This window comes from Burkholderia paludis (genome assembly GCF_000732615.1).
In the GTDB taxonomy this organism is placed as follows: Bacteria; Pseudomonadota; Gammaproteobacteria; order Burkholderiales; family Burkholderiaceae; genus Burkholderia; species Burkholderia paludis.
The window spans coordinates 1-56,736 of sequence record NZ_JPGL01000057.1 but is presented as its reverse complement, the minus strand read 5'-3'; the positions used below and the strand labels follow the sequence as shown (position 1 = coordinate 56,736).

55 protein-coding genes and 1 tRNA gene (1 of these 56 only partly in view) are annotated in these 56,736 nt (G+C 65.1%); 31 read left to right on the top strand and 25 right to left on the bottom strand.

The window, feature by feature from the left end; all coding sequences use genetic code 11:
• Nucleotides 1-426, top strand: the final stretch of a protein-coding gene (locus tag GQ56_RS0129035) for a glutamate/aspartate ABC transporter substrate-binding protein (RefSeq protein ID WP_031401994.1). 495 nt of this gene lie to the left of the window's left edge; the window shows 426 of its 921 coding nt (coding positions 496-921); its start codon lies beyond the left edge, outside the window; the stop codon is at nt 424-426.
• A gap of 21 nt (nt 427-447) precedes the next feature.
• Here the strand turns inward: GQ56_RS0129035 and GQ56_RS0129030 are convergent, their stop codons facing one another.
• Nucleotides 448-1,203, bottom strand: coding sequence for a 4'-phosphopantetheinyl transferase family protein (locus GQ56_RS0129030; RefSeq protein ID WP_031401993.1), 756 nt, complete (start codon nt 1,201-1,203; stop codon nt 448-450).
• 118 nt (nt 1,204-1,321) lie between these two features.
• Nucleotides 1,322-2,362 carry an alpha/beta hydrolase family protein gene (locus GQ56_RS0129025; protein WP_031401992.1) on the bottom strand — a complete coding sequence of 347 codons (1,041 nt, stop codon included), beginning with the start codon at nt 2,360-2,362 and terminating at the stop codon, nt 1,322-1,324.
• A gap of 350 nt (nt 2,363-2,712) precedes the next feature.
• Here GQ56_RS0129025 and GQ56_RS0129020 point away from each other — a divergent pair, with 350 nt between their 5' ends.
• The 3 genes from GQ56_RS0129020 to GQ56_RS46940 all read left to right on the top strand — a co-directional run bounded on the left by GQ56_RS0129020 (nt 2,713) and on the right by GQ56_RS46940 (nt 5,187).
• Entirely contained in the window at nt 2,713-3,654 is a 942-nt protein-coding gene (locus GQ56_RS0129020; protein ID WP_031401991.1) for a LysR substrate-binding domain-containing protein, read from the top strand.
• A gap of 190 nt (nt 3,655-3,844) precedes the next feature.
• The gene (locus GQ56_RS0129015) at nt 3,845-5,074 is read left to right on the top strand and encodes an MFS transporter (RefSeq protein ID WP_031401990.1); all 1,230 of its coding nucleotides are present in this window, start codon (nt 3,845-3,847) and stop codon (nt 5,072-5,074) included.
• Entirely contained in the window at nt 5,065-5,187 is a 123-nt protein-coding gene (locus GQ56_RS46940; RefSeq protein ID WP_031401989.1) for a hypothetical protein, read from the top strand. The genes GQ56_RS0129015 and GQ56_RS46940 overlap by 10 nt, the downstream gene beginning before the upstream one ends.
• A 19-nt stretch (nt 5,188-5,206) precedes the next feature.
• Here GQ56_RS46940 and GQ56_RS0129005 read toward each other — a convergent pair whose 3' ends face one another.
• From GQ56_RS0129005 to GQ56_RS0128995, 3 genes are all read right to left on the bottom strand, one after another.
• Nucleotides 5,207-6,685, bottom strand: a complete 1,479-nt coding sequence (locus GQ56_RS0129005; RefSeq protein ID WP_031401988.1) for a cryptochrome/photolyase family protein — start codon at nt 6,683-6,685, stop codon at nt 5,207-5,209.
• Between the two features lie 277 nt (nt 6,686-6,962).
• Nucleotides 6,963-7,946, bottom strand: coding sequence for a hypothetical protein (locus GQ56_RS0129000; protein WP_031401987.1), 984 nt, complete (start codon nt 7,944-7,946; stop codon nt 6,963-6,965).
• Nucleotides 7,947-7,991: 45 nt separating this feature from the next.
• Nucleotides 7,992-8,489, bottom strand: a complete 498-nt coding sequence (locus GQ56_RS0128995) for a hypothetical protein (RefSeq protein WP_152601894.1) — start codon at nt 8,487-8,489, stop codon at nt 7,992-7,994.
• 296 nt (nt 8,490-8,785) lie between these two features.
• Here GQ56_RS0128995 and GQ56_RS0128990 point away from each other — a divergent pair, with 296 nt between their 5' ends.
• Complete coding sequence (locus GQ56_RS0128990) at nt 8,786-10,153, top strand: MFS transporter (protein ID WP_031401985.1); 1,368 nt, start codon at nt 8,786-8,788, stop codon at nt 10,151-10,153.
• Nucleotides 10,140-11,189, top strand: coding sequence for a lactonase family protein (locus GQ56_RS0128985; protein WP_031401984.1), 1,050 nt, complete (start codon nt 10,140-10,142; stop codon nt 11,187-11,189). Before GQ56_RS0128990 ends, GQ56_RS0128985 begins: the two co-directional genes overlap by 14 nt.
• A 60-nt stretch (nt 11,190-11,249) precedes the next feature.
• On the opposite strand, the gene GQ56_RS0128980 is transcribed toward GQ56_RS0128985, so the two are convergent.
• On the bottom strand, nt 11,250-12,287 hold the full coding sequence (locus tag GQ56_RS0128980) for an AraC family transcriptional regulator (RefSeq protein WP_031401983.1): 1,038 nt from the start codon (nt 12,285-12,287) through the stop codon (nt 11,250-11,252).
• A 205-nt stretch (nt 12,288-12,492) separates the two neighbouring features.
• On the opposite strand from GQ56_RS0128980, the gene GQ56_RS0128975 reads away from it, so the two are divergent.
• Entirely contained in the window at nt 12,493-13,602 is a 1,110-nt protein-coding gene (locus GQ56_RS0128975; RefSeq protein WP_031401982.1) for a fatty acid desaturase, read from the top strand.
• A 9-nt stretch (nt 13,603-13,611) separates the two neighbouring features.
• Here the strand turns inward: GQ56_RS0128975 and GQ56_RS0128970 are convergent, their stop codons facing one another.
• The 8 genes from GQ56_RS0128970 to GQ56_RS0128935 form a co-directional block, all read right to left on the bottom strand.
• Nucleotides 13,612-14,232, bottom strand: a complete 621-nt coding sequence (locus GQ56_RS0128970; protein WP_031401981.1) for an HAD family hydrolase — start codon at nt 14,230-14,232, stop codon at nt 13,612-13,614.
• A gap of 133 nt (nt 14,233-14,365) precedes the next feature.
• Nucleotides 14,366-15,235, bottom strand: coding sequence for a hypothetical protein (locus GQ56_RS0128965; RefSeq protein ID WP_031401980.1), 870 nt, complete (start codon nt 15,233-15,235; stop codon nt 14,366-14,368).
• 51 nt (nt 15,236-15,286) lie between these two features.
• The gene (locus tag GQ56_RS0128960; RefSeq protein WP_031401979.1) at nt 15,287-15,943 is read right to left on the bottom strand and encodes a TerD family protein; all 657 of its coding nucleotides are present in this window, start codon (nt 15,941-15,943) and stop codon (nt 15,287-15,289) included.
• Nucleotides 15,944-16,041: 98 nt separating this feature from the next.
• Nucleotides 16,042-17,058, bottom strand: a complete 1,017-nt coding sequence (locus tag GQ56_RS0128955) for a DUF475 domain-containing protein (RefSeq protein ID WP_031401978.1) — start codon at nt 17,056-17,058, stop codon at nt 16,042-16,044.
• 44 nt (nt 17,059-17,102) lie between these two features.
• Complete coding sequence (locus GQ56_RS0128950; protein ID WP_031401977.1) at nt 17,103-17,849, bottom strand: VWA domain-containing protein; 747 nt, start codon at nt 17,847-17,849, stop codon at nt 17,103-17,105.
• Nucleotides 17,850-17,860: 11 nt separating this feature from the next.
• On the bottom strand, nt 17,861-18,958 hold the full coding sequence (locus GQ56_RS0128945; protein WP_031401976.1) for a toxic anion resistance protein: 1,098 nt from the start codon (nt 18,956-18,958) through the stop codon (nt 17,861-17,863).
• 352 nt (nt 18,959-19,310) lie between these two features.
• On the bottom strand, nt 19,311-19,727 hold the full coding sequence (locus tag GQ56_RS0128940; RefSeq protein ID WP_031401975.1) for a hypothetical protein: 417 nt from the start codon (nt 19,725-19,727) through the stop codon (nt 19,311-19,313).
• A gap of 49 nt (nt 19,728-19,776) precedes the next feature.
• On the bottom strand, nt 19,777-20,409 hold the full coding sequence (locus tag GQ56_RS0128935; RefSeq protein ID WP_031401974.1) for a LysE family translocator: 633 nt from the start codon (nt 20,407-20,409) through the stop codon (nt 19,777-19,779).
• A 454-nt stretch (nt 20,410-20,863) separates the two neighbouring features.
• Here GQ56_RS0128935 and GQ56_RS0128930 point away from each other — a divergent pair, with 454 nt between their 5' ends.
• The 7 genes from GQ56_RS0128930 (at nt 20,864) to GQ56_RS44845 (ending at nt 29,229) form a co-directional block, all read left to right on the top strand.
• Nucleotides 20,864-23,047 carry a TonB-dependent receptor gene (locus GQ56_RS0128930; protein WP_031401973.1) on the top strand — a complete coding sequence of 728 codons (2,184 nt, stop codon included), beginning with the start codon at nt 20,864-20,866 and terminating at the stop codon, nt 23,045-23,047.
• A gap of 57 nt (nt 23,048-23,104) precedes the next feature.
• Nucleotides 23,105-23,195 (top strand) — tRNA-Ser (locus GQ56_RS0128925).
• 62 nt (nt 23,196-23,257) lie between these two features.
• On the top strand, nt 23,258-25,174 hold the full coding sequence (locus GQ56_RS0128920; protein WP_063962874.1) for a DUF6538 domain-containing protein: 1,917 nt from the start codon (nt 23,258-23,260) through the stop codon (nt 25,172-25,174).
• A gap of 450 nt (nt 25,175-25,624) precedes the next feature.
• Nucleotides 25,625-25,813, top strand: a complete 189-nt coding sequence (locus tag GQ56_RS0128915) for a hypothetical protein (protein ID WP_031401971.1) — start codon at nt 25,625-25,627, stop codon at nt 25,811-25,813.
• Between the two features lie 299 nt (nt 25,814-26,112).
• Nucleotides 26,113-26,952 carry a MobV family relaxase gene (gene mobV, locus GQ56_RS42115; protein ID WP_075123054.1) on the top strand — a complete coding sequence of 280 codons (840 nt, stop codon included), beginning with the start codon at nt 26,113-26,115 and terminating at the stop codon, nt 26,950-26,952.
• Between the two features lie 475 nt (nt 26,953-27,427).
• Complete coding sequence (locus GQ56_RS44850; RefSeq protein WP_152601893.1) at nt 27,428-28,300, top strand: hypothetical protein; 873 nt, start codon at nt 27,428-27,430, stop codon at nt 28,298-28,300.
• Nucleotides 28,301-28,431: 131 nt separating this feature from the next.
• Nucleotides 28,432-29,229 (top strand): hypothetical protein, encoded by a 798-nt coding sequence (locus GQ56_RS44845; protein WP_152601892.1) that lies wholly within the window; start codon nt 28,432-28,434, stop codon nt 29,227-29,229.
• 128 nt (nt 29,230-29,357) lie between these two features.
• On the opposite strand, the gene GQ56_RS44840 is transcribed toward GQ56_RS44845, so the two are convergent.
• Nucleotides 29,358-29,828, bottom strand: coding sequence for a hypothetical protein (locus tag GQ56_RS44840; protein ID WP_152601891.1), 471 nt, complete (start codon nt 29,826-29,828; stop codon nt 29,358-29,360).
• A 428-nt stretch (nt 29,829-30,256) separates the two neighbouring features.
• On the opposite strand from GQ56_RS44840, the gene GQ56_RS42105 reads away from it, so the two are divergent.
• From GQ56_RS42105 to GQ56_RS0128890, 4 genes are all read left to right on the top strand, one after another.
• On the top strand, nt 30,257-31,291 hold the full coding sequence (locus GQ56_RS42105; protein ID WP_075123052.1) for a YaaC family protein: 1,035 nt from the start codon (nt 30,257-30,259) through the stop codon (nt 31,289-31,291).
• A 446-nt stretch (nt 31,292-31,737) separates the two neighbouring features.
• Nucleotides 31,738-32,160 carry a YunG family protein gene (locus GQ56_RS0128900; RefSeq protein WP_034199807.1) on the top strand — a complete coding sequence of 141 codons (423 nt, stop codon included), beginning with the start codon at nt 31,738-31,740 and terminating at the stop codon, nt 32,158-32,160.
• Between the two features lie 92 nt (nt 32,161-32,252).
• Nucleotides 32,253-32,843 (top strand): DUF2939 domain-containing protein, encoded by a 591-nt coding sequence (locus GQ56_RS39620; RefSeq protein WP_235212786.1) that lies wholly within the window; start codon nt 32,253-32,255, stop codon nt 32,841-32,843.
• 40 nt (nt 32,844-32,883) lie between these two features.
• Nucleotides 32,884-33,486 carry a hypothetical protein gene (locus tag GQ56_RS0128890; protein ID WP_031401968.1) on the top strand — a complete coding sequence of 201 codons (603 nt, stop codon included), beginning with the start codon at nt 32,884-32,886 and terminating at the stop codon, nt 33,484-33,486.
• Between the two features lie 63 nt (nt 33,487-33,549).
• Here GQ56_RS0128890 and GQ56_RS0128885 read toward each other — a convergent pair whose 3' ends face one another.
• From GQ56_RS0128885 to acs, 3 genes are all read right to left on the bottom strand, one after another.
• A complete protein-coding gene (locus GQ56_RS0128885; RefSeq protein ID WP_031401967.1) occupies nt 33,550-35,565 on the bottom strand; it encodes a sodium:solute symporter family protein in 2,016 nt (671 codons plus the stop codon).
• Nucleotides 35,566-35,568: 3 nt separating this feature from the next.
• A complete protein-coding gene (locus GQ56_RS0128880) occupies nt 35,569-35,913 on the bottom strand; it encodes a DUF4212 domain-containing protein (protein WP_031401966.1) in 345 nt (114 codons plus the stop codon).
• Between the two features lie 83 nt (nt 35,914-35,996).
• Nucleotides 35,997-37,979, bottom strand: a complete 1,983-nt coding sequence (gene acs / locus GQ56_RS0128875) for an acetate--CoA ligase (RefSeq protein WP_031401965.1) — start codon at nt 37,977-37,979, stop codon at nt 35,997-35,999.
• Between the two features lie 336 nt (nt 37,980-38,315).
• Between acs and GQ56_RS0128870 the strand changes: the two genes are divergently transcribed.
• From GQ56_RS0128870 to GQ56_RS0128830, 9 genes are all read left to right on the top strand, one after another.
• On the top strand, nt 38,316-39,215 hold the full coding sequence (locus tag GQ56_RS0128870; RefSeq protein ID WP_031401964.1) for a DMT family transporter: 900 nt from the start codon (nt 38,316-38,318) through the stop codon (nt 39,213-39,215).
• A 113-nt stretch (nt 39,216-39,328) separates the two neighbouring features.
• The gene (locus GQ56_RS0128865; protein WP_031401963.1) at nt 39,329-39,937 is read left to right on the top strand and encodes a TIGR00645 family protein; all 609 of its coding nucleotides are present in this window, start codon (nt 39,329-39,331) and stop codon (nt 39,935-39,937) included.
• A gap of 34 nt (nt 39,938-39,971) precedes the next feature.
• On the top strand, nt 39,972-41,495 hold the full coding sequence (locus tag GQ56_RS0128860) for a fumarate hydratase (RefSeq protein WP_031401962.1): 1,524 nt from the start codon (nt 39,972-39,974) through the stop codon (nt 41,493-41,495).
• Between the two features lie 193 nt (nt 41,496-41,688).
• Entirely contained in the window at nt 41,689-42,165 is a 477-nt protein-coding gene (bfr, locus tag GQ56_RS0128855) for a bacterioferritin (RefSeq protein WP_011352652.1), read from the top strand.
• 35 nt (nt 42,166-42,200) lie between these two features.
• Entirely contained in the window at nt 42,201-43,061 is an 861-nt protein-coding gene (murI, locus tag GQ56_RS0128850) for a glutamate racemase (RefSeq protein WP_031401961.1), read from the top strand.
• 151 nt (nt 43,062-43,212) lie between these two features.
• Nucleotides 43,213-43,449 (top strand): (2Fe-2S)-binding protein, encoded by a 237-nt coding sequence (locus GQ56_RS0128845; protein ID WP_031401960.1) that lies wholly within the window; start codon nt 43,213-43,215, stop codon nt 43,447-43,449.
• 218 nt (nt 43,450-43,667) lie between these two features.
• A complete protein-coding gene (locus tag GQ56_RS0128840; protein WP_031401959.1) occupies nt 43,668-44,396 on the top strand; it encodes an energy transducer TonB in 729 nt (242 codons plus the stop codon).
• A gap of 36 nt (nt 44,397-44,432) precedes the next feature.
• On the top strand, nt 44,433-45,164 hold the full coding sequence (locus GQ56_RS0128835; protein ID WP_031401958.1) for a MotA/TolQ/ExbB proton channel family protein: 732 nt from the start codon (nt 44,433-44,435) through the stop codon (nt 45,162-45,164).
• 13 nt (nt 45,165-45,177) lie between these two features.
• Nucleotides 45,178-45,606, top strand: a complete 429-nt coding sequence (locus GQ56_RS0128830; RefSeq protein ID WP_031401957.1) for an ExbD/TolR family protein — start codon at nt 45,178-45,180, stop codon at nt 45,604-45,606.
• A gap of 384 nt (nt 45,607-45,990) precedes the next feature.
• Here the strand turns inward: GQ56_RS0128830 and GQ56_RS0128825 are convergent, their stop codons facing one another.
• Nucleotides 45,991-46,965, bottom strand: coding sequence for a LysR family transcriptional regulator (locus GQ56_RS0128825; protein WP_031401956.1), 975 nt, complete (start codon nt 46,963-46,965; stop codon nt 45,991-45,993).
• A gap of 122 nt (nt 46,966-47,087) precedes the next feature.
• Here GQ56_RS0128825 and GQ56_RS0128820 point away from each other — a divergent pair, with 122 nt between their 5' ends.
• From GQ56_RS0128820 to hemP, 3 genes are all read left to right on the top strand, one after another.
• Nucleotides 47,088-47,960, top strand: coding sequence for a pirin family protein (locus tag GQ56_RS0128820; protein ID WP_031401955.1), 873 nt, complete (start codon nt 47,088-47,090; stop codon nt 47,958-47,960).
• A 99-nt stretch (nt 47,961-48,059) separates the two neighbouring features.
• Nucleotides 48,060-48,542, top strand: coding sequence for an SRPBCC family protein (locus tag GQ56_RS0128815; RefSeq protein ID WP_031401954.1), 483 nt, complete (start codon nt 48,060-48,062; stop codon nt 48,540-48,542).
• A 142-nt stretch (nt 48,543-48,684) separates the two neighbouring features.
• Nucleotides 48,685-48,930: a hemin uptake protein HemP gene (gene hemP, locus GQ56_RS0128810; protein WP_031401953.1), complete on the top strand. Its 246-nt coding sequence runs from the start codon at nt 48,685-48,687 to the stop codon at nt 48,928-48,930.
• A 280-nt stretch (nt 48,931-49,210) separates the two neighbouring features.
• Here hemP and GQ56_RS0128805 read toward each other — a convergent pair whose 3' ends face one another.
• The 5 genes from GQ56_RS0128805 to uvrB form a co-directional block, all read right to left on the bottom strand.
• On the bottom strand, nt 49,211-50,608 hold the full coding sequence (locus GQ56_RS0128805; RefSeq protein ID WP_031401952.1) for a 4Fe-4S binding protein: 1,398 nt from the start codon (nt 50,606-50,608) through the stop codon (nt 49,211-49,213).
• Complete coding sequence (locus GQ56_RS0128800) at nt 50,605-51,447, bottom strand: FTR1 family iron permease (protein WP_031401951.1); 843 nt, start codon at nt 51,445-51,447, stop codon at nt 50,605-50,607. Before GQ56_RS0128800 ends, GQ56_RS0128805 begins: the two co-directional genes overlap by 4 nt.
• A 58-nt stretch (nt 51,448-51,505) precedes the next feature.
• Nucleotides 51,506-51,838 (bottom strand): cupredoxin domain-containing protein, encoded by a 333-nt coding sequence (locus tag GQ56_RS0128795; RefSeq protein ID WP_031401950.1) that lies wholly within the window; start codon nt 51,836-51,838, stop codon nt 51,506-51,508.
• Nucleotides 51,839-51,893: 55 nt separating this feature from the next.
• Nucleotides 51,894-52,445: an iron transporter gene (locus tag GQ56_RS0128790; RefSeq protein WP_031401949.1), complete on the bottom strand. Its 552-nt coding sequence runs from the start codon at nt 52,443-52,445 to the stop codon at nt 51,894-51,896.
• 221 nt (nt 52,446-52,666) lie between these two features.
• Nucleotides 52,667-54,757: an excinuclease ABC subunit UvrB gene (uvrB, locus tag GQ56_RS0128785; protein ID WP_031401948.1), complete on the bottom strand. Its 2,091-nt coding sequence runs from the start codon at nt 54,755-54,757 to the stop codon at nt 52,667-52,669.
• Between the two features lie 250 nt (nt 54,758-55,007).
• Between uvrB and GQ56_RS0128780 the strand changes: the two genes are divergently transcribed.
• A complete protein-coding gene (locus GQ56_RS0128780) occupies nt 55,008-56,207 on the top strand; it encodes an amino acid aminotransferase (protein WP_031401947.1) in 1,200 nt (399 codons plus the stop codon).
• A 124-nt stretch (nt 56,208-56,331) separates the two neighbouring features.
• On the opposite strand, the gene GQ56_RS0128775 is transcribed toward GQ56_RS0128780, so the two are convergent.
• Nucleotides 56,332-56,736, bottom strand: a 405-nt coding sequence (locus tag GQ56_RS0128775; RefSeq protein WP_031401946.1) for an SDR family oxidoreductase, incomplete at its 5' end; no start/stop codon positions are given.

Below are 56,736 nucleotides of genomic sequence, written 5' to 3'. Positions count from 1 at the left end.
ACGACGTCGGAACGCCTGCTGCGCAAGATGAACGAGGACAGGAAGATGAACATGCAGATCATCAGCGCGAAGGACTACGGCGAAGGGCGCCTCACGCTCGAATCGGGCCGCGCGGCCGCGTACATGATGGACGACGTGCTGCTCGCGGGCGTGCGCCAGCTCGCCGCGAAGCCGGCCGACTGGCGGATCGTCGGCACGCCGCAGTCGTCGGAGGCCTACGGGTTCATGCTGCGCAAGGACGATCCGCAGTTCAAGGCGCTCGTCGACGGCGTGCTCGCACAGTTGATGAAGAGCGGCGACATCGACGTTCTGTACGACAAGTGGTTCATGAAGCCGGTGCCGCCGAAAGGGCTGTCGTTCGACTTCCCGATGAGCGACGTGATCCGCGCACGCTATGCGGCGCCGAACGATGCGCCGCTCGAGTGAACGCCGCGTACTGAAGTCCGCTTACGCACGCGACCACGCGACGCACGCGGCGTAGCCGGGCGCCGCGTCGAGCCACGACGCGTCGAACGCCGCGACGCCGGCGGCGGGCTCGGCCGGCTCGACGATCGTCGTCGCCGGCGTCGCCGCATCGCGCGGCGGCACGACCGCGAAGGCGCGCAGTCCGCCGACGATGCCCGTGCCGAGCGCCTTGAGCAGCGCCTCCTTCGCGGTCCACACCCGGATGAATTCGCTCGCGCGCATCGCGAGCGGCAGACTGTCGAGATACGCGACTTCGGCGGCCCCGCAGACTTCACGCGTCAGCGCATGCCAGTCGGCCGCCCGGTTGCAGCCCTCGATATCGACGCCGACGCGGCCCGCCGGCGCCCACGCGAGCAGCGCATGATCGCCTGCGTGCGACACGTTGAAGTCGAGCGACGAACGATGTGCGCGATCCAGCGACGGCCGCCCCGATGCGTCGATCGCGATCGCAACCGCATTCGGCGCGACACCGAGGGCAGCACCGAGCACGTCGCGCAGCGCGGCGCGCGTCGTGGCGCTGCGCACCGCATCCTCGTGCCGAATGAAGCGCGCGGCCCGTGCGCGTTCGCCGTCGCTGAGCGCCGCATAGGCGGGCGACGCAAGCGGCACGCGCCAGTCGAAGTCGACCCGCGCGATCCGCACGCCGGCGCGGGACGCCGCGGGCGGCACGTCGAGCGTCTGCATGCGCCACGCGCGAGGGGCGGTGGGCGGGATGGCGGAATCGGACGGAATGGACATCGGCACGCGGCAGCCTGGGCTGTGGAAGGAAACGTCCGATGTTAATCGATCGCAGCGGTCCGCAGCCGGTACGATCCGTGCCGGCAAGCGAATCGGCGCGGCGCGCCCGCGCGACGGATCATCCGTTCGCCGCCACGCCCGGCACGCCACTGCCCGTCGTACGTCCGCGCGACGCCGGGTGAAGTGCATGCACGACACCCGGCGCATCGCCGGGCAGCACGCCGTGCTGCAGCCAATACAGCGCGACAGGCCACAAAGCGTCGGTAAAGCGGCTGTGAAAAAAAGCGAAATGCCCGATCGCGTCGACGCCGATGTCGGCCGGCGCGATCCGCAGATGCGTGACGTGGCTACCCGTGTAGTAGCCGACCAGCCGCTCGATCGCGTCGACCGTGCCGAACGCGTCGTCGTCGAGGCCGATCGCGAGCATCGGCGCCGACAGTCCCGCGAAGCGCGCGGGCAACGCCGAGCGGCCCACGGCCCCGGCGTCGAGCACGCGGCCGAGATAGCCGTCCTCGAAACGCGCCTGCGAGCGCGCCCACGACAGCGCGATGCCACGCGGCGTGTCCTCCATCCAGCCGAGCCGCTTCGCGGGAACGTAGCCGAACACGGCCGCGAGCACGGGCATCAAGACATGCCACTTCCACCACATGCGCCGCCGCTCGGCCGGCAGGTAGTCGCGCCAGTACGCATACTGCGCACCGACGGTCACCGCATGCCGCACGTGCACGTTCGACGCCGCGAGCCCGAGCACGCAGCCGCCGATGCTGTGCGCGACGACGTCGAGCGGCTGGCCCGGAAACGTATCGCGTGCGTATTGCAGCGCGGCTTCGCAATCGAGTTGCCCCCAGTCGAGCCAGTTCGCGCGCAGCTTCGCGAGATGCGGCGGGCGCGACCCCCCCGTGCCGCGATAGTCGTAGACGAGCACGTCGCGCCCCTGCGCGAACAGCCAGGCCGCGAAGCGAAAGTAGTAGTCGCACCGCACCGACGTCGCGCAATTGATGACCGTCACGGGTCGCGCGGTAGTGCCGCTGCGATGGCGCCACACGTGGCCGCGCAATGCGTAGCCGTCGGCCGCGTGCAGCGTCACGGGTTCGGGCGGCAACGCGTCCGCCGTGCGACTGCCCTGCGCTGCCCCGTTTCGTTCGCTCGAAATCGTCATCCTGTCTCCTGTCGACCCGAGTTGGCACTTCAGTGCTTGCTCCGGTCCCATGCTTCGCGGTCCACTCGAGTTGGCACTTCAGCGCTTGCTCGAGTCCCATGGTGCGCGGTCAACCAGATTTGGCGCTTCAGTGCTTGCCCCGATCCCACGCTTCGCGGTCACCCAGAGTTGGCGCTTAAGCGCCGCCCCGGGCCCCATGCTCCCCGGTCGTGCCGAACGAATGCATCAGCCTCGGCTCCGGCCCCGCACATCGCCACCCGCCCCCGCACGCATCGCGCCCGCCTCCATTGAACTTGACGCATGCCATGTTCTCAACCAATCTTGCTGCTCCATTCGCATGAGTCACGCGCATGTCAACGCCGCTCGTCCGTCTCCCTTCGCTCGATCTGGTCCGCGGTTTCGTCGCCGTCGGCCGCCGCATGAGCATCACGCTGGCCGCGCAGGACCTGTGCGTCACGCAATCGGCGGTCAGCCGGCAGGTGCACGCACTCGAGGCGCATCTCGGCGTCGCGTTGCTGCAGCGCGGCTACCGGAAGATCGCGTTCACGCCGGAAGGCGAGCGGCTGTTCCGCGTCGCGGATGCGGCGCTGCACGGCCTGCAGGACACGGTCGCCTCGCTCGCCGCCGCGCGCGAGCGCCAGCCCGTCACGATCACCGCCAGCATCGGCGTCACCGCGCTGTGGCTGCTGCCGCGGCTCGGGCGGCTGCAGGCGCGCCTGCCGGAGATCGACCTGCGCGTCGCCGCGAACGACAAGGTACTCGATTTGCGCGCCGAAGGCATCGATCTCGGCATCCGCTATTGCCCGCGCGAGCGCGCGCCGGCCGGCGCGCTGCGCCTGTTCGACGAGATCGTCGTACCGGTCGCGCATCCGGCGCTCGCCGCGCGGCCGGTCACGAGCGCGGCCGCCATCGCCGACCACGTGCTGCTCGAGTTCGACGGGCCGCCGCAACCGCAATTGCAGTGGCGCGCGCACCTGCATGCGGCCGGGCTCGGCGACACGCGCCCGAAGGGCGTATTGCGCTTCAACCAGTACGACCAGGTGATCCAGGCCGCGATCGCGGGTCAGGGCGTCGCGCTCGGCCGGCTTGCGCTCGTCGCGCCGATGCTCGCGGACGGACGCCTCGCGGTGCTCGGGCCGCACACGCAGGCGCTGTCGGATGCGTACGGCTACTGGCTGTTCCAGCACGATCCGGCCCCGCGCCGCGAAGTCGCCGACGTCCGCGACTGGATCCTCGCCGAAGCGACCGAATGCGATACCGCGATGCGCGCGCACGACAGGGCGCCGGCGTAATCGGGCACCGGTGCCCCGCCTCGCCGCGACCGCGGCCGGACGGATGCCGCCGGCCACGCCGTGCGCCCCTCGTCGCATTCCCTGCACGCATGCCAACCTGACCGAATGATCGCTTGAGCGGCAACGGGCCCGATCGTCTAATCGGATCGAGCGCGGCCGTTTCGCCGCGCGCCTTCATCCGGAGACACGCATGACCCCGATCGAGCAGGAAGTCCGTCGCCGCTGGCTGCCGGTGCTGGCCGGCGGCCTGATCATGGGTGCCGCGCTCGGCATCCGTCACGTGCAGGGCCTGTTCCTCGCGCCCGTGTCGCTCGACCACGGCTGGTCGCGTGAAGCGTTCGGGCTCGCGCTGGCGCTGCAGAACCTGATCTGGGGCGTCGCGCAGCCGTTCACGGGGATGGTCGCCGACCGCTTCGGCTCACTGCGCGTGATCGCCACGGGCATGCTGCTGTATGCGGCCGGGCTCGTCACGATGGCGCATGCGGCCTCGACCGGCATGTTCACGGTCGGCGCCGGGCTCGTGATCGGCATCGCGCTGTCGGGCTCGGCGTTTGCGTCGATCTACGGTGCGCTGAGCCGCCTGTTTCCGCCCGACCGGCGCGGCTGGGCACTCGGCGTCGCAGGCGCGATCGGCGGGCTTGGCCAGTTCTGCATGGTGCCCGTCGCGCAGGAACTGATCGGCGGCATCGGCTGGCAACAGGCGTTCACCGCGCTGGCGCTCGTCGCGGCGCTGCTCGCGCCGCTCGCCGTGCTGCTGCGCGACCGGCCCGCGCGGGCGGCGACGGCCGCCGGTCCCGACCAGTCGATCCGCGAAGCGGTGCGCGAGGCGTTCGCGCATCGCGGCTTCTGGCTGCTGAACGCCGGATTCTTCGCGTGCGGCTTCCAGCTCGCGTTCATCGCGACCCACCTGCCGGCCTACCTGCTCGACCACGGTTTGCCGGCGCGCCACGCGAGCGTCGCGCTCGCGCTGATCGCGCTGACCAATGTGGCCGGCACCTATGCGTGCGGCCATCTCGGCGGGCTGCTGCGCCGCAAGTACGTGCTGTCCGGGCTATACCTCGTGCGCGCGCTCGCGATGGCCGCGTTCGTCGCGGCGCCGCTGTCGCCCGCGAGCGTCTACGTATTCGCGGCCGTGATCGGATTCACCTGGCTCGGCACCGTGCCGTTGACGAACGGCGTGATCTCGCAGGTGTTCGGCGTGCGCTACATCGCCACGCTGTTCGGCTTCGTGTTCTTCGGGCACCAGCTCGGCAGCTTCTTCGGCGTCTGGCTCGGGGCGGTCGTGTATGACGCGATGCACTCCTACATGCCGCTGTGGCTCGGCTCGATCGCGCTCGGCGTGATCGCGGCGCTGCTGCACCTGCCGATCGACGACGCGCGTATCGCGCGGCCCGCGGCGGGCAACGCGGCATGGGCATGATCCGCGCGGCGCTGGCCGCCGGCACGCTCGCGTTCGTCGCGTGGTGCGGTGCGGCCTACTTCGATTCGGGCGTGGCGTACGCGCTGCTCGAACACGTCGCGCTCTGCAACTGACGCGCGCCCCGCCTCGCGTTCAGCGACGCTTCGGCAACGCGGCCAGCGCGTCGAGCGCACGGGCGCGCGCGGCCGCATGCTCGACGAGCGGTTCCGGGTAGTCGACGCCGAGCCTGATGCCGGCCGCGTCGAGCGTCAGCGGCGCCGCTTCCCACGGCGCGTGGATCGACGCGGTGTCGAGCGCCGCGAGTTCAGGCACCCAGCGCCGCACGTATGCGCCGTCCGGGTCGAACTTCCGGCCCTGCGCGACCGGATTGAAGATGCGGAAATACGGCGCGGCATCGGCGCCGCAACCGGCCACCCATTGCCAGCTCGCCGCGTTGTTCGCGGGGTCGGCATCGACCAGCGTGTCCCAGAACCATGCTTCGCCCGCGCGCCAGTCGATCAGCAGATGCTTGATCAGGAACGACGCGACGACCATCCGCACCCGGTTGTGCATCCAGCCGGTCGTCCACAGCTCGCGCAGGCCCGCGTCGACGAGCGGATAGCCGGTCAGCCCGCGCTGCCAGACCCGCAGCGCGGCGGGATCGTCGCGCCACGGCATCGTATCGAACTGCGCGCGGAAATTGTCGGTCGCGAGCGCCGGGAAGTGATACAGCAACGCGTAGCTGAATTCGCGCCAGCCGAGCTCGCTCAGGAACTTGTCGGCGCCCGCCGCGCACGCGGCCCCGCCCGCCTGCGCGGCGCCCTGGGCCGCGTGCCATACCTGTCGCGGCGACAGGTTGCCGAAGCGCAGGAACGGCGACAGCCCGCTCGTCGCGGGCAGGTCGGGACGGTCGCGCGCATCCGCGTAGCCGGCGAGCGACGTCGTCAGGAACGCGTCGAGCCGCGCATGCGCGCCGGCTTCGTCGGGCGCGGGCCATGCGTCGCGCAGGCCGCCTGCCCAGTCCGGCACGGGCGGACGCAACGACAGCGCATCGAGCGCCAGCGCGCGGTCGCGCACGGCTTGCGGCCACGGATGAAACCCGATCCGCTCGGGTTCCGGCAGCGGCGCGGCGACCGTACGATCGCGACGCGCCGCGCGCCAGTAGGCGGTGAACACCTGGTACGGCGCGCCGCTGCCCGTCAGCACTTCCCACGGCTCGTTCAGCAGGCTGCCGTTGCTGCTTTCGACGGTCACGCCGCCGGCCTTGAGCGACGCCTTCAGCGCCGCATCCGCGTCGCGCTGCGGCTGCGCATAGCGGCGGTTCCAGTACACGGCCGCCGCGCCCGTATCGTGCACGACGCGCTCGATTTCTTGCCGCGCGTCGCCGCGCAACAGCAGCAGGCGCCCGCCATGACGGCCGAGCGCGGCGTCGAGCCCGGCCAGCGACCCGTGCAGCCACCAGCGCGCCGCGCCGCCGGGCGCCCGCCCCGCGCCGTCGCCCGTGTCGTCGACGAACACGCACACGAGCGGCCGGCCCGACGCCACCGCGCGCGTCAGCGCGGGCTGATCGATCACGCGCAGATCGTCGCGGAACCAGACGATCGCGGGAGCAACGGACGGCTTGACGGGCACGGGCACCTCGATGATGAAAGCGGGACGGGATGCGTATTGTCGCGGCTGTGCCGCACCGTGTCGACGTTCGATGCGACAGCGCCGACGACGGCCGGCCACGGCGCACATTCCGCGCCGCGCCGCACGGTAAAGCGCCTTGCTGCATTTCGGCGATTCCTCGCCCTGTGCACGGGCCTACGCTCGATCCCGTGTGCGCAACACGGCCCGGGCCGGCCGATGCCGATGACGGCACTCGCCGCGTGACGACGGCGCGGCGCGCGTGTGCGCCGCCGTCGCGTCAATCGAGCCGGAACGCCGCTTCGAAACGCTCGGCAAACGCGTCGAATTCGGCTTCCGGCAGATGGTTGATGCCGCCCGCGCGCTTGCGCCCGCCGCCGGTCGGAAATCCGCGGCAGAATTCGTCGGCGCCGAGCGGCCGGCCGTCCGGCACACGCACGCTGACGACAAGTCCGCCGTCCGCGCGCGGCGACAGCACCGCGAGCGCCGCATGCGGCGCGTTGCGCATCCGCTCGTTCGCGAGCATCCCCGTCGCGCGCCGCGCCCACGGATGATCGGGCATCCGGACCAGCGTCGCCCCCGGCACCTCGCGCAGCGGCGCGAGCGCGCACGCGCGCGCCATGTCGTCGCGGTAGCCGTCGCGCAGCGCGGCGAACACGTCGGTCCCGCGCACGAAATCGAGCGGATCGACGCACGGCAGCATCGCGTCGGCCAGCGCGGCCGGATCGAAATGCAGATCGCCGACGCACTCGCCGTACGCGTTGTAGTTCAGGTAGAGGCCGAGTTCGGCGAGCGTGCAACGCTGCTCAACCTCGTCGATTCCATGCGCGCGCGCAAGCGCGTCGCCGAGCGCCGGCAGTTCGTCGCCGAAAGCCGCGACGATGGCCCAGCGCACATGCCGGCCGCCGAGATAACGGTTCACGAGCGCGCTCGTGCAGACGTCGGCCGCCGTGTCGATATGCGCGTCGAAACACGGATCGTCGGGCAGTTCGCCCGCGAAGTGATGGTCGAAATAGCGGATCGTCGCGCCGTCGCGCAGCAGCCGCGCGCACGCAGCGCGATTCTGGTCGTGCGACACGTCGAGCACCGTGACGAGGTCGCCCGCGCACGCATCGATGCGCTCGAGCAGCTTGATGTCGCGCTTCACGCCGGTGACGAGCGTGCCGTGCTCGCCCTCCGCGAGCCGCAGTTGTTGTAGCGCACACAGGCCGTCCGCGTCGCCGTTGAACGCGTAGAAACGCCGCGCCTGTCGTTTGTCCTGCATGATCCGTTGCTCCGTCTTCAAGCCATGAAATCGCCGTCGTGCGCGTCACCGCGTTCGCGTCGTCCGATGCGGTGCACGGCGCGACCCGTGCGCGATCGTCGTCGGTCGTCGTCGGTCGGCGGCTTCGCGACGCCAATGGTCGACGCGACCGGCGCGACGGCCGGCGCGTCCTGCGCCCCGTACTCCGCGGCCGCCGGAAAGCACCCGCGTCGGCACGCCCCGCATCCGGCACATGCAGATACTGTTCGCAAGGATGCCGTTCACATCGGGTTCGCGCGCCAGGTATTTTGCCGCAACCGCGAGCGCCCTTCGATACGGCATCGCCGGCCGGTCGACGACGATCGCGCGCACCTCGTCGTCGACCGGCCACCGGCAGGAGTCGCCAGAACGGATGTTCGGGTCGCCGCCTGCCGACAGGCATGGCGCCCCGTCACCGGCCGACAACACGTTCACGTGCGACCGATAGCCCGCGGCCCGGTTCGCGAATAGCGTCGACGCCTGCTCGACACATTGCGCGGCGCGCGTGAGGTCGCCCTGCGACACGAGCGGCACCGATGCGCGCTACCGTCAGTCATGCCGGCGTTTCTGCGTACCTGCCAACGAACATCAAGCACCCCGGGCTTGGCATGCGTCCATCTCATGTCATATGTCATCTGATATCAATATCCGATCACCGAACCACCAAGCATTTATCATTTTCGCCGAAGCATTCTGGTAAACCCGCGACGTTTCCGTTGTCATTCAGGCGTACCATGTTATACGACGACGTACTACATGAACGTGCCCCGGCGCCGACACGAGCTACCGCCTCGTCCGCCGCCGCCCGACCGGAGACACCGTTGAACCCGCCCTCGCCCGCCCTGCCCGGACGCGACCCGCTCGCATCCGCGGTCTCGAAAGTGAAATGGCACGTGCTGCCGCTCGTGCTGGTCATGTTCATCGCCAACTACATCGATCGTGTGAACGTCGGCTTCGTGGATCGCCACCTCGAGGCGTCGATCGGCATCGGCGCGGCCGCATACGGGCTCGGCGCCGGGCTGTTCTTCGTCGGCTACGCGCTGTTCGAGGTGCCGTCGAACCTGCTGATGCAGCGCTATGGCGCCCGCGTGTGGCTCGCTCGGATCATGGCGACGTGGGGCATCGTCGCGGCCGCGATGGCGTTCGTGTGGAACGACACGTCGTTCTACGCACTGCGCTTCCTGCTCGGCGCGGCCGAGGCCGGCTTCTTTCCCGGCGTCGTGCTGTACCTGTCGCAATGGCTGCCGCCACAGGAACGCGGCAAGGCGATGGCGATCTTCCTCGGCGGCTCCGCGTTCGCGTCGGTCCTGTCCGGGCCCGTCACCGGCGCGCTGCTGTCGATCCGCGGCTTCGGCCTCGAAGGCTGGCAATGGATGTTCCTGATCGAGGGGCTGTTCTCGGTCGCGCTGTGCGGCGCAAGCTGGCTGCTGCTGAAATCGCACATCCGCGAAGCGACCTGGCTCACGGCCGACGAGCGCGCGGCGCTCGAAGCCGCGCTCGATGCCGAACGCACGGCGCGCGACATGCGCTCGCACGTGCCGGTGCGCACCACCGCGCTGCTGCGCGATCCGCAAATCGGGCTGTTCTGCTTCCTGTACTTCTCGATCCAGCTGACGATCTACGCGGCCACGTTCTGGCTGCCGACGATCATCCGCAAGATGGGCGGCCTCACCGATTTCCAGGTCGGCCTCTACAACACGATTCCGTGGATGATCGCGATCGGCGCGATGTACGGCTTCGCCGTGCTGTCGTCGAAGTGGAAGCACCCGCAGCGCTGGCTCGCGTTCGCGCTCGTGCTCGCCGCGTGCGGGCTGTTCGCGTCGACGTCGCACGATCCGGTCTGGTCGTTCGCGTCGATCTGCTTCGCCGCGCTCGGCTTCAAGGCCGCGTCGTCGCTGTTCTGGCCGATTCCGCAAGGCTATCTCGACACCCGCGTGGCCGCGGGCGTGATCGCGCTGATCAACTCGGTCGGCAACCTGGGCGGCTTCGTCGCGCCGACGGCCTTCGGCTATCTGAAGCAACATACGGGTTCGATCACGGGCGGGCTGTATGCGCTCGCGATCGCTTCGCTCGTGGCCGCGGTCGCCGCGCTGTTCGCGCGCACGCACCGGCGCGGCGATCCCCCGCGCGGCCGGCCGGCCGATCCCTCCTTAACGAACGCTTCGATGCTCCGCCATGCCGAACACTGACCGCCTGACCGTCGTCGTCTCGAATGCCGCCGACGGCGATCTCGCCACGTTCTCCCTCACCGGCGACGGCGCGCTCGCGCCGCTCGCCCGCTACCCGGCCGCCGACGTCGCGATGCCGATCGCCGTACAGGCCGACCGCACGCGGCTCTACGTCGCGACGCGCGGCGAACAGCCGACGATCGTCGCGTTCCGCGTCGCGCCGGCCACCGGCGCGCTCGTGCGCATCGGCGCAACCGCGATCGACGCGAGCCACGCATACCTGTCGCTCGATCGCAGCAGCCGCTGGCTGCTCGGCGCATCGTACGGCGGCAATACGCTGAGCCTCTACGACGCCGCGCGCGTGCGCGACGGCGACGGCGAGCCGCTGCAGGTCATCGCCGGCATCGCGAATGCGCACTCGGTGATCGTGTCGCCGGACAACCGGTTCGCCTACGTCAGCTCGCTCGGCTCGGACCGCGTGTTCAGCTTCGCGCTCGTCGAGGACGCCGCCGGCCTGCGCGCGCGCGAACACGGCGAAACCCGCGTGCCGGCCGGTTTCGGTCCGCGCCACCTGCAGATCGCACGCGACGGCCGCGAGCTCGTCGTCGTCAGCGAATTCCAGGCCACGCTCGCGACGTTCGCGCGCGACCGCGAGACCGGCCGGCTCGGCGACGCTCACGTGAGCGCGCGTCACCCGGCCGTCGCCGAACTCGCGCAGGGCCATGCGCGGCCGCCCGCCCCCGCCGAACCGTCCGTCTGGGCGGCCGACCTGCACCTGACGCCCGACGAGCGCTTCGCCTACGTCAGCGAACGTACGTCGAGCCAGCTCCTCTGCTACCGCCGCACCGCCGACGGCGCGTTCGAACCCGCGCACACGACACCCACCGAAACCCAGCCGCGCGGGTTCGCGATCGACCCGTCGGGGCGCTGGCTCGTCGCGTGCGGCGAACAGTCGGCGTACGTATCGGTGTATGCGATCGCGCCGGACGACGGCACGCTGTCGCTGCATGCGCGCGCGCCGGGCGGGCGCGGTGCGAACTGGATCTCGATCGTCTGACGACGCGACGCGTGCGCCCCTTCCGGCAGGCCCGCGACGCGGGCCGGCACCCGTTCGCGCTCAGCGTCGCTCGCTCGGCGCGGCGCCGGTCCAGCGCTTGAACGCGCGCGTGAAATTGGCGCGGTCCGTATAGCCGACACGCGCCGCGATCTCGTCGACCGGCAGGCGCGTCCCCTCGAGCAGCCGCAGCGCGTCGCGCAGCCGGATCTCGTCGAGCAGCGCCGAATAGGTCGCGCCGTACTCGGCGAGCTTGCGCTTGAGGGTGCGCGCCGAAACATGCAGTTCGCGCGCAACGTCGTCGACCGACGGATAGCCGCCCTCGCCGCAGATCAGCAGGTTGCGCACGCGCTCGACGACGCTTTCCGCGTAGCCGAGCCGCGCGAGCTCGGCTTCGCACTGCTGCACGATCATCTGCGCGGTGTGCGCGTTCGCGGTACCGATCGGTTCGTCGAGCAACGCGGCGTCGCAGCGGATACGGTTCGCGCTCGCGTCGAAATGGCAGCGCGGCAGCCGCGCGCGATATTGCTCGAACCAAGGCGGCTCGGGCCACGCGAAGTGGAGTTCCGCGCGCGACTGCAGCGTGCGGCCGGGCACCGGATACAGCAGCGAATTGAACAGGATCGCGGTCTCGACCAGGAAATTCTCGACCGCGAACTGGCGCAGCCGGCCGAGCGGAAACGCTTCGAGCACGTCGATGTCGACGATCCCGTCGAGCTGCGCAAGGCGCACCGAGAAAAACGGCACGCGCGTCGGCAGGTAACGGATGCCGAGCGCGATCGCCTCGCCGAGCGTCGCGCAGCTCATCAGCCCGAAACCGATCAGTCCCGCTTTTGTCAGGCTGCTGCGCAGCCCGATCTCGATCGCGATCGACGGGTCACGCGTCGCGTCGATCAGGTTGAACACGATCGCCGCCTGCTGCAGCGGCGTGATGCGCGCGTCGGGCTGCGCGAGGCGATCGCGCTCGACGCCCGAGCCGGCAAGAATGCGGCCGCCGTCGATGCCGCGCTCCTCGGCCAGCATCAGCATGAACAGCGCATACGCGGACGACACCGTCGCCTTGTTCAACTGGCGCGCGGCATCCGGAACGGACAGGACCATGCGGCGGACTCCGGGGCGGTTTCGGCGGATTGTAGCGTCGCCGGCCCGCCATGACACCGGGACAGGACTCTAGCCGCGCCGGCGGGCCAGCATGGCCCGAAATGACACCATCATTGACACCGGCGGCCCTCGCATGCGGTCCGGCGCGCGCCTATGCTTGTCACATCGGCATTGCGCCCCACCCTTTCCGCAGGAATTACGGTCGATGAGCCAACCCGCCCGCACCGCCTTTCGCCACGACGCGGACAAGGTCGCGTATGTCCGCCGCGAGGTCAACGCCGCGAGCGACGCGATCCGCGCGCGCTTCCCGCTGCTCGACAACCAGAACCTCGTCGGCGCGACCGTGATGGCCGTCTCGGTGAGTGCGATGGTCGCGATCGCCTGGCTGTATGCGCGCGGCGGGATCGCGTGGTACGTCGCGCTGCCGCTCGCCGCCTTCGTCACGTCGCTGATCCACGAGCTGGAGCACGACCTGATTCACCTGATGTACTTCAAGAAGACGCCGTGGGCCTATCACCTGATGATGGCGCTGTGCTGGCTCACACGGCCCGGCACGATCAACCCGTGGACGCGGCGGCGCATGCATCTGCACCATCACAAGGTGTCGGGCGGCGAATCGGATCTCGAGGAATTCGGCATCACCAACGGCGAACGCTGGGGCGTGAAACGGCTGCTGATGATCGCGGACGGGATGCTCGCCGTCGCGCTGCGGCCGGTCGCGATGCGCCGCAAGGTGAAGCAGTACGTGGCCGCACAGCCGGTGCAGGATCCGGCCGAGCGGCTGCAATTGCGGGTCGAGCAGGTGTCGTCGTACATGCCGGTCGGTCACGTGTACTACGTGCTGTGGCATGCGTTCATCGTCTATCACGCCGCACTGTTCGCACTGCATGCGTTCGGCTACGCGGTAGCGGTGCCCGCCGTGCTCGGGCGCGTCATGAACGTCGTCGATTTTCTCGCGGTGGTCTGGCTCGGGCCGAACTTCGTGCGCAGCTTCTGCATCAACTTCGTCAGCTCGAACATGCACTATTTCGGCGACATCGATTCGCGCAACGTGATCCAGCAGACGCAGGTGCTGAACGTGTGGTGGATGCTGCCGTTCCAGCTGTTCTGCTTCAATTTCGGCAGCACGCACGCGATCCATCACTTCGTGGTGCGCGACCCGTTCTACATCCGGCAACTGACCGCGCGCACCGCACATGCGGCGCTGCGCGAAGTCGGCGTGCGCTTCAACGACGTCGGTACGTTCGCCCGCGCGAATCGCTGGGGCGGCTACCGTCCGCCGCGCGCGGCGCGCCACGCGCCGGCCGACGCGTAACCCGCGCCGTCAATCGCCGATCGGCGGCATCGGCCCCTGCCCGCGGATCCACGACCAGTTCGCCAGTTCGGCCATTTCCTTGTCGCCGCGGCTGTCGCCGTATGCGAACAGTTGCCGCGGCGGCCGGTCGCCCCACCACCCGCGCAACCGCACGACCTTCTGCGGCCCCCAGCAGTTCTCGCCGTCGAGCCGCCCCGCGAAGGTGCCGCGCTCGAACGCGAGCCGGGTCGCCAGCACCGCATCGAAGCCGGCCGTCTTCGCCCACTTTTCCAGATACAGCGACGGCGACGCGCTGACCAGCACGACTTCGTGCCCGCGCGCCTGATGCTCGCGAATGCGTTCGAGCATGTCCGCGCGCACGAAACGCGGCAGGCAGGTGTCGACGAACGCGCGCGCCTGCGCATCGAGCGCATCCTCGCGAACCGGCCCGAACGCGAACGACGCGAACCGCGCTTTCGCGTCGCCGCGCGACAGCAGCCCGGCCTTCATCGCGACGATCCACGGCAGGGCGCGCAGCCCGGCCCATGCGAAGCGCGGCGTGCCGACCGCAAAGCGGACGAAATGGCGAAAGCTGTCGGTAGTCGTGATGGTGCCGTCGAAATCGAATGCGGCGACGATGCGGTCAGTCATGGAGAATCGGCGGGAAAGCGATGAGATGCCCGGGACGATAGCAGACTCGCGCCGGCGTATGCGAAATGCCGCGACGCCGCACGGCCCGCGCAGCGCATGCGCGCGCCGGGGCGTGCGCATGCGTGCCGTTCGTTCAGCGCTGCGGGCGGGCGGCCAGCATCGCCGGCAACACGACGTTCATCAGGTGATCGGCGCGCGACATCAGGTCGGTCACGCGTTCGTCGAGCCCGCGCAGTTGCGCCGGCTGCATCCGGATCTGCTGAAGCGCCTGCCCGACGATGTTGCGCCGGTCGAACAGCGTGCGCTCGACGCCCGCATCGTCCGGCGCGCGCACGACGTCCGCCACCGCACTCAACGCCGCGAGCACGACCACGAGGTTTTCCTCCGCGTGGCGAACCTGCGCGGCGAGTTCCTCGGTGCGGCGCGGAAAGAAGCCGAGCGACTGCTTCAGCGCGCCAAGCGCCGCACGGTAGTCGACATGCCCCGACGCCGCGCCGCCGAACCAGCGCTCGAACATGCCGGCCTTGCGCGTCGCCTGCGCGAGCATGCCGGCCATCAGGTCGGCCGCGCCGAGCTCGTTGAATTCGCGCGTCGTCGTCGCGACCGCTTCGACGAGATTGCCGGCTGTCTCCAGCGCGCCGTCGCCGATCGTCGCGACCGTCGCGAGCTTGAGCGGCACCAGTTGCCGGATGTGCCGCTCGATGCGCGGCGCGTAGTCGGGATAGAGCGTCGGAAAGCCCGCCTGCGCGGCACGGAAGCACGCGTCGAGCTGCGGATGGTTCGATTCACCGAACAGCGCGCGGCCGACCGCATCGGCCGGCGCCGCGCGCACGGCCGGGCCGGGCGCCGGCCCGAGGTCGAGCGCCTGCGGCGCCGGCCGGCCCGGCGCGCGCGCAGCCGGCGTCGCGGCCGCGGGCGGCGCGCCGAACGCAAGACGCCCGGGCGTGCGCTCGGGCGTCGTATCGAACTCGAGCCGCTTGGGCTCGTCGGACGGATTCGTCATCGCTGCTTCCGGCCCGGCGCGGCGGTACCCCGCCGGCCGGGCTGCCGCCAGTCAGACCGCGCCGCCGTACGCGCGCACGAAGTCGCCCAGGCCGCGGTTGTAGCCGGCGCCGACCGCCTTGAACATGAAGTGACCGTCGCGGCGATAGAAGCTGCCGACCTGCACCGACGTCTCCATCGAGAAGTCTTCCTCGAGCGCGTACTTCGCGATCACCGTCCCCGACACCTCGTCGGCGATCTGGATGTAGCTGTGGCGAACCTGCCCGAAATTCTGGCGGCGCGCTTCGGCCTGGTCGATCGTCACGACCACCGAGATCTCCTCGACGTCGGCCGCGAGCTTCGTCATGTCGATGAAGATCACCTCGTCGTCGCCGTCGCCGCTGCCAGTGCGGTTGTCGCCGCTGTGCACGACACCCATGCACTTCGATGCGGGCATCCCGCGCTTCGGAAAATCGTCGCCCGGCTGGATGAAGGTGTCGTTCCGGTCCATCGTGCGCACTTCGCTGTTGTAGAACACGAAGTGCTGATCCGAGATCAGCTTCGGATTGCTCTGCGCGTCGTATTTGCACAGGAACACCGACACGTCCAGATCGAAATCCGTACCCGTGTCCGTCGAGTTCGCGTCCCAACCGAGACCGATGCGGAACTTCTGCGTGCCGGGCGCTTCCTTCGACAGGTTGACGCGACCGCCCTTCGACAAATTGATCATCTGAACCTCTCCTGCTGGAACCGCCGTTGCGCCGGCGGCAATGCCGGGCCGCCGTGTGCGGCCCGCGTTGATGGTCGCCGCGCCGCGCGCGGCGCGCGTCACTTGCTCGCCACCGCGCCCCGGTCTTCCTTGCGCTGCACGACGATCGACGACCACACGGCCGCCGCGATCGTCGCCGCGCCGATCAGGCCCGTGACGACCTCGGGCACCTCGAACTTCACGCCGAGGAACATGATTGTCGCGAGCGCGCCGATCGCCCAGAACGCCCCGTGTTCGAGATAGCGGTATTGCGCGAGCGTGCCCTTCTTCAGCAGCACGAGCGTCATCTCCCGGATGTAGGCCGCGCCGACGCCGAGGCCCAGCGCGATCAGGAAGATGTTGTTCGACAACGCGAATGCGCCGATCACGCCGTCGAAGCTGAACGACGAATCGAGCACCTCGAGATACATGAAACCCGCGACGCCTTCGCGCACCACGCGCGTGCCCGTCTCTTCCCCGCCGATCAGGTCGCCGATGCCGTGCGCGATCACGAAGCTGATCACGCCGAACGCGCCCGCGAGCAGGAAGCCGACCTGTTCCGCCGACGGCACGTAGAACGACGCGATGATGACGATCGCGAGCGTCAGCGCCACTTCAAGCGCGGTGATCCGGCCGAGATGCCGCATCGGGCCTTCGAGAAAGCCGATCCAGTGCTCGTCCTTGCCGGTGTCGAGCATGAACTTGAAGAACACCATCAGCAGGAACGCGCCGCCGAACGCCGACACCTGGTGATGCGCGGAGGTCAGGATCGCCGCGTACTTGTCCGGCGACTCGATCGCGAGCGTCAGCGCATCCCACATGCCGATGTGGCCGATCACCGCGACGATCAGCAGCGGGAACACGAGCCGCATGCCGAACACCGCGACCGGCAGGCCGAACACCATGAAGCGGTTGCGCCACTTTTCCGACCAGTTCTTGAGCACCGATGCGTTGACGACCGCGTTGTCGAGCGACAGCGAGATTTCGAGTACGCACAGGACCGCGACAATCAGCATGTCCTTCACGCCGCCGAGTAGATAGGCCGCGACCAGCGCGAGCACCGTGAGCGACAGCGGGATCTTGAAATCTTTCAACATGATGGGGGTAATCGAGTTCCGGAGAGAAGGCTTGCGGGCTGCGCTTACTTCGCGCGCACCCAGTTGCAGAATTCCTGCGTGATCAGCTGGTCATAGATTTGCTCGTCGCTGACGTCGAGCGATTCGAGATGCAGGAAGCCGACGTTCGGCATCTCTTCGGCGACTTCCGCGAGAAAGTCGAATTCGCTCGGATCGCCGACGCCGACGAGCGACCAGTACAGCGGGAAATGCTGCGACTCGGCCAGCAGCTGGCGTACGCGCTTGCGGTCGTTCTTCGGGTTCTGGCCGTCGGTGACGAACAGCACCCAGGCGGGCAGATGGCCGTTCACGGGCGCAGCGGGGGCCGGCGCGGGCGTTTCGTCCGCGCCGCCGAACAGCCGGCTCAGGAAGCCGCGCTTCTCTTCGCGCTGCGGCGCCGGCTCCGGCGCGCGGAAGAAGAAGTCGACGATGTCGTTCATCACCGGCGCGTACTGCGTGCCGCCCCACTTGTCGATCCGCGCGTTGAGCACGTGGTCGGAGATGTACGAGCCGTAGTTGTCCGGCGTCGCGGTCGGCAGGCGATCGTAGCCTTCGGTGAAGGTCCACGTGTCGACTTCGCCGTTGTCGTCGAACTTCAGCGCGATGCCGAGGATCCGGTCGTGCGTGTCCTGGATCACGCCCGACTGGTAGAGCGGCTTCGCGGAGCCCGAAATGTCGAGCGCCGCGCCGACGCGCACGACGGGCGGCTTCAGGATCTGGCGTTTTTCGAGGACGATCGCGACCTTCGCCGCGCGTTTCTCAAGCGTAATCATGCGGTGTTCTCTCAGTTGTGCTTCGGAGCGAATCGGGTGATCAGGTCCTGTTCGAGCTGGCGCAGGCGCGGCGCGTCCTGCTCGCGCTGGCGCTTGCCGTCGGCAATGATCTGCGTGACGTCGTCGAATGCGCCGAACAGCTGCTGCTGCGCGTATTCGAACGTGTCGGTGGAAATCACCGGACGCTGGCCGAGCTTCGCGACTTCCTGCGCGTTCTGGCGGTTCAGGTCGGCCTGCGCGCGGATCGCCTCGTCGGCCGCGTCGTAGGTCGCGTTCGCGAGCGCCGCTGCGCGCTTCGTGCCGAGCTGCTCGAGGTAGAGCGCGAACGCGTTGGTCCACGCGGGAATCAGCACGGTCTTGATCGTCATGAACTTCGACGTGAGCGTGCGTTTCTGGTCCTGCTCCATCCGGATCTGCGGCGCGAGCTGCTTCGACATCAGCATCGCGCGGTCGAGGTCGTCGAGCTTGCTTTCGAGCGCGTCGACCGTGCGCTTGACGTCGAGCAGGCGTTGCGCGGCGAACGCGTCCTCCACCGGCTGCCGGCCGGCCTCGAGATGCGCGCGCAGCGTCGCGAGCGCCGCTTCGCCTTGCGCTTTCGACTTCACCAGCTCCTGGTGCAGCGCGTAGTTGTCGTTGTACATCCGCTCGAGCTCGTCGATGCCGGCCTTCTGGCGCTGCGCATGGCTCTCGAGCTCGACGACGAGCGTGTCCATCCGCTTGCTCACCGACTCGTATTGCGACAGCAGCTTTTCCTTGGTCGAACGGAACATCCGGGTGACCTGCGTGAGCAGCCCGCCCTTGTCGGCGCCGCGCGGGTCGAGCCCTTTCGCGGTCGCGATCAGCGCGTTGAGCTTGTCGCCGAACTGGTCGGCGTCCGATGCGCGCACGCTCGCGAGAATCTGCTGGGAGAAAGCGGCGATCCGTGTGCCCTGCGTCGCGCCGAGCTGATCGATCTCGTCGACGGTGATCAGGCGCGCGTGCTCGGTCGGCGGTGCCGCCGGCACGACGACGCGAGCGGCAGCGACAGGCACGGCGACGGGTGATGAAGACGGGGTGGAAGGACGATCGCTGACCGCATCGGAATTCTTGTCGTCGAATAGCGGCTTCATGTGGCTACCACGTTTCCTTTTCTGCTTCTTGCTGCGTGTTGTCGTGCGCGCGAGACGCGCATCCGAGATTGCCCCCGTGCTCTCTCACGGACGGCAGACGGACAATAAATGGCCCGGACGCATCGCGTCAAGAGAATGAATTCTTTCACTTTCCATTCATTTTGTAATGTGCGGTGCGAACGCGATGTCCAGCCGACGCCGCTCGCGCCGCTTCCGGCGTGGCGCGAGCCGGCTCCGGACACGCCGAAACTTACACACCGACCGATGCGAAAGAAAATTGAAACCGTGCGATTTTGCGCCTTCCGGATGACACTCAAGCGCTGGCAGGACGCCTGCGATCGCCGCTCGCGCGCTATCGGTTCGGCACGCGGCGCACCCGGAGCCCGGGCAGGATGAACGGCACGGCACGGTCGCGAATCTCGAACGCCCAGCGCCCTTCGACATCGACGAAAGTCGCGCTGAAATGCCGTTCGTCGACCCACGTGAGATCGTCGAGATGGCATGACGCGTACATCGCGCCGACCGTGTGTTGCGCGCGCACTTTCAGCGGCGCCTTCGACACGAGCGTGAACGTAACGGCTTCCTCGAACGGGCAGTCGTAGTCGGTCACGAGCAGATACCCCGCCGGCGTCTCGAACTGGCGCAGCAGCACATAGCCGGAAACGGCTAGCCCGCACCGCATGCCGTCGACGAGCACATGCGTGCGCGGCGGCCATGACGCGTAGGGGCCGTCATGCGTCTCGAGCACGAACCGATCGATCGGCTTCATCGCCGCGCCGCCGCCGTGCCGCTATTGTCTTGTCCGCTGCATCGCCGCGTCAGTGCGAGGCCTTCCGGTACAGCGCGACGTACCCCGCGAGCATCAGCAGCAGCGACCCGCTGACGCGGTTCAGCCACTTCTCCCCCGCCGCTTTCCACACGCGCACCGAATGCACGCCGAGCAGCGCGTAGCCGGTCATCCCGATCACGTCGACCACGACGATCGTCGCCGCGAGGATCGCGTATTGCGGCGCGATCGCGTGCGACCGGTCGACGAACTGCGGCAGCAGTGCGGACATGAACAGGTAGTACTTCGGGTTGCTCATCGCGACGAAAAAGCTCTTCAGGAAGGCCGTCCGGCGATCGGGCGTCGCGGGCACGCACGCCGCCTGCCCGACCGGGGCGCCCCCGCTCGACATCAGCATCCGGACGCCGACGTACGCGAGCCACGCCGCCCCGAGCAGCTTCAGCGTCACGAACGCCGTTTCCGACGCTTCGAGCAGCACGCCGAGGCCGAATCCGACCAGCGCGACGAGCAAGACGTCGGCGGTCACGGCGCCGAGCATGCCGACCAGAGCGTGACGCAATCCGTACCGCGAGCCGTTGCTCATCGCGAGCAGCACCGTCGGGCCGGGGGTCGCGACGCCGACGGACAGGATCAGGGCAAAGGCGAGCAAGGCGGAGAGCGACATGACGTAGGCGTTCCTTTTGGCGAGGGCGTGCGGACGAATGGCATCGTCGCGACCGGCCGCGCGGGCCTGTTTGATGCGACGAATGCGGACGGCCCATGATCGCACGCTCGCCCCGATGTCCGCTCGACCTTCTTGCGACGCCAGTCGTGACCGGCGATCCTGGCGCGGCTTCGTTGCACCCGCTCGGCCACGCGAGCGGCTCCGGCGCGCCGCCCTGCCCGGCATCGCGCCGGAACGATGCGGCAACTCCCGCTCGCCGCCACCTTATGTCCAATTTATCGAACGACATCCCAAATAGTAGGAAATAACAGTCTTTAAACGACAATGATTCTCGTTTACGCTAGACTCCGCCGCTCGATAAAAACATGCCCGCGACAGAGCGGGCGCGTCACCCCGCCCGGATTCCAATTTGCCGCCCTGGGACGGATCACCGATCACATCCGATTTGCGTCCCATGTCGACACTTTCGTTACCCGTCCGGCGTCTCACGCCGATTGCATTCGGCATTGCGCTCGTCTGCGCACTTCCCGCCGCCGCGCTTGCCCAGCAGGCTGCCTCCACCGCCGCCGGCGCATCGCCGGATGCGACCGTGCTGCCGTCGATCAACGTGACCGGCGCCGCCGAGCCGCTGCCCGGCGATCTCGCGCCGACCTATGCGGGCGGTCAGGTCGCGCGCGGCGCCGATTACGGCGTGCTCGGCCAGCAGAAGGCGAGCGACGTGCCGTTCAGCATGACCACCTACACCTCGAAACTGATCGAGGATCAGCAGGCGCGCACGCTCGCCGACGTGCTCGACAACGATCCGGCCGTGCGCAGCGGGTCCGGGTACGGCAACTTCTCGCAGGTGTTCATCATCCGCGGCTTCCAGCTCGCCGGCGACGACGTGTCGCTGAACGGCCTGTACGGCGTCACGCCGCGACAGCTCGTCCAAACCGACGCGATCGAGCGCGTCGACGTGCTCAAGGGTGCGAATGCGTTCCTGAGCGGCGCATCGCCGAACGGCTCGGCGGTCGGCGGCGGCGTGAACCTGCAGTTGAAGCGTGCGGACGACAAGCCGCTCACGCGCGTCACCGTCGACGGCGCCACGTCCGGTTCGATCGGCACGCACGTCGACATCGGCCGCCGCTTCGGCAGCGAAGGCCAGTTCGGCGTGCGCGTGAACCAGTCGATCAGCGGCGGCGACACGGCCATCGACGGCGAGCGCCGCCGCAGCAGCGTGACCGCCGTATCGCTCGACTGGCGCGGCGACAAGCTGCGCCTGTACGGCGACTTCCTGTATCAGCGGCAGCGGATCGACGACGGGCGCCCTGTCGTGCTGATCAGCGGCAACCAGTTGCCGTCCGTGCCGTCCGCGACGCACAACTACGCGCAGCCGTGGAGCTTCAGCGAGCTCGAGGACACGGTCGGGATCGTGCGCGCCGAATACGATTTCCTGCCCGCGTGGACGGCCTACGTGTCGGCCGGCGCCCGGCACACGAACGAGCACGGCGACTACTACACGCCGACCTACTCGTCGTCCGGCACGACCGGCTCGCGCCTGAGCGTGCCGCACAAGGAAGATGCGCAATCGGCCGAAGCCGGCGTGCGCGGCCGCTTCACGACCGGCCCCGTGTCGCACTTCGTCACGGCCGGCGCGTCGTTCATCCGCATCGACAGCCAGTCGGCCTACACGATGTCGAGCGCGTTCCCGACCACGCTCTACGATCCGGCGCCGGTCGCCTACCCGCCGACCGCCTACACCGGCGGCGACATGAGCGACCCGGGCACGGTCACCAAGACCTGGCTGCGCAGCGTCGCGGTGTCCGACACGCTCGGCTTCCTCGACGATCGCGTGCTGTTCACGATCGGCGCGCGCCGCCAGTCGATCTCGGTCGACAACTTCGACTACACGGGCGCGGTCACGACGACCTATAGCGACGCGATCACGACGCCGGTATTCGGCCTCGTCGTGAAGCCGTGGCGCAACGTGTCGATCTTCGCGAACCGCAGCGAGGCGCTCGCCCAGGGCGAGATTGCGCCGAACACGGCGCGCAACGCGGGCCAGGCGCTGTCCCCGTTCCGGTCGAAACAATACGAAGCAGGGATCCGCTACGACACCGACAAGTACGGTGCGTCGCTCGCGGTGTTCCAGATCGAGAAGCCGATGGCGTACACCGATCCGACGTCGCAACTGTTCGGCGCCGACGGCACGCAGCGGCACCGCGGCGTCGAGACGGCGGTGTACGGCGAACCGTGGAAAGGCGTGCGGCTGATCGCGGGCGCGACGTACATCAACGCGACGCTGCAGAACACGGAAGGCGGCGCGAATGACGGCAACCGGCCGATCGGCGTGCCGTCGTTCATGCTCAACGCGGGCGCCGAATACGACGTGCCGATGCTGCGCGGCGTCACGCTGACCGCGCGCTGGATCCACACGGGGCCGCAGTACCTCGACGTCGCGAACACGATGTCGATCCAGGCATGGGACCGCTTCGATCTCGGTGCGCGCTATGCGACGGAAGTGTTCGGCAAGAAGACGACGTTCCGCGCAACCGTGCGCAACGTCACGAACAAGTCGTACTGGTCGTCGACGACCGGCGCCTACCTGACGCAGGGCGATCCGCGGTCGGTGTGGCTGTCGATGACGACGGATTTCTGACGGGCTCCAAAGAGAGTGGCGGGTTGCCGCCAGAGTTTGCTATACTCTCGGTCTTCCGGAGAGATGGATGAGTGGTTTAAGTCGCACGCCTGGAAAGCGTGTATAGGTTAATCGCCTATCGGGGGTTCGAATCCCCCTCTCTCCGCCAAGTTGCCAATAACCCCTTGAAACGTCAGAATGACCGACAGTTCAAGGGGTTAAGTTTTTTGTATGGTACAGAAGCAGGTACAGAAACTGGCACAGACGAAGAGCGGCGCGAGTACGGTCATCGAGGACCATACGATGCCGCAATACATGTCAAAGAGTCCAAACGGGACAGGTTACCTGTTCCGGCGCGCAGTTCCTGCCGATGTGCGACCTGTCATCGGCAAGCGAGAATTCAAGTACACACTCGGCGGAGACTACCGTCGCGCTAGCCAGCGTTGCCATGAGCTCGCCGTAGAGACGGGCCGTCAAATTGACGACGCGCGCGCTTCAGCAACAGCGCAACCAGGACCAAGCGGCGAATATGTACCCGCGATCCCGCAGATTTCTCCGCCGCTCGCAGACATCACCGCGATTACCTCCGACTTCATTACGCACTTGCGCGCTACAGTCGTCGAGCAAGTCCAGCGCGGCGACAGAGAGCAACGTTACCGGGCCAGTGTCGCGGTCAATCCTCGCCAAAAGCTCCAGGAAATCGAACGGCTGCAAAGCTGGGCCAAACTCGCACAATTCGGTGACGAGGCTGCTGCCTATGGGTGGAGAGACATGTTGTCGGGGACGCTCAGTCGGAATGGATACCGTCTGGCTGCTGACCTGCACGGTACGGCTCAAGAGCGCACCCTCCTCGTTGAATACGCGAGTGCATATAGCGAGGGGCTGGATATTCTGGAAGCGGAATACTCCGGCAAGCCATTGCCTATTCGCGTGACTGGCGAGCCACTGAAACGGCTGAAGCAAGCGTCGCAGTCGGACACCACGCGATTGTCAACGGTCATCCGCGAGTTCCTTGAGCATCTACCCCCTTCTCAGGGGGCGATGAACACAAAGCACCACTTCATTCTCCCGACCTTCCTCGATGTGGTCGGGGATATGCCGGTTACCGAGCTACGCCAGTTCCACATCAAAGACTTCCTGCTCACGGTCCAGAAGCTGCCGCCTCATTGGTCAGCTTTACGGCGCAAGGACGGCTTAGGCATCCGCGATATGGCAAGCCGTGAATGGAAACAGACACTGGCCCTCAAGACGTATGATGGTTCGTATGTCGCATCGCTGCGCATTTTCATCGACCGCGCCGTCGCAGATTGGCAGGACGTTGGGTTCCCGACAACGTTGACGACCAATATCTCGTATCTCGGATCGCGCACACAGGCCGAACGCAAACAGCGTGCGCTCCGGCAACACGAGATTGAGCTGATTTTCTCCAGCAAGAGGATGAAGAAAATCGTTGCCCGGCCGACCTATGTACATCAGTTCTGGTTGCTGGCCATAGGTCTTTACACCGGCGCTCGTATAAGGGAAATCTGCCAGATTAATCCGCAGTCGGATTGGGGATGCCGGGATGGACTCTGGTGGCTTCGACTCACGAATGAGCCTGGTGACAGTCCTGACCCGGACGTGAAGAAGTCCGTAAAGACTGGCCGACCACGTACGATTCCGATGCACGCCGAATTGGTTCGCCTCGGTTTGCCAGAACACCTTGAACGAACAAAGCAGGCCGGAGTTCGACGGTTGTTCCCTCAATGGAGGGCGACAGAAGGTAATGCGGGCGCGGCGCCAGGAAAGTTCGTAGCGAACTACTTGCGCAGCATTGGCCTGCACGGCGTAGAGAATGAACTAGGCAACGCGGTACGCGGCTCGCACGTATTCCGACATACCCTACTCACCCATGGCCGTATGAAGGGCGTCAATCTGCGCTGCATCAGCGGTCACAAGGAATCGTCGGATAACGCCGTCGCCGATGGCTATGAAGACGAGACTGTGCTGTTGCCCCTGAGTGAAATGGTGACCCGGTTGGCGAAACTCGACTACGGCGTGACGCTGCCCACACCAGTTCCGGCAAAAATCGTCACAGCGTCCGAGCGTGTTCCGGCCACTCGAAACCCATCCCGGACCAAAAGGCAGAGCAAAGACGGAGACGCATAGGAGTGTGGCCGAATCGCCTACGGCGATCCGGCGACGCGAATCCCTGCGCGGCGTAAGTCAGTGCTGTGGTTACTTACGCTTCCATGCCGGGAGGGCGGACAGGTCAATCAGTGTCGAACTTACGGGAACGGTCTTGTCTCGCAGTTCGGTCAAACGGGCCTTCTTTCTCGCGCGGTAGCGCTTGGCGCGTTCAGCTTCACTGAGCGCGTCTATCTTCTTTAGTCGGCCAGTGGAAGGCGGTTGAGGAACTGTTTCAGCATCTGAAAACAGGTCGAGTGTGACGTGGTCGTATTTGTGTCGCATGCAGAGTATAGGCTGCGTCACGGCGCATGAAGTCTCCAATGTGACGAATCGTGGAAAACCTTGATTTCTTGGCCGACGGAGTTCCGAGCATTGGCTGTCAGCGAGCTATACGTGAGAGGCGCATCGCCTTTTACGGAGCTACTAACAATGTCCCCACGTACCTACAAATTCATCCAACGCGCGAGCCTGTGTCTGAGCGCAGCCGTCTCAATGACTGCTCTTGAAATCGGTCTCTGTAGCTTGCTGTTTCCACCTGTTCAAGCCATCGGCCTGCCTCTGCTCGCCGTCGCCCTGCCGGCAAACTTCCTCATCACGCTGACCATGCCGGAAAGGTGATACTTGGCGATGGCACGTGTGACTCACGTCTCAGGCACGTAAGTGCGACTTGGGGCGCCTGAATGGCGCCCGCGCCGCAGGCTGCACGCCGGGGAGCGGTGGACAACCTGCGGACCGCGCGGCGGCCGTCCACAGCCCTGAGCTGTGGGCGGGCAGGTTGTCCACGGCGGGCGGGTGCTGCGCTGCGCCCTGATGGGCCGAACGTAGGAGGTTGTAGTTGCGCAGCAACGTACAACCTCCGTAGTGAGTACATACGTTGAACCGGCGCTCATGCTCGTGCGCCGGAGCTATACAGGCGTATGAGCCATCCAGTCATCATCAGAACCGCTAAGCTCGCTAGCCTCGCTGCCGTGACGGCCAGCGGGCGTCACACATGGCGGGAGAGCGTCACTCCGAACGCTGATCCTGCACGGACCGGCACTAATAGCGATTGGCGTTTGGTCAGAAGCGCAGACGAACTGGCAGATGCCGTAATGCGACGGGTTGGGCTGGCGACGGAGAAGGCGAAAGAGCCTGTGCTGTGCATCGAATATCTCGTGACAGCAAACGCGGACGCGTTCGCCGAACGTGGTGGCAAGGTCGATTCGGATGCGTATTTCCGTGACGCGCTGGTATGGCTCGAAAAGCGTCACGGCGCGGAGAACGTCATTGCAGTGAATATTCAACGCGACGAGACTGCGCCGCACATGGTTGCGTATGTTGTCCCGCTGGTCAATATTGCGGCCCGAACACGTCGGCGCTCTGTTATCGCTGGAACGAACGCAGACGGTACCAAGCGGCGCGAGACTCGCGAATTTGGCCAGGTCGCAGGTGTCCGATTGTCGGCGGCGCATTATCAAGGTACTCCGGCCAAGCTGAGAGCCATGCAGAGCGATTTTGCGGCGTCGGTCGGCGCGCACCATGGACTTGCGCGCGGCGTCGAAGGTTCATGCGCAGACCACCAGACGATTCGACGGTGGTATGGGGAGCAGGCCGCTCGAGACGCCAGGCTGGCGGCCGCAGAACAGCGCGCAGAGAGGCTGCTGAGAGGTGTCACCGTGCTGAGTCGACGAGTCGCAGAAAAGGCGCCGGCCCTCGCCCGTGAGTTAGGCCTGGCTGAGTCTCCACGGAGACATGAGCGAAGCATCGCGCGGGATTGAGCTAGCCACCCAGTCTCAGTGTCTTGGGAGGGGGGGGCTCCGCCCCCCCTCGCGTTGGACGGTGTCTCGCCTCTGCGTGGCGGTCACGCGAGCCTCCCCCAAGCATATCCGTGGGCGCTGCAGGCATCCGAGCCATTGCGCCGGTCACCGGCCGCCCTGGCTGCCCGACCGCGAAGCGGTCCAGAGTGAGCGTATGCGCACTGGAGCATTGGGGGGAGGCTCAGCGGCGCGCAGGTTAGCTTCCACAATAGGTTTGCGCCGCTGAGGGGGCTCCGCCCCACGAATTATTACTTAAAGGCCTGATATTAAATAATGCTTTGCCCGCTCACACAATGAAAAAAAGTGCTGTGAAATAAAGTTCATTCCCGCGCAGACGAATCCTTCAGTCCACGAGTTAAATCCATCAGTCCATTTCTTGCGTAGCCATCAGTCCATGATTTCGCTATGCTTGCCTAACTTCTTCAGGAGACAAGTAGTGACCAGTGCAGCAAAAACTGCGTGGCCAGCACTCAAGTTGCCGCATGGGGTGAAAGTCGATACCCGTATCGCACCACATATCCTTGTGCGAAGCGCCGTATTCAGTGCGCTTGAGTATGCCGGAGCCGCTCAACGACCGACGATTGTAAGAGGTGAGCCGTTGAGGCTCGGCGCTACGTCACAGTATCGTGTCGAACAGCTTGAAGGGCCTCGTTTGTCCCAGAGCGACGCCGACCTGTTTTTCTGGCTGTTGGCGCGTGCTTATCGCGATAGCGTTCCGACTGGCAGTGCGACGGTGTTTTTTAAGCGTAGCGAAGCGCTGGCCGCGCTGGGTCGCAGTCGTGGCGGCAAGACGGACACGCTGTTCGACGACTCGTTACAACGTCTGTGCTTGGCGGAATTCAAGTTTGAGCAGCGCGCGCCGAAAGAAGAGATGCGGCCATTGGTTCGCACTCGGTTCCTAGCTAAAGTTGAGCGTCCGCCGAACACTACCGCCCCCTACGATTATCGCGTTATGCTTTCGGACGGCGTTGCGGCATTGCTGGAGGGGGGCGCATGGCTGGCGTTATCGGGCAAAGCACGGAACGCGCTTGGGAGCGATCCGCTCGCAAAGGGTCTCCACGCTTATTTTGCGTCGAACAAACTGGTGTTTGACACCAGGCCAGCCACGCTCAAGGAGATAACGGGACGGGAATCAACGAAGCAAAACAGCAAGTGGCTGCTTGCTCTGGACGCTGCTCTGCAAAAAATCAGTGCGGTTTCGATGTGGCCGCAATGTGAGCTTGCTAGGACAGGACCGTCTGCTGGCATGGTGGTGGTGCGAAAGGGTGTGCCTCGTCGGAAAGCAGCTTCCGACGAAGCGACTACTTAGAAAGCAAACGGAGCTATCCTCACCGCCTAATGAAAATCAGCATTTAGAGTGGTCGCTTGTGTCCGTCACTTAGCGTTGCGGCATCTGGCTTAGACAGCAAATTTAAAGCAATTTAAAATTTCTAAAGTTTCGTGACTAAAATTTCTTTTATTCACACTGGTTACCCAAGCGAATGCGTGGCCCCAAATCTATTCATAGAGAAAGGTTTTGAGGATTATCCATACATACGAGGAACAGGATTTTTTGCAAGGCGCGGGAGGCAATTATTCTACATTACAGCAAAACATTGCCTAGAAGGCCACAACAACCTTTCTGTAACTGAAGCTGCAGAGCGATTGAGAGTGCTGGCGCCTTATAATAAGCGCCATATCAACAAAAACGATTACATCTCCTTTGATAATATAGTCTTACTGAAAGATACATATTCACCCGTACTCGGCGAGCTAGCTGATGTAGTCATTTTTCCGATAGATATCTTGAAAAGCGAAAAACAAAGGAAGATTTTATTGTCTCGCGCAGTCAAAATTCCGCCAGCCGGAGATTGGCTTAATGATTTCATCCGACTCCCCTTGACACAAAGTGACATTGCAGCTGAAAGGGGTATAGTATTTTCGTGCATTGGCTATCCGACATCAGGAACAGGGACGGATTTTCTAAATTTCAAAAATAACGACAATACTGTCATCCTTCAGGCAGCGAAATTTACTGGTCATCTAGCACTTTCTGGTGGCGACGATAGACTAAAGTTGGCGAACATATCGTGGCAAAATGACCTAGATGGTTTTAGTGGCTCTCCAGTTTTTGTCGGCCATAAAAATGAAAATGGCCAACACTACGCACTTGCTGGAATGCTCGTAACCGGTGGTGCGCGGCAGACTCACTTCCTAAAAATAAATGTAATCGCTCAAGCATTTAGTGACCACTCGTGAATCTGCTTGCTCCAACGTCTCAACTCGTGCATTCATCACTGTTCTGGTGCTCGCCCGCCGATAGCATCATCGACGTATAAGTGCGGCCCATCTGGTACGGCTTCCGGTAGAATCTACGACCTTCACCCTCAGTCTAGGCCAATGGCTTCAAAACCGATTCTGTAGCCGTCCAGTTCGGGAGCTTGCGAGACATCCCATCCAAGGAATGTCACCAGGCGATCCTGTGCACCTGCTAAATTGAGCACCGGCGACAATCTAAATCCCCCCGTACCGCTAATACCTATCTGAACGTGTCCGCCGACCTCATGGTGAGCACCCTGGGCGACCATATGGCTCAGCGTCCTAATAACACCTGGGTCCGGTTGATTCCGCAGTTCGTGATGCAATCTAAGGAACTCCTCCTTGCCGCTGCCGTAAGGGTAGAAGAGATTGGGGACCAGCTGCATCTCCCTTACAGCCATAGAGAACCCATCTGCCGCTAAATGAGGAGCAATCTCAAAGCCTAGAAAGCGTCTATGGGCGAGGCAGTATCCAAAGATTACGCCTTGAAAAAAGTAGGTTTCGGGATTCTGCACCACACGACCAGCGATGTCTCGCACTTGGTATTCGCCAATACTTCTGTACAGTTCAGCAATAGCCTCTACAGAAACGGGGCGGTCTTGGCCATTTCTTGATGCAAGCGATTGCGTGCATGCAGAGGCGAGAGCGTGCGTGCTTGTGGCAGCAAGGCTGTTACCGCAGAACGCGAAGCCAACCGAGTAGCGACGAACGGACCTCCACTGAACAGCATTGCCCTGTTGGACGTGACAGACTACTGGCACGGAGAAGACTTTGGGCCCATGGTCGGTCGCTACGCCATCACCCCTCGATATTCGCGTGTCCGCAGCACACCAGACTTGCTGGCGTTGTTGTCGATACCACACAACCATAAGCGTCATTGGCGCAGCCCCGAACAAAGCGATGCCCTATGATACTCTTCATGGGCATGCCGCACGCCTACTTTTCAGTTTAAGGTCGAAAACAAAATATGGCGATCCAACATACGCATTTAGGACGAGAATTACGCCTCCACAAAGCCTTTAAGTCACCAGACTGGGGATGCCAAACAGTTCTCGTTACCAGTACATGGGAATATGTGAGTTTATGGCTAAAGCGACAAGGAAACAATGATGCTTTGTTCTACTGGGAGCAGGCAAAGGCGTTCTACGATGCAACAAAATCACTTCCCAATACATCTGCCCCACTAACCGCTTATTATTGTTTTCTTAATGCGGCAAAATGCCTCCTCAAAGTAAAAGGAGTTGCATTTAACCCTCGGCACGGTGTTTCCGGATGGGGAAAGGTTGGCAGAGTAAGCCTCGCACGCGAGATGGTGAAATTTCAAAACAACGGAATTCTATCTGAATTATGTCGTTATTATGGCGAACAAGTAAACAAGAACACATACTCACTAAAAGAAATATTCTACAACCTTCCTTTTATACATCGCGCGTACCATCTCACGTTTACAAGTGAGCAAGAGCTATTTTTGCCAATCTCCAAGCCGACTTATGTACATGCACCCGGCTCCGAAAATTCTTGGTTTACGGCCGTGCTCGATCCTCACTATGTTCATGGACAGACATTAAATTTACTGCCACAGACTTTTGAAAGAGACAACGGCGACGCAAGCTGCTATAGGGTTAGACGAAAGAAAAGGTTTAAGTGGGTTAGAGGGGGCAATGCCGCCGGCAATATTGCGGCCCTAACCAATTATCACCACACCACAAGAAAATATCTTTTCTATATTTATGGGCCAACTAGATTGTGGTATTTAAAACGTCACAAGCGGAATCTGCCGAATTTTATCGAGCGCCATACCGTACCCCTGGCTTTTGCGGCGATGCATCGTTTAAGTGAGCTGGCCCGATATACCCCCGATAAACTTGCAAAACACCTCGAGAGTCAACACAATTGGCTTTTAAGTGAATTTGTGGAAATTTCTCCATCTCAATTTATTGACGAAATATCGTCGGAAATTACAGGCCAAGAATTCATGATACCGGGTCGCGCTACACGTTAGTTGTGGTTTTCTTTACGTTATGCGTTGCTTGCTGCATGCCGTCTGTGGTACAAGATTGGAGCCGCCGGAAGGTACAAAGCCCTCCCCGGCGGAATCAGTAAGTGATTGTTTCTTAAGTGATTTAATTTTTTGGACTGGACTCCCCCTCTCTCCGCCAGAATTGATGAGAAAGCCCCGCAAGGTCGATGATCTGCGGGGCTTTTTGTTTTTCAGCCCATCATGCGGAAATGCTCCACCGGCGCCGAATCTTGTTGCCGCTCTCGCTCGCCATGAAATTCCAGCATGACCGACCGCGGTTGGCTGCCGCACTCGTCTGCGGCGGCTCGCGGCCGCAGGCAATCGCTCGACACACCTATCCGGATCGCCGACAATTCGCCCATCGTCCACTGAACGAACAGCCGCCTAAGCGCTCGCAGGCGCCTTGACGCGACAGGATCCGACCGACCATGGTGCGCCCCCCGGATTTCATGCTCCGCCTTCGTGAGGCGCTGATCGCCTCCTGGGACAGACGAACCGCGTATCGGGAGATCGAGCAGGCGGGAAATCCTGCGTTGGGCCAGTGCTACCCCACCTCCCGCACGGTGCAGCACTACTACCCCGATACCGAAATCGTCAAAGGGAGTGTCTGGACCGGAACAGCGGTGGAAGTCCATTTCTGGAACGGGCTTCGTATCGGCGACGACTGGTACCACATCGATCTCAGCTGGCAGCAGTTCCCGACCGGTTCGATCGTTCGGGAGTTCTCGATCCTCGAACGTCACGAACTGAACGATAGCGAAGCGACCACGCAACGCTGCGCGTTGTTGTTGAAACGGGTCGACGACTATCTGCACGCGCACGGCCATGATTCCCCATTCCAGCCAGCCTGACGGAATATGCGACGCTGGCGGTTCCATGCGCTATTGAGGACGACAGCCATGCCGCAGGCGTGGCTTCCAGTTAGGCGAGCCCATACATCGCCATGTACCAGATGCGCTCGGCGATGGTGGACAAGGATGCCGATTCGTTCGCTTCGCACATCGACTTTCCGTCGCTTCGTGAAAACCTGAGCGCCCAGCTCATGACCATGATGCATGCGAAGCTGGCGAATTCGCCCGACGTGAGCAGGAATCCATTCGCCGGGCTAGGCATGATGATGGCGATGGGTTTCGTGAATCAGTTCATCGACACGATGGTTACGCCGGCAGGCGTCATGACCATGATGGCTCAAGGAACAGCCAAACCCGCACGCGCCGGGGCCCCCCGCAGTGCCGGCTGCCACATCGTCAGTCGAACCGCCGGCAGCAGTTCATGCGGATACCGGCAACGACGCGGCGCCATCCGTATCAAACGGGACGCCCAAGGCCGACTATTCGGTACGCTACAAGAACTGGTCGACTGTCCACGCAACCGCACGAGAAAGAACGGACGACTCGGTGACGTTCGTGTTCAAGCGCGACGGGCTCTGGTCCTGGAAGCTGACCGGCGTCAATCTGCCGATCGACAAATTCGCCACGGACTGATTGCCGGGCGTGTGGAATCCCGAACGCCGCACGCTAAAGATATGCATTGATCTGACGATATACGAGGTTTCGGCTCCGCGAGTCAGATCCATGCGATTCAGTCCACGCTTCGTCATGATGGCTGGCGCCGTGACAATGCTGTCGGCATGCGCGACGACGCCTTCAGTCCCGACGATCAGCACCACCGTCGCCGTCACATCGCCTCCGCCGTCGCAGCAAGCACTGCGCGACGGCGGGTCCGCAACCGGCCTGTCCGTCATCGGTCAGCCGGCACTGCCGTTCCGCACGCTCCTGTCCGTTCGCGAATGCACTGCCGGCCGATGCGCGGCGGGCATTGCCAGGCCGACGCTCGCGATCACCGTTCAACGCGTGTCCGACGGACAGGCGTCGATACGCTTCACGGTTACGGGGGAGATCGGCAGCAGCCAGACGCTGAAATCGCATATCGACCGCTCGACGTCGGAAGTGACCATGTCGATCGCGCCGGGCGTGACGCCGATCACCGATCAATTTGCCGTTGACCGCGTAGCGACAATCAAGGTCGGCGAATTTCGACACGTGGCACTGCCGCATGGCATGCGTGCCTATGTCTGCGTCGCCATCCCCATCGCAAACGGCGTGACGGATGGAAGCTGCGACTTCAGCCGCGTGCAAACGACCAAGGGCGCCGAACTCGGGATCGCCGCGCTCTGACCCGCCCCTCGGTGCCGTGCCCCGCTCTTCTGCCCGGCGCTCCCGAACGGCGCCCGTCTCGCGTCACGGGTGCCGAATGTAATCCACCAGCGCCCGCGTATACTCATCCGGCTGCCGATCGAGCAAGCTCACCGCGATCGCCACCGCGAACCCCGCCGGCACGCCGAACACGCCCGAGCTGATCGGCTCGATCCCGAACCACGTGCGCCCCGAGAATCCCGTCAGCTGCGTGAAGTACGGATAAGTCGACACGATGTAGTACACGCACACCGCCAGCCCCGCCACCATCCCGGCGATCGCGCCACGCGTCGTCGTGCGCTTCCAGAACACGCCGAGCACCAGCACCGGAAAGAAACTCGATGCCGCCAGCGAGAACGCGGCGCCGACGAGAAACAGGATCTTCCCCGTATTGAGCGACGCGACATACGACGCGAACAGCGCGACGCCGAGCAGCAGCACCTTCGAGATCGTCACGCGCCGCTGGCTCGATGCGTCGGGCGCAACCATGCAGTAATAGACGTCGTGCGACAGCGCATTCGCGATCGTCAGCAGCAGTCCGTCCGCCGTAGACAGCGCGGCCGCAAGGGCCCCGGCCGCGATCAATCCTGAAACCACATAGGGCAACCCCGCGATCTCCGGTGCGGCCAGCACGACCATGTCCGGCTGCATCTGGATTTCCGACCAGTGCACGATGCCGTCGCGAATCACCTCGACGACGCTGATCAGGTCGGGTTCGAAGTGATGCCATTGCGTGACCCATGCCGGCAATTCGGCAAACGGCCGCCCGACGAGGTTCGCGAGGATCTCGTACTTGATCAGCACCGCGAGCACCGGCACGCTCAGGTAGAACAGCGCGATGAAGAACAGCGTCCAGCCCACCGAGCGCCGCGCCGATGCGACCGACGTGGTCGTGTTGTAGCGCGTCAGGATGTGCGGCAGGCTCGCGGTGCCGAGCGACAGGCATAGCAGCAGCGCGAGGAAATTCCGCTCGCGCGGCTTCCGCTCGTCGTCGTTCGCCGCAGGAAACGGCTCGTGCATCGGCACGGGCGGCTCGGCACGCGCCAGCAGGTCGTCGCGCGCCTGCATCCACGCGACGCGCGCCGCCGCCGGATCGCGCGGGAAGTCGGCCAGCTCGCGTTCGCGCTGGCTGATCTCGCGCAGCGGCCCGTTGTGGCGGCGCAAATCGGCAAGCTGCTCGGCGAGATGGCGGCGCGCGTCCGCATACGACGACGGCAGCCGGTCGAGCCGCGTCTGGATATCCGCGGCCTGCCGGCGGTACGCGTCGCGCACCTGCTGCTCGCCGGCCGCGTCGCGCACCTGCGCCTCACGCGCCGCGACGCGCTCCATCAGCTTGCCGTATCCGAACTGCGGCACGGGGCCGAGCCCGTTCTTCATCGCGATCAGCGACACCGGAATCAGGATCGCGCTGATCAGGATGATGTACTGCGCGACCTGCGTCCACGTCACCGCGCGCATCCCGCCGAGAAACGAGCACACGAGTATGCCCGCGAGCCCGCAGAAGATCCCGATCGCGAAATCGACGCCGATGAAGCGCGTCGCGATCAGGCCGATCCCCTGGATCTGCGCGACCAGATACACGAACGAACACAGGATCGCCGCGCCGGCCGCGAGCGCACGCACGGCCGTGCTCGAAAAACGCGTCCCGAGAAAATCGGGAATCGTGTAGCGCGCGAGCTTGCGGACATACGGTGCGAGCAGGAACGCGACGAGGCAGAATCCGCCCGTCCAGCCCATCAGGTACGCCAGCGCGTCGTAGCCGGTCGCGTAGAGCGACCCGGCCAGGCCGATGAACGACGCGGCCGACAACCAGTCGGCCGCCGTCGCCATCCCGTTGAACGCGGACGGCACGCGCCGCCCGGCCACGTAGTACTCGACGAGATCGGACGTACGCGACAGCAGCCCGATCACCGCGTACACGGCGATCGGCACGAACAGGAACACGTATCCGATCCATACGCCGGAGCCGGTGGCGCGCTCGATCCGCCACATCAACAGCACGAACCCGAGAAACCCCAGCGTGTAGAGCGCGTATGCGCGAATCAGTCGATGCGTGAGCATGACTCAGCGCCCGCCGCGTGCGTTGCCGGCCAGCGCCGCATGATCGTCGTACGCGCGGCGCAACGCACGGTCCGCGCGCTGCATCAGCCCGATGTAGACGACGATCAGCACGAGGTACACGAGAATCGCGCCCTGCGCGCCGACATAGAACGGCAGGCTGAATCCGGCAAAGCGGATCCCCGCGAGCGCGGGCGCGAAGAACGGCACGACGAACGACACCGTGAAGCCGATCGCCATCAGCACCGCGATCAGCGCGACGTTGAAACGCCAGTAGCGCGCATGGGCGCGCGCGAGCGGTTCGGGAACGGGTGGCGGCGCGGCACGCGCGGAACGGGTCGGAGCGGTCATGCCGTTATGTAGCAAAAAGCCCCTGCGCGGGCAATCGGGATTGCCGCGCAGGGGCGCATGCGCATGACGCGCAACCGGTGCGATCAGCGTACTTCGGCGAGCTGGTCGAGGATGGCCGGATTCTCGAGCGTGGACGTGTCCTGCGTGATCGCCTCGCCCTTCGCGAGCGAGCGCAGCAGGCGCCGCATGATCTTGCCCGAACGCGTCTTCGGCAGGTTGTCGCCGAAACGGATGTCCTTCGGCTTCGCGATCGGCCCGATCTGCTTGCCGACCCAGTCGCGCAGTTCCTTCGCGAGCGTAGCCGCCTCCTCGCCCTCCGGACGCGAACGCTTCAGCACGACGAACGCGACGACCGCTTCGCCGGTCGTATCGTCGGGACGGCCGACCACGGCCGCCTCGGCCACGAGTTCGTGCGCGACCAGCGCCGATTCGATCTCCATCGTGCCGAGCCGGTGGCCCGACACGTTCAGCACGTCGTCGATCCGGCCCATGATCGTGAAGTAGCCGGTGTCCTTGTCGCGCACCGTGCCGTCGCCGGCAAGATACAGCCGGCCGCCGAGTTCCTCGGGGTAGTAGCTCTTCTTGAAGCGTTCCGGGTCGCCCCAGATCGTACGGATCATCGCGGGCCACGGGCGCTTGACGACGAGGATGCCGCCCTGCCCGTTCGGGACGTCCTGGCCGGTCTCGTCGACCACCGCGGCCATGATGCCCGGCAGCGGCAGCGTGCACGAACCGGGTACGGTCGGCGTCGCACCCGGCAGCGGCGTGATCATGTGGCCGCCGGTTTCGGTCTGCCACCACGTATCGACGATCGGGCAGCGCTCCTGGCCGACGTGCTTGTGGTACCACATCCACGCTTCCGGATTGATCGGCTCGCCGACGGTGCCGATGATGCGCAGGCTCGACAGGTCATGGCTCTTCGGGTGCACCTTGTCGTCGGCCTCCGCCGCCTTGATCAGCGAACGGATCGCGGTGGGCGCGGTATAGAACACGGTGACCTTGTGATCGCCGATCATCTTCCAGAAACGGCCGGCGTCCGGGTAGGTCGGCACGCCTTCGAACACGACCTGCGTGCCGCCGCATGCGAGCGGCCCATAGGTGATGTACGTGTGGCCCGTGACCCAGCCGATGTCGGCCGTACACCAGAACACGTCGTCGGGTTTCCAGTCGAAGGTCCACTTCATCGTCTGCGCGGCCCACAGCAGGTAGCCGCCCGTGCTGTGCTGCACGCCCTTCGGCTTGCCGGTCGAACCCGACGTATAGAGGATGAACAGCGGATGCTCGGCGCCGACCCATTCCGGTTCGCAGTGCTCGGACTCGCCGCCGACGAGCTCGTGCATCCACAGGTCGCGCTCCGCATGCCAGTCGACCTTGCCGCCGGTGCGGCGATACACGATCACGCTCTTCACCGCGTCGCAGCCGCCCAGCGCGAGCGCCTCGTCGGCGATGCTCTTGAGCGGCAGCGTCTTGCCGCCGCGGGCCTGCTCGTCGGCCGTGATCAGCGCGACCGCGCCGACGTCGACCAGCCGCTCGTTCAGCGACTTCGCGGAGAAGCCGCCGAACACGACCGAGTGCGTCGCGCCGATGCGCGCGCAGGCCTGCATCGCGACGATCCCTTCGATCGACATCGGGATGTAGATGACGACACGGTCGCCCTTGCCGATCCCGCGCTTCTTCAGCGCGTTCGCGAAGCGCGACACGCGCGCCAGCAGATCCGCATAGGTGACGCGCGTGACGGAGCCGTCGTCGGCCTCGAAGATCACCGCGACGCGCTCGCCGTTGCCGGCTTCGACGTGACGGTCGAGACAGTTGTACGACGCGTTCAGCTCGCCGTCGTCGAACCACTTGTAGAACGGCGCGTTGCTCTCGTCGAGCACCGTCGAGAACGGCTTGTGCCACGTCAGGCCTTCGCGCGCGAGACGCGCCCAGAAGCCTTCGTAGTCGCGCTCGGCCTCGGCGACGAGCGCACGATAGGCCGGCATGCCGGAAATGGTCGCCGCCTTCTCGAGCGCCGCGGGCGGCGCAAACTGACGGGTTTCGTGAAGAACCGATTCAATCGCAGACATCGACTACCCCTTGGTGAACATGAATCCTCTGCATGGCGGCGCGATCGTGCACGCCGCGCGTCTTGGCCGGCGCATGCGCGCCGCTGTCTCCCACCACCCGCGCGCGGCCAGTCAGGCTGCGCGCGATGCTGCACCGCACCACGTCGCGCGACCATCAGCGCGCGATCCGGCGGTTTCCACGATAAGCGCTCGAACTTACCCGTCACTTACGCGGCATTGTCGTCCGGTTCGCCGTTCGCCGGTTGGCACGCGAGGCGGCGGCGCCTGACGGTCGGCTTTACGCTGTTACGACCGCGACCCTACAATCCTAACTGAACTCGCCTTCCGGATTCCAGCTTGAATCGCTACGCCCTCTTCCTCATCCTGTCGATGCTGTTCGTCGGCAGCAACGTCGGTATCGGCAAATCCATCGTTGCATTCGTCCCCGTCGCGATCCTCGCCACGCTGCGCTTCGTGATCGCGATCGCCGTGCTGTGGCCGCTGTTCCGCCCCGTGAAGATGCGGGCGGTCAAGCGCGGCGAATGGCTGAACCTGTTCCTGCAGGCGTTCTTCGGCACCTTCATGTTCACGCTGCTGATGCTCAACGGCGTGCAGCGCACGAGCGCGGTCGCGGCCGGCGTCATCACGAGCACGATCCCGGCAATCGTCGCGCTGTTCGCGTGGCTGATCCTGCGTGAAAAACCGAACGGCCGTGCGCTCGTGTCGATCGCGCTCGCGATCGCCGGGGTCGTGACGATCAACCTCGCCAACGGCAATGCGGCCGCGCACGGCGATGCGTCGGGTTCGCTCGCCGGCAACCTGCTGATCCTCGGCGCGGTGTGCTGCGAATCGATCTACGTGATCCTGTCGCGCCGGCTCACGCAGACGCTCGCACCGATCGACATTTGCGCATACACCCACCTGTTCGGCCTGTTCTTGATGCTGCCGCTCGGCGCGACGGCGCTGTGGCGCTTCGATTACGCGAGCGTGCCGGCCGGCACCTGGGCGCTCGTCGTCTGGTACGGGCTGTCGGCCAGCATCTTCTCGTTCTGGCTGTGGATGAAAGGCATCCGGCACGTGCCTGGCAGCCTCGCCGGCGTGTTCAGCGCCGTGCTGCCGATCGCGGCCGCCGCGTACGGCATCGTGTTCCTCGGCGAGCGCCCGACGCTCGCGCACGGCATCGCGCTCGCCTGCGTCGTCACCGGCATCGTTCTCGCGAGCCTGCGCGTGAAACGCGTGCCGGCCGCCACCTCCTGATCCGTCCCCGGCAGTCCCGGCGCGTCGCTGCAGTCGCGCCGGTCGACGCGTTACAATAGCGCGCCTTTTCAAGATTACCCCCGATACCTGCGCACAGCGCCCGTACCTCCAACATGTCCGCCCCGCATCTGCCCGGCCGTCCCGTCCGTCGTCCGCTTCGCCCGCTTCCCGCGCTGATTTTCATGAGCCGCTGGCTCCAGGTTCCGCTGTACCTCGGCCTGATCGTCGCGCAGGCCGTCTACGTGTTCCTGTTCCTGAAGGAAGTCTGGCACCTGCTGTCGCATGCGACGGATCTCGACGAAATCAGCGTGATGCTCGCGGTGCTCGGCCTGATCGACGTGGTGATGATCTCGAACCTGCTGATCATGGTGATCATCGGCGGCTACGAAACATTCGTGTCGCGCCTCGGCATCGAGGGCCACCCCGACGAGCCCGAATGGCTCGACCACGTGAACGCGGGCGTGCTGAAGGTCAAGCTGTCGATGGCGCTGATCAGCATTTCGTCGATCCACCTGCTGAAGACGTTCATCAATCCGGACCAGCACACGATGCACGCGATCATGTGGCAGGTGATCATCCACGTGTCGTTCCTCGTGTCGGCGCTCGTGATGGCGTGGGTCGACCGCCTGACGACCCACACGCACCCGGCCCATTTCCACGAGACGCACGCGCCCGCGCCGGCCGCGTCCCGCCAGCCGGCCGAAACAGCCGTCAACGCATAAAAGCATTCCCCACAGTCCCCACAGAGTCTCAGCCATGACCGTCATCAAACAGGAAGACCTGATCCAGAGCATCGCGGATTCGCTGCAGTACATCAGCTACTACCATCCGCTCGACTACATCCAGGCCCTCGGCCGCGCGTACGAGCTGGAAGAAAGCCCGGCCGCGAAGGATGCGATCGCGCAGATCCTCACGAACAGCCGCATGTGCGCGGAAGGCCGTCGCCCGATCTGCCAGGACACCGGCATCGTCACGATCTTCGTGAAGGTCGGCATGGACGTGCGCTGGGACGGCGCGACGATGGGCCTCACCGACATGATCAACGAAGGCGTGCGCCGCGGTTACACGCACCCGGACAACGTGCTGCGCGCATCGATCGTCAATCCGCCGGAAGGCGCCCGCAAGAACACGAAGGACAACACGCCGGCCGTGATCCACTACGAGATCGTGCCGGGCGACAAGGTCGACGTGCAGGTCGCGGCGAAGGGCGGCGGCTCGGAGAACAAGTCGAAGTTCGTGATGCTGAACCCGTCCGATTCGATCGTCGACTGGGTGCTGAAGACGGTCCCGACGATGGGCGCCGGCTGGTGCCCGCCCGGCATGCTCGGAATCGGCATCGGCGGCACCGCCGAGAAGGCGATGCTGATGGCGAAGGAATCGCTGATGGAGCCGATCGACATCCAGGAAATCATCGCGCGCGGCCCGAAGGACTGGGTCGAGGAACTGCGCGTCGAGCTGCACGAGAAGGTCAACGCGCTGGGCATCGGCGCACAGGGCCTCGGCGGCCTGGCCACCGTGCTCGACGTGAAGATCATGGCCGCGCCGACGCACGCCGCGTCGAAGCCGGTCGCGCTGATCCCGAACTGCGCGGCCACCCGCCACGCGCACTTCGTGCTCGACGGCTCGGGCCCGGCGAAGCTTGAAGCGCCGTCGCTCGACGCCTGGCCGAAGGTCCAGTGGGAACCGAACACGGAAACCAGCAAGCGCGTCGACCTGAACACGCTGACGCCGGAAGAAGTCGCAAGCTGGGCGCCGGGCCAGACGCTGCTGCTGTCCGGCAAGATGCTCACCGGCCGCGACGCCGCGCACAAGCGCATCGCCGACATGCTCGCGAAGGGCGAGAAGCTGCCGGTCGACTTCACGAACCGCGTGATCTACTACGTCGGCCCGGTCGATCCGGTGCGTGACGAAGTCGTCGGCCCGGCAGGCCCGACGACGGCCACGCGCATGGACAAGTTCACCGAGACGATGCTCGCGCAGACGGGCCTGATCTCGATGGTCGGCAAGGCCGAGCGCGGCCCGGTCGCGATCGAGGCAATCAAGAAGCACAAGGCGGCCTACCTGATGGCGGTCGGCGGCGCGGCGTACCTCGTGTCGAAGGCGATCCGCGGCGCGAAGGTGCTCGCGTTCGAAGACCTCGGCATGGAAGCGATCTACGAGTTCGACGTGCAGGACATGCCGGTGACGGTTGCCGTCGATTCGTCGGGCACGTCGGTGCACCAGACCGGTCCGAAGGAGTGGCAGGCGAAGATCGGCAAGATCCCGGTCGCGGCCGCTTAAGCGCGATCGAACGAAAGGCCGGACGGGAGTCCGGCCTTTTTACTTCTCATTCTCATTATTAAGTACGGCCGGTTATTCGAGGCTGATTCTCATTACACGCAAAAGTCAGGCCCGACAAGGCTTTGACGCTTGGCAATTCGCGCTCGAGCGATTATCTTTCGGGTTCTGATGCCCCACTGAACAAGGAAAAGCCATGCAAGGCGACAAGAAAGTCATCGAATATCTGAACGCCCAACTCAAGAATGAACTCACGGCGATCAACCAGTACTTCCTGCATGCCCGCATGTACAAACACTGGGGTCTCGAGAAGCTCGGCAAGCACGAGTACGACGAGTCGATCGGCGAAATGAAGCACGCCGACTGGCTGATCGAGCGCGTGTTCATGCTCGACGGCCTGCCGAACCTGCAGGATCTCCACAAGCTGCTCGTCGGCGAGGAAACCGAAGAGATCCTGAAGTGCGACCTGAAGCTCGAGCAGATCTCGCAGTCCACCTGCAAGGAAGCGATCGCTTACTGCGAATCGGTGCGCGACTACGTCTCGCGCGAGATCTTCGAAAAGATCCTCGACGACACCGAGGAACACATCGACTGGCTGGAAACGCAGATCGACCTGATCGGCAAGGTCGGCCTGCAGAACTACCAGCAGACGATGATGGGCTCGCCGGAATAAGTCCGCCCTTTCCTGCCATCACCCGCCGCCCGCTCATGTCGACGTCTTCCGCTATCGCAGCGACGGCCACGGCCGCCGCGCCCGTCGGCATCTTCGATTCCGGGCTGGGCGGCCTGTCGGTGCTGCGCGCCGCGCGCGCGCAACTGCCCGACGAATCGTTCGTCTATGTGGCCGATTCGCATCACGCGCCGTATGGTCCGCGCGACGAGGCGTTCATTACGGAGCGCACGCTGGCCATCGGCGAGTGGCTCGCCCGCGAAGGGGCGAAGGCGCTCGTCATTGCGTGCAATACCGCCACCGCGCGGGCGATCGCAGCGATCCGCGAACGCCTGCCGATGCCGCTCGTCGGCGTCGAGCCGGGCATCAAGCCGGCCGCCGCCGTCTCCGCGAGCGGCATCGCGGGGGTCCTCGCCACGCAGTCCACGCTGAACAGCCCGCGCTTCCAGGCGCTGCTCGAGCGCTACGGCGCCGGCCGCCGCTTCATCTGCCAGCCCGGTCACGGGCTCGTCGAAGCGATCGAGCGCGGCGACACGAATTCTCCCGCGTTGCGCGCGCTGCTCGACAGCTACCTGCAGCCGATGCTCGACGACGGTGCCGATACGCTGGTACTCGGCTGCACCCACTACCCGTTCTTCACGGACACGATTCGTGATCTGGTGGGCGACCGTCTGACGATCGTCGACACCAGCGACGCCATTGCCCGCCAGCTCATGCGGGTGCTCGACGAGCACCGCCTGCGCGCACCGGCCGGCACGCACGCGGCGGCGCCGCGCTTCTGCTCGACCGGCGACGGCCTGCCATTGCAGGCGCTTGCCTCGACGCTGCTCGGCCTCGATGCCCCGGTCGAATCCGTCACCATTTCCTCGCCGAACGCGCACGCCCGCGCAGCCGCCTGACACGGGCCGTCACGCCCTGGCCCGCGTGCCGCCCCCCCTTCCCCGTCGTTTCAAGGGTCTGATGACCTAAAAAAAAGCCGGACGCCGGCTTGTCAACACCAGCAAAATTAATGATAATAATTCGCATTAACGTTAGCTATCGCAACTCATCATGATCGTCTGCGTGTGCAAGTCTGTTTCCGATCGCAAGATTCGTGCGTCCCTCGCAGAGGGCGTCGGCTCTTTCGATGAACTCCAGTTCGAGCTTGGCGTGGCCACGTGCTGCGGCAAGTGCGAGGAGTCCGTACGCGACCTCATGGCCGAGCAAGGCGTCTGCGCGAGCCGCTGCGGTGTCGAGCATCATGCTCACCCGATTCCGGTCACGTTCTACGAACGCAAGGCTGCCTGACCGGCACCGAGTGTGCGCGTGCGGCCCAGGCCGCATTTTTTGTTTCGACCGTCAGCAAGCCACCATCTACGCGAGCCAGCGGCTTACCTGCCAAGGAGCCTGTCATGGAATTGCTGATCGGTTTTGTCACCACTATTTGCATCTCGCTGCTGATCTTCCGCAAGTGATGCCGATTCACCCGCCGCGCCTCGGGTGCGACATCGTTCTTTCAAGCTAACATGCAGGCTTCGCATTCCGCTCCTGCCGGCATCATGCCGGCTGCACCACGTATGAATCCCCGTGTGATCGTCGTCGCGGTCGGTGTGCTCGCCGCACACGCGATCATGCTGACTGCCGCCTGGCTCCATCGCAACGCACCGCCGCCGAAGGAGATCGAGGTTCAGTCGATCACCGCGCAACTCATTCCGCCCGCGCCTGCCGCGCAGCCGGTCGCGGTCCAGTCGGCGGCACGGCAGCCCGCGCCGCCCAAGCCGGCGCCGCACGTGAAGCCGAAGGTCGAGCCGAAGCCGGTGCGGCAAGCGGTCAAGCCGACACCTCAGCCGGTCGCGCAAGCGCCCTCGCCGACGCCTGCGCCGGCCGCCGCCGATCCCACGCCGGCGCCCGCCGCGCCCGCGCCGGCTGCGCCCGCGGCTCCCGGCCCGGCGCGCGAGACGATGCAGGTCAGCGCACCGAAGAACGTGGCGGCGCTCACCTGCAATTTCGTGAAGCCCACCTATCCGCCGATGTCCCGTCGTCGCGGTGAAACGGGCACCGCGTATGTTCACTTCATCATCGGCGTGACCGGCAAGATCGAAAGCGTCCAGCTCCAGAAGAGCAGCGGTTACCCGCGTCTCGACGAAGCCGCGCTCGAGGCGACGCGCACCAGCACCTGCCCGCCGTACATCGAGAACGGCCAGGCGATCCGCGCCGCCCATACGCTACCCTTCAATTTCACGCTTGACGATTAACCCGTCACATTCGGTAGATTCAAAGGAAATAAGAAAATGCAAAGCTACGGTATCGCGCACGTCTGGGCGCAAGGTGATTTCGTCACACGCGCCATCGCGATCGCGCTGCTCGTGATGTCGGTCCTGTCGTGGATCGTGATCGTCGTCAAGGGCTGGAACGTGATTCGCCTGAACCGCCTCACGAAGAATGCCGAGCGGGCGTTCTGGCATTCGGACGATTTCGACGACGGCATCAAGAAGCTCGGGCTCGCCGCCTCGACGCCGAACGACAACCCGTTCCTCGCGCTCGCGCTGTCGGGCAAGGAAGCCGCCGATCACCACCACCAGACGCAACCGCATCTGCACGACCGCATGGACGTGTCGGACTGGGTCACGCGCTGCCTGAAGGACACGATGGACGAAGGCATCTCGCGCATGCAGAGCGGCCTCGCGATCCTCGCATCGATCGGCAGCACGGCGCCGTTCGTCGGCCTGTTCGGTACGGTCTGGGGGATCTACCACGCACTGCTCGTGATCGGCGCAACCGGCCAGACGTCGATCGACCAGGTCGCGGGCCCGGTCGGCGAATCGCTGATCATGACGGCCTTCGGCCTGTTCGTCGCAATCCCGGCCGTGCTCGGCTACAACGCACTGACGCGCGCGAACAAGGGCATCGTCAGCAAGCTGCGTCGCTTCGCACACGGCCTGCACGCGTACTTCGTGACGGGCGCGAGCCTCGCATCGTCGTCGACGCGCGATGGCCTGCGTCTCGCGACGCGCGCCAGCTGAGGCGGGGTGAACCATGGCAATGAACACCGGTTTCAGCGACGATGACGACGATGCAGTAATGAGCGAGATCAACATGACGCCGCTCGTCGACGTCATGCTCGTACTCCTGATCATTTTCCTCGTGACGATCCCGGCAATGCAGCATGCGGTGAAGATCGACCTGCCGCATGCAAGCAGCCAGCCCGTCGAAGAGAAGCCGCAGACGGTCGACGTCGCCATCGAGGGCGACGGCACGATCCTGTGGAACGACCAGAAGGTCACGCGCGAACAGATGCAGACGCGCATTGCGGAAGCGGCGCAACGCACGCCGCAGCCGGAACTCCATCTGCGCGCGGATCGCAAGGTTGCCTACGAGCACGTTGCCGAAGTGATGTCGGATGCGCAGGCCGGCGGCCTGACGAAGCTCGGCTTCGTGACGGAGCCCGCGGCGAAAGCGAAGTAACGCACACGCAAGCAGTGCGGGGCCGGCCGCACCTCGCCGGCCACACCTTGCCGGCCGCCCCCAAAGTAAAAGGCCTTCATCGCCAGATGAAGGCCTTTTTTCATGCGCACGCGGGCGCCTTCGGGCGGCGGGCTCTTCGGCGGTATCGGTTGCGCCTCGAGCAACGCAAATGCGACTCTGCCGTGGTCTGCACGGACTGCGCGTTCTGCCCTATCTGGCTCACAATATATGCGGCCACCTGATTTCGCTCAGAACTTCCTTCACGAAATGGGATTTCAATATAGGCCCGTGCGCCCGCGCATTCAAGGGTCCAGCGATTGAAACTTGCGATTGCAGGCGACGCTTCAATGACAAAACAAATTTGCCTCGTCGCGCGCGCCGTGTTCAGGTCGCCGAAGCATCGGCCGCCGCTTCCTTCTTCGCACGCTCAGGGCACCCCGGCTCCTTGTAGGCGCCGTGATCGAGCTTCTCGACCAGATAGTCGACGAATGCACGCACCGCGGGCGGCATCCCCTGCCGCGACACGAACACCGCATACAGCTGCGGCACCGGCAGCGTCCAGCCCGGCATCACGGGCGACAGTTGCCCCGCGCGCAATGCGTTGCCGTACATCATCTCCGGAAGCGCCGCGATGCCCAGGCCGTCGAGCACCGCTTCGCGGATCGTCATCAGGTCGGCCGTCACGAGCCGCGGGTCGTGCTCGTGCACATGACGCGTACCGTCCGGCGCGATCAGGTTGAACACATGCCGCCCGTCGACGCTCGGCGTATCGAGCGTCTCGAATCCGGTCAGGTCGTCCGGCAACAGCGGCGGCGCATTCTGGCTCAGCAGGCTCGGTGCGCCGACCAGCATCTGCTCGGTGCGCCACAGCGGCCGCACGACGATGTTGGCATTCTGCGGCGGCTCCGAACGCACGCGCAGTGCAACATCGACCGAATCCTCGAACAGGTCGATCACGCGATTCGTGACGCGAACGTGCACCTTCACCTCGGGATAGCGGCGCAGGAATTCGGGCAGGATGCGCGACAGCATCGTCTGCGACAGCGTCACCGGCACGCTGACGCGCACCGAGCCGCGCGGCGATGCGCGCAACTGCTGCACCGCATTCATCGCGGCCTGTGCCTCGGCGAGCATCGCCTGGCAATGCTGGTAGAACAGCTCCCCCGCCTCCGTCAGCGCGAGCTTGCGCGTCGAGCGCTGCAGCAGCCGCACGCCGAGCGCCGCCTCGAGCTCGGTCAGGCGCCGCGACAGACGCGATTTCGAGATGCCCAGCACGCGCTCCGCGGCCGAGAAACCGCCATGTTCGACGACCTGCGAGAAGTACATGAGGTCGTTCAGGTTGTGTGCATCGATATTCATCTCATCGTTCCAATTTCAGAACAATCCATTGCGAACCGCCGCAAATCGGCCGGTAAAACGCCCAATATAATAGCGCCTTGTTTCAAAAATAACGCTATTCCGCTCATTTCGAGGGCTTCCGCATGACGACCGCTCGCTCGCTTGACCGCACCTACCCCGCGCTTCGCACGACCGAAGGCGGAGGCTTCGTGGTTCACCGTCCGTTCCCGACCCGCCTGCTGATGGATTTCGATCCGTTCCTGCTGCTCGACGAGATGGGTCCCGTCGACTACGCACCCGGCGAAGCCAAGGGCGCCCCCGACCATCCGCATCGCGGCTTCGAAACCGTCACCTACGCACTCGACGGGCGCTTTCGTCATCGCGACTCGTCCGGCCATGCCGGCACGCTCGGCCCGGGTGACGTGCAATGGATGACGGCGGGCGCCGGCGTCGTGCACAGCGAGATGCCGGATCCGGAATTCGCGCGGACGGGCGGCCGCTCGCACGGCTTCCAACTGTGGGTCAACCTGCCGCGCCGCGACAAACTGATCGCTCCCCGCTACCAGGAGATCCCGGCCAGCGGCATCCCGACCGCAACGTCGCCGGACGGCCGCGCACGCGTGCGCGTCATCGCCGGCGAAGCGTTCGGCGTCCGGTCCGCGATCGAGACGCGCACGCCGATCCTCTACCAGCATTTCACGCTGGAGCCGGGTGCAACGGTCGCTCAGCCCGTGCCGGCCGGGTATCGCGTGTTTGCCTATCCGATCGACGGAACGGGCCTCTACGGGCCCGGCAGGCAGGCTGTCGACGCACGGCACATGATCGTCTACGGCGACGACGGCGACACGGTCACGTTCGCCGCAGGCGATATGCCGCTCGATGTGCTGCTGATCGGCGGCGTGCCGCTCAACGAGCCGATCGTCCGCTACGGCCCGTTCGTGATGAACACCGAGGAGGAGATCCGGCAGGCTGTCGTCGACTACCAGACGGGCCGCATGGGCCGGATCGAAGCATGATGCCCGGCGGGGGCGGCAGGATCCGCGAAACGGATGGTTTTGCGTCACAATGACTTCTTGAACCATGCGGCTCCGCGCCGCCAGAAGGAACCCGTCCCCTTGAACTTCGAACATCTGATCCAGATCAACTCCGACGATCCGGCCGTGCCGAACCTCACTCGCGACCAGCTCTGGGAAGGCCTCGTGCTGCGTGCCGAACAGCCGCAACTGTTCGTGATCGGCCTCGACAGCTGTGTCGTCCATGAGCGCACGGACACGACGCTCGAACGAGAACTGCACTACGGCCACGCGACCGTGCGCGACCACGTCACGTTCACGCCGAACCAGCAGGTCCGCTACGACATCCGCGCGGCGGACGGCGAGATCGGCGGCTCGCTGACGATGACGATCGAGGAGCGCGACGATCACCAGCTGTTCCTGCGGTTCGAATACCGCACGACGCTGACCGTCTCGGACGACAGCGAAGAAGCGCGGCAGACGCACGGGATCGTCAAGGAAGCGTACCGCACGTCGGATATCGATACGGTCCGCCTGATTCGCGAATACACGCAGGGCCGCAAGGACCCCGATCCGCTGCACTGATCCCGGTGGCGGCCCCCCCCCCGGCCGCCCATTCGAATCAAACTATCAATATTGCAAAACCGATTGATAAAGAGTTTTTGTAAATGGGAATAATTATCATTTAGAATTCATTCCATCGTATCGACAGTCACCGATCAAACGAATGACCGACACCATGCGCCCGACCACGCTGACCTTGCGCCGCCCGACCGGCACCGCAGCCAGCAGCCGTCAGAAGACGGCAGCGGTCACCACGCCGGCGAAGCCCGCCGGCAACCGCGATGCAGGCACGCGAGTCGTCAGCAGCGATGCGCTGCTGCAAGGCCAAAGCCATGTGAGCATCGCGCATAACGGAGAAACGTATCAGTTGCGCGCCACCCGGCTCGGCAAACTGATCCTGACGAAGTAACGACAGAGTATTGTGGGGACCACCTCCCTGAGAGGTGTTGGGCAGTAGCCAGCGTAACGGCTTGCACGCGAGATCTAGACCCCTTCGTGCAAACACACTCAAGCAGCCGTTGCAGCAAGCCAAGCCATTTTTTTGGTTCTCGCACAAGGAAGAAAAAGAGCGGCACGTCGAAAGACGTGCCGCTCTTTTGTTTGGTCGGCCAACGCACGACGAGGCATGCCGCATGCGCTTGTTCGTTACGGCATCGATGCCTGACCGCCGAAGCGGCATGCAGGCGGCGTCAGAAACCCCAGAACATCAACCACCAGGCGCTGTCGACGACGGCAAGCCCGACGGCGAACCACGCGAACGCCGCGAACCGGCGCGACAAGGCTGCGTAGCGCCCTGTCACTTTCCACGCGAGCCACGCACTCCATGCGTTGGCGCCGACCAGAATCGCGATGCGCACGTCGGCCGCCCAGCCGAGCGGCACATGCTCGGCACGCAGCAGCGACAGCGTCGTGGCCGACAGGCCGAGGAACACACCCGCGCCTGCGATCGGGATCAGCGCCTGCGCGAGATGATGCAGCCGCGTGCGGTCGAACCGGCCGAGCATCAGCGTGGCGCCCGCCAGCAGCACCAGCAGCGCCGTGCCGTACACGAGCCCCGTGCCGACGATGTAGCTGACGATCAGCCCGCCGTCGAGCCAGGAGAACACGTCGTTGCGATCCGGATAGTGCGTGAGCAGGAACCACGGCGCGTTGGTTTCGAGCGGCCACGTGATGTCTCGATCGATCAGCCAGCCTGCGAGCCATTGCTTGATCTGAACGAACCACGGGCTGACGGTCCAGTGAAACGCACCGATCGCGACGCCGAGCAGGCCGTACAGGATCAACGCGGTGTCCCACGGGTTCGTCTGCTGCGCGCCGAGGTTCACGACCTCGTCGGATGGCGAGCGCAACGACAGCGAGATCGCATCGCGATGCCCGCTGCAGCGGCCGCACATATGGCACGCCGCCGCGCCCTTCATGCTGCGCAACGGGACGAGCGGCGCGCAGTTGATCGGAATCACGCGATGGCCGTGCTCACCGTTCTTGTACGAGCGGCGCCACGCATCCTCGTCGACCTTGTAGCGCATCGGCGCAAGCCGCGCGAGGAGTCCGAATACGCCGTTGACCGGACACAGGTACTTGCACCACACGCGCTTCTCGCGGCCGTACAGCACGCCGATCACGATGGCGCCGACGGTCGACCCGCCGAGCACGAACAGCACCGCGAGCGGATACTGGTACACGCTCACCATTTGCCCGTAGATCGTCGTGAGCCCGAACGCGACGAACGGCCAGCCGCCCCACCGCATCCAGCGCGGGATCGGACCGCCGCGGCCGAACTTGCTCGCGAATTCGGTAAGCGCGCCTTCCGGGCACAGCACGCCGCACCAGACGCGGCCGAGCATCACCATCGACAGCAGTACGAACGGCCACCAGATGCCCCAGAACGTGAATTGCGCGATCAGCGTGAGGTTGCTCCACAGGTGTGCGGAGTCGTCCGGCAGCGGCAACACCGCCGGCACGATGATCAGGAACGCATAGACGGCGACGACGGCCCACTGGATGCCGCGGATCAGCGCGCCGTGGCGCTGCATCCACTGGCCGGCCTGCGCAAGCCAGCCCGGCTTGGCCGCGGCGGCGACGCTCATGCCGCGCGACCTGCGGCAACGGCCGGACCACGGCTCGCGCGCTTCAGCAACACCCAGACGACGGCCCAGTACACCGCGTAAGCGACCAGGTTGGTCAGTGCCGGGTGCGCGCGATAGCCGGTCAGCGTGGCGACGAGCGAGCCGAACGTGCCCGAATCGTCGAGGATCGCGGACGTGTCCCACACCTGCGAAATGCCGAGCGGCAGGATTTCCTTGTCGATCAGCTTGTCGACGCCGGTCTGGAACAGTCCCGCGCCGAGAAACAGCAGCATCACTTCGGTGACGCGGAAGAAATGCCGCCACGAGAAGAACTTGCCGCCGAGCTGCAGCAGATAGAACGTGAAGAACGCGAGGCCGAGACCGATCAGGACCGCGAGCATCTGCTGGCCGTCGACATGGCCCGACTGGCCGAACCCGAGGCCATACAGGAAGATCACCGTCTCGCTGCCTTCGCGCGCGATCGCGAGCGCGACCAGCACCGCGACGCCCCACCAGTTCGAATCGCGCGTGCTCTGCTGCAGCGATTGCTCCATGTCACGCTTCAGCGTGCGGCCATGCCGGCGCATCCACAGCACCATCTGCACGATCAGCACGCATGCGATCAGCACCATGGCCGTCTGGAAGTAGTCCTGCGCATCGCCGGACAACACTTCGGTGAAGCCGACCAGCGCGGCGCCGAGGCCGACGGCCATCAGCAGGCCGGCGCCGACACCGGCCCAGAGAAAGGGCAGGCCGCGGCGCGCATCGTCGTCGCCGTTTTTCAGCCATGCATAGAGAATGCCGACGACGAGCAGCGCTTCGACGCTCTCCCGCCAGACGATGAACAAGATCTGACCCATCGATACCTCCTGACGCGCGTTGCACGGGACAGGTGTGCCCGCGCGCAGATAAAACGCACTACTTCGCGACGATCACGCCCTGCGCCTGCTGGTGGAAATCGTCGAAAAACTTGTATTCGCCCGGCGACAGCGGCGCGACGACCACGAACGAATCGGCGCCCGGCGCGAGCACCTTCTCCTTGCGCAACTGCACGCTCTCGAATTCGGCGGCACCCTTGCCGGTATTCTTGATCTCGATCTTGAAGCGCTGGCCGGCCGGCACTTCGATGCGGGCGGGATTCAGCTTGCCGTCCGTCATCTCGAGCTTGAACGTCGGCAGATCGGCGGCGTACGCCGCGCCCGCGAGCCACATCGCAGCGGCTGCGGCAACGATTTTCTGGGGAATATTCATTCTGGGTTCTCTACGCCGACGGCGCGCCGAAGCGCGCCGTCCGTCATGCCACCGATCAGTAACCGCCCTTCTTGCCGATCCCGGCGAACGGGAAGTCGTACTCGAGGGTAACGGGCTTGAACCACGGGCCTACGCCCGTTTCCTTGTCGATGTGGCGGCCGAACGCCATATGGCCCGTCTGCATCGGCGGCTTGACGACCATCGTCAGGTGGTACTTGCCCGGGCCGTTCAGCTTCACGTTGTCGCCGTAATGCGGACCGTCGCTTGCCACCATGGCCATCAGGTCGCCTTCCGCCTTCCATTTCGCGTCACCCTGCTTCGTCAGCTTGTAGGTGACCTGCAGGTACGGCATCCAGTCGCCTTCCGCGAAACCCGTCGGGTTGTTCTTGACCGCGTGGATGTCGGCCTCGAGGTGGACGTCGGAATCCGACGCCTTGCGCATCATCCCTTCCGGATCCATCGTGATCGGCTGCAGGTACACCGCGCCGATCTCCATGCCACCCTGGATCTGCTGCTTGCCGATCGGATATTCGGCGGCCGTGGCCGACATCGCGGCCAGCGCCGCCGCTACCGCAACCGTCGTGCGGATGAACGAAGAACCCAACATGGACACTCCTTGTTATTTGATCTGGAACCATGCGAACGGCCCGTCGGGCCGATCCGCCGAATACACTAACGCGATGAAGAACGCTAATGCGAATAATTCTCAATAATTGCGGAGTTTAGCACCGATCCTGTTCCGGAACAAACCGGAACGGCCGTAAACCCCTGATACGACAAGGCTTACCGCCGGGACGCCGACAGGTTTCGGTGACGTTCGGAAAGGATTTACCGGCCGCCGTTGACGTGGTCGCCGACGTTCGCGCCGAATACACGCTCACGCAGCAGCGCAAGCTGGTCGCGCGTCGCGGCAGCCTTCTCGAACTCGAGGTTCTTCGCGTAGTCGGCCATCTGCTTCTCGAGCCGCTTGATTTCCTTGGCGAGTTGCTTCTCCGACATGTCCTCGAATTTCGCGCGCTGCTGCGCCTCCTTCAGCTCCGCGCGCGCCTCGTCGGCGCTGTAGACCCCGTCGATGATGTCCTTGATGCGCTTCACGACGCCGCGCGGCGTGATGCCCATCTGCTCGTTGTGGGCCACCTGCTTCGCGCGGCGCCGCTCGGTCTCGCCGATCGCGCGCTTCATCGACTCGGTCATGTTGTCCGCATAGAGGATCGCCTTGCCGTTCACGTTGCGCGCAGCCCGGCCGATCGTCTGGATCAGCGAGCGCTCGGCGCGCAGGAAGCCTTCCTTGTCCGCATCGAGGATCGCGACCAGCGACACCTCGGGAATGTCCAGGCCCTCGCGCAGCAGGTTGATCCCGACCAGCACGTCGAACGTGCCGAGCCGCAGGTCGCGGATGATCTCGACGCGCTCGACCGTGTCGATGTCGCTGTGCAGGTAACGCACCTTGACGCCGTGATCGGCGAGGAATTCGGTGAGCTGCTCGGCCATGCGCTTCGTCAGCACGGTGATCAGCACGCGCTCCTCGGCCTTCACGCGCTCGTTGATCTCGGCCAGCACGTCGTCGACCTGCGTGCTCGCCGGCCGCACTTCGATTTCCGGATCGACGAGCCCGGTCGGCCGCACGACCTGCTCGGCGATCTGCCCGGTCACGCGCTGCTCGTAGTCGGCCGGCGTGGCCGACACGAACACGACCTGGCGCATCTTGCGCTCGAACTCGGGAAACTTCAGCGGCCGGTTGTCGAGCGCCGACGGCAGGCGGAATCCGTAATTGACGAGGTTTTCCTTGCGCGCGCGGTCGCCGTTGTACATGCCGTTCAGCTGGCCGATCAGCACGTGCGATTCGTCCAGCAGCATCAGCGCATCGGGCGGCAGGTAGTCGACGAGCGTCGGCGGCGGGTCGCCGGGCTCCGCCCCCGAAAAATGCCGCGAGTAGTTCTCGATGCCCTTGCAGAAGCCGAGCTCCTGCAGCATCTCGAGATCGAAACGCGTGCGCTGCTCGAGGCGCTGCGCCTCGACGAGCTTGCCGTCGCGGTGGAAGAACTCGAGGCGTTCGCGCAATTCGTCCTTGATCGTCTCGACCGCGCGCATCACGGTGTCGCGCGGCGTCACGTAGTGCGACGACGGATAGACGGTGAAGCGCGGGATCTTCTGCCGCACGCGCCCCGTCAGCGGATCGAACAGCTGCAATGTCTCGACCTCGTCGTCGAACAGTTCGACACGCACGGCCATTTCCGCGTGCTCGGCCGGAAAGATGTCGATCGTGTCGCCGCGCACGCGGAACGTGCCCCGCTGGAAATCCTGCTCGTTGCGCGTGTACTGCATCGCGATCAGCCGCGCGATCACGTCGCGCTGGCCGAGCTTGTCGCCGGTGCGCAGCGTCAGGATCATCTGATGGTATTCGGACGGATTGCCGATACCGTAGATCGCCGACACCGTCGCGACGATCACCACGTCGCGACGCTCCATCAGGCTCTTGGTCGCCGACAGGCGCATCTGCTCGATGTGCTCGTTGATCGACGAGTCCTTCTCGATGAACAGGTCGCGCTGCGGCACGTACGCTTCAGGCTGGTAATAATCGTAGTACGAGACGAAATACTCGACCGCGTTGCGCGGGAAGAACTCGCGAAACTCGGCATAGAGCTGCGCGGCGAGCGTCTTGTTCGGCGCGAACACGATTGCCGGGCGGCCGAGCCGCGCGATCGTGTTCGCCATCGTGAAGGTCTTGCCCGAGCCCGTCACGCCGAGCAGCGTCTGGAACGAGAGGCCGTCCTCGACCCCTTCGACGAGCGTCTCGATGGCGGTCGGCTGGTCGCCGGCGGGCGGATACGGCTGGTACAGCTGGAACGGCGACCCTTCGAAGGTGACGAATTTGGATTCGTCGAGCGCGTCGCCGGTTTCGGCATGATGTTCGGACATGGAATGCGGCCGGAGCAAGGGCAAAGAAAGCATTCTAGCGCTTCGCGGCCCCGTGAACTGCTGTCGGCTCCTGACGCGCGGCGGCCGTCCGGAATCGCGATTCGCCGCCGATTCGCCCGCCCCCGCCAGCGTGAATTCGCTACAATGTCAGGCTGCTGCGCTTTCCGGCGTCGCGCCATCGGCGCGCGGTCCGCTGCCTCCGTCCCGCCGGCTGAAAGCCTGACCCTCTTTTCACTACTGCCGAATCATCATGTCGCTCTTCTCCGATGTCCAGCTTGCCCCCCGCGACCCGATCCTGGGCCTGAACGAAGCCTTCAACGCCGATGCGCGTCCGACCAAGGTCAACCTCGGCGTCGGCGTGTACACGAACGAAGAAGGCAAGATCCCGCTGCTGCGCGCGGTTCGCGATGCGGAGAAGGCGCGCGTCGAGGCCGGCCTGCCGCGCGGCTACCTGCCGATCGACGGGATCGCCGCCTACGATGCATCCGTGCAAAAGCTGCTGCTCGGCAACGACTCGCCGCTGATCGCCGCGGGCCGCGTGGTCACGGCCCAGGCACTGGGCGGCACGGGCGCACTGAAGATCGGCGCCGATTTCCTGCGCACCGTGAACCCGAACGTGAAGGTCGCGATCAGCGATCCGAGCTGGGAAAACCACCGCGCGCTGTTCGAGGCGGCCGGCTTCGAGGTCGTCTCGTACCCGTACTACGACGCTGCCACCAACGGCGTGAACTTCGACGGCATGCTGTCGGCGCTGAACGGCTACGAGGCGGGCACGATCGTCGTGCTGCACGCCTGCTGCCACAACCCGACCGGCGTGGACCTGACCGAAGCGCAATGGCAACAGGTCGTGGAAGTCGTGAAGGCCCGCAACCTCGTGCCGTTCCTCGACATCGCCTACCAGGGCTTCGGCGAGGACATCGAGGCCGATGCCGCCGCCGTACGCCTGTTCGCCGCGGCCGACCTGAACGCATTCGTGTCGTCGTCGTTCTCGAAGTCGTTCTCGCTGTATGGCGAGCGCGTCGGTGCGCTGTCGATCATCACGTCGAGCAAGGACGAGGCCACGCGCGTGCTGTCGCAACTGAAGCGCGTGATCCGCACGAACTACTCGAACCCGCCGACGCATGGCGGCGCCGTGGTCGCGGCCGTGCTCGCATCGCCGGAACTCCACGCTTCGTGGGTGCAGGAACTCGGTGAAATGCGTGACCGCATCCGCGCCATGCGCAACGGCCTCGTCGAGCGCCTGAAGGCAAGCGGCGTCGATCGCGATTTCAGCTTCATCAACGCGCAGCGCGGGATGTTCTCGTATTCGGGCCTGACCTCGGCGCAAGTCGATCGCCTGCGCGACGAATTCGGCATCTATGCGGTCGGCACGGGCCGGATCTGCGTCGCAGCGCTGAACACGCGCAACCTCGACGCAGTCGCCAATGCAGTCGCGGCCGTCCTGAAGTAAGACAGCGCCAGCGGGCGGCGGCCGTCATCGGCCCCGCCCTGCCGAAATGAAAAACGCGCTCCACGGAGCGCGTTTTTCATGGCGATTTGCCGGCGGGCATCCAGGCCGCCCGCCTCCGCATCGCTCACTGCATGAACCAGCCGTGGCTGACGACGAACGACTGGCCCGTGAGCGCGGCGCTCGGGAATGCCGACAGGAACAGCACCGTCTGCGCGACGTCCTGCACCGTCGTGAACACGCCGTCGACCGTGTTGCCCAGCATCACCTTCTTCACCACTTCCTCTTCGCTGATCCCGAGCTCCTTCGCCTGCTCGGGAATCTGCTTGTCCACCAGCGGCGTGCGCACGAACCCCGGACACACGACGTGCGAGCGCACGTTGTGCTTCGCGCCTTCCTTCGCGAGCACGCGCGCCAGGCCGAGCAGGCCGTGCTTGGCCGTCACGTACGCCGACTTCAGCGGCGACGCCTCGTGCGAGTGCACCGAGCCCATGTAGATCACGACGCCGCCGCGATCGTCCTTGTACATGTG

Excerpts from the sequence above, each read along its gene's own strand:
- GQ56_RS0129025 (WP_031401992.1), bottom strand. The coding sequence starts at position 2,362 with ATGACGATTTCGAGCGAACGAAACGGGGCAGCGCAGGGCAGTCGCACG.
- GQ56_RS0128825 (WP_031401956.1), bottom strand. The coding sequence starts at position 46,965 with ATGAATATCGATGCACACAACCTGAACGACCTCATGTACTTCTCGCAG.
- GQ56_RS0128880 (WP_031401966.1), bottom strand. The coding sequence starts at position 35,913 with ATGACCGCTCCGACCCGTTCCGCGCGTGCCGCGCCGCCACCCGTTCCC.
- uvrB (WP_031401948.1), bottom strand. The coding sequence starts at position 54,757 with ATGTCCGAACATCATGCCGAAACCGGCGACGCGCTCGACGAATCCAAA.
- GQ56_RS42105 (WP_075123052.1), top strand. The coding sequence starts at position 30,257 with ATGGCGATCCAACATACGCATTTAGGACGAGAATTACGCCTCCACAAA.
- GQ56_RS0129015 (WP_031401990.1), top strand. The coding sequence starts at position 3,845 with ATGACCCCGATCGAGCAGGAAGTCCGTCGCCGCTGGCTGCCGGTGCTG.
- hemP (WP_031401953.1), top strand. The coding sequence starts at position 48,685 with ATGACCGACACCATGCGCCCGACCACGCTGACCTTGCGCCGCCCGACC.
- GQ56_RS0128820 (WP_031401955.1), top strand. The coding sequence starts at position 47,088 with ATGACGACCGCTCGCTCGCTTGACCGCACCTACCCCGCGCTTCGCACG.
- GQ56_RS0128845 (WP_031401960.1), top strand. The coding sequence starts at position 43,213 with ATGATCGTCTGCGTGTGCAAGTCTGTTTCCGATCGCAAGATTCGTGCG.
- GQ56_RS0128920 (WP_063962874.1), top strand. The coding sequence starts at position 23,258 with ATGGTACAGAAGCAGGTACAGAAACTGGCACAGACGAAGAGCGGCGCG.
- mobV (WP_075123054.1), top strand. The coding sequence starts at position 26,113 with ATGAGCCATCCAGTCATCATCAGAACCGCTAAGCTCGCTAGCCTCGCT.
- GQ56_RS0128965 (WP_031401980.1), bottom strand. The coding sequence starts at position 15,235 with ATGACGAATCCGTCCGACGAGCCCAAGCGGCTCGAGTTCGATACGACG.
- GQ56_RS0128955 (WP_031401978.1), bottom strand. The coding sequence starts at position 17,058 with ATGTTGAAAGATTTCAAGATCCCGCTGTCGCTCACGGTGCTCGCGCTG.
- GQ56_RS0128930 (WP_031401973.1), top strand. The coding sequence starts at position 20,864 with ATGTCGACACTTTCGTTACCCGTCCGGCGTCTCACGCCGATTGCATTC.
- GQ56_RS0128795 (WP_031401950.1), bottom strand. The coding sequence starts at position 51,838 with ATGAATATTCCCCAGAAAATCGTTGCCGCAGCCGCTGCGATGTGGCTC.
- GQ56_RS0128980 (WP_031401983.1), bottom strand. The coding sequence starts at position 12,287 with ATGGTCCTGTCCGTTCCGGATGCCGCGCGCCAGTTGAACAAGGCGACG.
- GQ56_RS0128790 (WP_031401949.1), bottom strand. The coding sequence starts at position 52,445 with ATGTTGGGTTCTTCGTTCATCCGCACGACGGTTGCGGTAGCGGCGGCG.
- GQ56_RS0128780 (WP_031401947.1), top strand. The coding sequence starts at position 55,008 with ATGTCGCTCTTCTCCGATGTCCAGCTTGCCCCCCGCGACCCGATCCTG.
- GQ56_RS0128805 (WP_031401952.1), bottom strand. The coding sequence starts at position 50,608 with ATGAGCGTCGCCGCCGCGGCCAAGCCGGGCTGGCTTGCGCAGGCCGGC.
- GQ56_RS39620 (WP_235212786.1), top strand. The coding sequence starts at position 32,253 with ATGTACCAGATGCGCTCGGCGATGGTGGACAAGGATGCCGATTCGTTC.
- acs (WP_031401965.1), bottom strand. The coding sequence starts at position 37,979 with ATGTCTGCGATTGAATCGGTTCTTCACGAAACCCGTCAGTTTGCGCCG.
- GQ56_RS0128985 (WP_031401984.1), top strand. The coding sequence starts at position 10,140 with ATGCCGAACACTGACCGCCTGACCGTCGTCGTCTCGAATGCCGCCGAC.
- GQ56_RS46940 (WP_031401989.1), top strand. The coding sequence starts at position 5,065 with ATGGGCATGATCCGCGCGGCGCTGGCCGCCGGCACGCTCGCGTTCGTC.
- GQ56_RS0128865 (WP_031401963.1), top strand. The coding sequence starts at position 39,329 with ATGTCCGCCCCGCATCTGCCCGGCCGTCCCGTCCGTCGTCCGCTTCGC.
- GQ56_RS0128900 (WP_034199807.1), top strand. The coding sequence starts at position 31,738 with ATGGTGCGCCCCCCGGATTTCATGCTCCGCCTTCGTGAGGCGCTGATC.
- GQ56_RS0128835 (WP_031401958.1), top strand. The coding sequence starts at position 44,433 with ATGCAAAGCTACGGTATCGCGCACGTCTGGGCGCAAGGTGATTTCGTC.
- GQ56_RS0129000 (WP_031401987.1), bottom strand. The coding sequence starts at position 7,946 with ATGCAGGACAAACGACAGGCGCGGCGTTTCTACGCGTTCAACGGCGAC.
- GQ56_RS0128960 (WP_031401979.1), bottom strand. The coding sequence starts at position 15,943 with ATGATCAATTTGTCGAAGGGCGGTCGCGTCAACCTGTCGAAGGAAGCG.
- GQ56_RS0128940 (WP_031401975.1), bottom strand. The coding sequence starts at position 19,727 with ATGAAGCCGATCGATCGGTTCGTGCTCGAGACGCATGACGGCCCCTAC.
- GQ56_RS0128935 (WP_031401974.1), bottom strand. The coding sequence starts at position 20,409 with ATGTCGCTCTCCGCCTTGCTCGCCTTTGCCCTGATCCTGTCCGTCGGC.
- GQ56_RS0129020 (WP_031401991.1), top strand. The coding sequence starts at position 2,713 with ATGTCAACGCCGCTCGTCCGTCTCCCTTCGCTCGATCTGGTCCGCGGT.
- GQ56_RS0128830 (WP_031401957.1), top strand. The coding sequence starts at position 45,178 with ATGGCAATGAACACCGGTTTCAGCGACGATGACGACGATGCAGTAATG.
- GQ56_RS0128800 (WP_031401951.1), bottom strand. The coding sequence starts at position 51,447 with ATGGGTCAGATCTTGTTCATCGTCTGGCGGGAGAGCGTCGAAGCGCTG.
- GQ56_RS0128885 (WP_031401967.1), bottom strand. The coding sequence starts at position 35,565 with ATGCTCACGCATCGACTGATTCGCGCATACGCGCTCTACACGCTGGGG.
- GQ56_RS0128915 (WP_031401971.1), top strand. The coding sequence starts at position 25,625 with ATGTCCCCACGTACCTACAAATTCATCCAACGCGCGAGCCTGTGTCTG.
- bfr (WP_011352652.1), top strand. The coding sequence starts at position 41,689 with ATGCAAGGCGACAAGAAAGTCATCGAATATCTGAACGCCCAACTCAAG.
- GQ56_RS0128840 (WP_031401959.1), top strand. The coding sequence starts at position 43,668 with ATGCAGGCTTCGCATTCCGCTCCTGCCGGCATCATGCCGGCTGCACCA.
- GQ56_RS0128860 (WP_031401962.1), top strand. The coding sequence starts at position 39,972 with ATGACCGTCATCAAACAGGAAGACCTGATCCAGAGCATCGCGGATTCG.
- murI (WP_031401961.1), top strand. The coding sequence starts at position 42,201 with ATGTCGACGTCTTCCGCTATCGCAGCGACGGCCACGGCCGCCGCGCCC.
- GQ56_RS0128945 (WP_031401976.1), bottom strand. The coding sequence starts at position 18,958 with ATGAAGCCGCTATTCGACGACAAGAATTCCGATGCGGTCAGCGATCGT.
- GQ56_RS0128975 (WP_031401982.1), top strand. The coding sequence starts at position 12,493 with ATGAGCCAACCCGCCCGCACCGCCTTTCGCCACGACGCGGACAAGGTC.
- GQ56_RS0128970 (WP_031401981.1), bottom strand. The coding sequence starts at position 14,232 with ATGACTGACCGCATCGTCGCCGCATTCGATTTCGACGGCACCATCACG.
- GQ56_RS0128950 (WP_031401977.1), bottom strand. The coding sequence starts at position 17,849 with ATGATTACGCTTGAGAAACGCGCGGCGAAGGTCGCGATCGTCCTCGAA.
- GQ56_RS0129030 (WP_031401993.1), bottom strand. The coding sequence starts at position 1,203 with ATGTCCATTCCGTCCGATTCCGCCATCCCGCCCACCGCCCCTCGCGCG.
- GQ56_RS0128890 (WP_031401968.1), top strand. The coding sequence starts at position 32,884 with ATGCGATTCAGTCCACGCTTCGTCATGATGGCTGGCGCCGTGACAATG.